Here is a 56,089-nt window from a genome sequence, read left to right on the forward strand (position 1 = left end):
TAAAGAGCGGTTGGTTAAGATCTTTCGTCTCAACCGAGGCGCGCATTCTACAGCAGCCTCATTTGCTGTCAAGTGATTATTTTCAGAAGTTTTCGAAGATTTCTTCAACAACTTCAACCACTTGCGCCTCCGATCTCTCGTTAGCGGGAGGCGAATTGTACAGCGTTACACGCTGCTGTCAACACCTCTTTTTCTCCGCTTTCGAACGAGAAGATCGAAACGTTAATAGAGCCAAACAACCTTGCCCCATCAACTCCTTCTGGGCTTCGATAAACTGAAGCGATCCGCTGTCGAATTCTGCGCAACTCTTTGTTTACCAAGGAGTTTTCCGTTTCGACTGCGCCGGAAGTGGGGCGAATTATAGACTTCTGGAATCTGCCGTCAAGCGTTAATTTGATTTTTCTATCAACTGTCTGAAAAAGCACCTTACGTTATCTAAAAGCAGGCCCACACACTCTAAACTGAGCAATATATTGCTCAGCCATGTTCATTTGAGCATCATATAGGGCCTGCCTCCCGAACGTGACCCGGACCCATTACTAATGACCTCCTCTTCTCGCAGCCTGGTATCGACATTCTTTCCCGTCGGCCTGCTGTTGATCGCCATGGCGTCCATTCAAACCGGCGCCTCATTGGCCAAAAGTATGTTTCCTATCGTCGGTGCACAAGGAACAACGACCGTACGTTTGATTTTCGCCAGCGTGATCATGCTGCTTCTACTGCGCCCATGGCGCGCAAGGCTGACAGCCAAATCGCTGCGTACTGTAATCATCTACGGGATGGCCCTGGGCGGAATGAACTTCCTCTTTTATATGTCACTGCGCAGCGTCCCACTGGGTGTCGCCGTAGCGCTTGAATTCACCGGCCCGCTTGCCGTCGCCATCTATACCTCGCGCCGAGCGGTCGATTTCCTGTGGATAGCCCTCGCGATCGTCGGGCTGGTGCTCTTGATTCCTTTGGGTGAAGCCAGCCACGGAATTGATTTGCTCGGCGCCGGCTATGCCCTGGGCGCGGGGATCTGCTGGGCACTCTATATCCTGTTCGGGCAGAAGGCGGGGAACGATAATGGCGTCCAAACCGCTGCTCTGGGGGTGTTGATCGCCGCACTGTTCGTGGCACCTATCGGCATTGTCCACGCAGGCACCGCCCTTCTGACGCCAGCGCTGATCCCGATTGGCATTGGAGTGGCCATTCTCTCCACCGCCCTGCCCTACACACTTGAGATGATTGCGCTCACGCGCCTGCCCGCCCGCACCTTCGGCACGCTCATGAGTATCGAGCCGGCTTTCGGCGCGCTGTCCGGGCTGTTTTTCCTTCAGGAGCACTTATCCATAGCGCAGTGGATGGCCATCACCTGCATCATTCTGGCATCCATCGGAGCCACATTGACCATGCGTAAGGAGTCCAAACCGCTGGTCCCGGCGGATTAAGTCATCAACGCATGTAGATCTGGTATTTGCAGCGCATTTAGGCCATGTTTAGCCAGCAAACCAATCGCATTCATGGAGTTTTTCGACAAGGACAGCACGAACGCTACGCTCGAGAGCGAATAGAGCCGACTTCAAACATTGCGAAGCGGCTATTTAAGGATGGGAATGAAACGAATTTTGATACTGTTGATGGTCGTAGCGATTGCTGGCTGTGCGGCGACCACAAAAACAGAAGTGAAAAGAGGCAAAAAAGGACTGCACATCAACTGCTCCGGCCTGTCCTCCTCCTGGGATCAGTGCTACACCAGCGCAACCCATTCCTGCGGCACCAAGGGCTACCGGGTCATCGCGAAGTCCGGTGACAATTCCGAAGAGCCAGGTGACTACCCTTTCGGCCTGAACCCTGCCGGCTATACCAGTCGCAGCATGATCGTGATTTGCAAGTAGTCGGGCTCAAAGCGTGCGTCGACTGCCTGGCCGACGCCCACTTGAAATGGCAATCATCAAATCGGTGTCGTACGCACCTGCAACCATTCAAGCCCCGCACCGCTGAGCAAAGGGCTCAAGCGCTCACGCACCTGTTCATGGTAAGCGTTGAGCCACGCGCGCTCATCCGCCGTCAACATGGAAGACTCCAGGCAACGGGTGTCGATTGGGCATAAGGTCAAGGTTTCGAACTTGAGGAACTCACCAAACTCAGTCCTGCCCGCCTCGCGATTCAACGCCAGGTTTTCGATTCGCACACCCCAACGTCCAGGGCGGTAGGTGCCGGGTTCGATAGACGTGATCATTCCGGGTTGCATCGCAGTCTGCGGCGCAGGCGCGGCCTGATAGGCAATCACCTGCGGGCCTTCGTGCACGTTGAGGAAATAACCTACGCCGTGGCCCGTGCCATGTCCGTAATCCACGCCATCGGCCCAGATCGGCGCACGAGCGATCGCGTCCAGCAACGGCGACAAGATACCCTTGGGGAAATGCGCACGGGACAACGCAATCACCCCCTTGAGCACACGAGTGCAGTCACGCTTTTGCTCATCGCTCGGCATACCGACAGGCACCATCCGTGTAATGTCCGTAGTGCCGCCCAGATACTGGCCACCCGAATCGATCAGCAACAGGCCATCACCTTCGATAACCGCGTGCTCTTCTTCGGTGGCGTGGTAATGGGGCATAGCGCCATTGGCATTGAATGCCGCAATGGTGTTGAAACTCAGCGATACATAATCGGGACGACGCGCACGCGCAGCCGTCAGGCGCTCATCGATCGTCAGCTCGGTAATGCGCTCATGTCCCAGCGCACTGTCCAGCCAGGCGAAGAATTCGCACAACGCAGCGCCATCCTGCTCCATGGCCCGGCGGATATGCTCTGCATCGGCCAGGCTCTTGCGCGATTTAGCCAGTGTGGTCGGGTTAAGCCCTTCGATCAGCTTGACGCCGGCATTCAGGCTTTCCAGCAGACCGGCTGTCACGCGAGCCGGGTCAACCTGCACACTGGCGCCCGGCGGAACGCCACGTAGCGCGTTCGCTACCTCGTTGTAGTCACGTAGCGTCACGCCGTCCTGCTCAAGCGCAGCGCGCAACTCGGCGTCGACTTTACCCAATGCCACGAACAACGTGGCCTGTTGCTGATTGATCAATGCAAAAGACACAAACACCGGGTTGAACGACACGTCACCGCCACGCAGGTTGAACAACCAGGCGATGTCATCCAGCGTGGCGATGAAATGCCAATCGGCGCCGTTCTCTTTCAAACTGGCGCGCAGCGCAGCGAGCTTCTCGCCTCGGCTGACAGTCGCCTGTGGCGGAAGGTGCTGATAGATCGGCTGCTCGGGCAGGCTCGGGCGATCTTTCCAGACCTCATTGAGCAGGTCGATGTCGGTGCGCAGGCGCGCGCCACGCTCTGCCAGCCTGGCACTCAGGGTTCGCGCCGACGCGACCGCCATCACCGCGCCGTCCACCGCAACCACGCCGCCTTCAGGTGTCTGTTCGGCAAGCCAGTCCAAGGGGCCGGGCTGGCCCGGCTGCAACTTCACAAGCTCGATACCACTGCCCTTCAGTTCCTTGGTTGCCTGCTCCCAGTAACGGCTGTCGGCCCAAACACCGGCGAAGTCGGCGGTAACAACCAGCGTGCCCACCGAGCCATGGAATCCAGACAGCCATTGTCGCCCTTGCCAGTAACCCGGCAGGTACTCCGACAAATGCGGATCGGCCGACGGCACCAGCAGGGCATGAATGCCTTCGCGGCTCATCAGCTCACGGGTATGCGCCAGGCGCTGCGGAACCGTTCCATGGATCAAAGGCTGCGTGCTCATTGTGTCTCCTGCTAACCACGAATAATTGTTATGTGTTGCGACTGAAAACTCAGACCGCCCAGAACGCCGGTGCAGTGGCGAGTGCCGCCTTGATCAACTGAACCGCCTGGTCGATGTCCTGCTCGGTGGTAAACCGCCCCAGGCTCAAGCGAATGGTACGACCGGCGCTGCGGGCGTCATGGCCCAATGCCAGAAGTACATGGGACGGCGCATTGTTGGCCGAGTTGCAGGCCGACGTCGCGGAAAACGCGATGCCTGCACTCAACGCAGCCGAGTTGAATTCACCTTCGCCAAACGTAAGGCTCAGGGTGTGGGGGATACGTTCGGTGGGGCTGCCGTTGAGGCGCACGCCGGCTACGCCGTCCAACTGCTGGAGCAAACGCTGACGCAACGTCATCACCTTGGCGTTCTCCTCGACAAATGACTCGGACGCCAAGGCAAACGCCGCTCCCATGCCGGCAATCTGATGGGTCGCCAGAGTGCCGGAGCGCAAGCCGCCCTCATGCCCACCGCCGTGAATCTGTGCCGATACCTTCTGCTGCGCACGCGCCCCTACGTACAGCGCGCCGATGCCCTTGGGGCCATACAGCTTGTGCGCGGAAAACGACATCAGGTCCACCGGCCACTGCGCCAGGTCAATCGCGACCTTACCCGCCCCCTGCGCCGCATCCACATGCAGCAAGGCCCCTTGGTCACGCACGCGCGCGCCGATGGCGGGGATGTCGTTAAGGGTACCCAGTTCGTTATTCACCAGCATCAGCGACACCAGGAACGTGTCATCGCGCAATGCCTCGCTGACCGCCTCGACGCTGATCAAACCATCGGCGTCCGGCACCAGGTAGGTCACGGCCACGCCGGCCTCCTGCAGCTGCCGCGCGGTATCCAGGGTGGCCTTGTGTTCGATCTGGCTGGTGATGATGTGCCCACCCGCGATGCCACGCGCCTGGGCCACGCCCTTGATCGCGAGGTTGTTGGATTCAGTCGCACCGGAAGTCCAGACGATCTGCTCAGGCTGCGCTCCCACCAACTCGGCGACCTGACGTCGCGCCTGCTCGACCGTGTGCCTGGCCGCCTGGCCGAAGGCATGGGAGCTGGACGCCGGGTTACCGAAATTGGCATTGAAGCCCAGGCATTCGACCATCACCTGGATGACCCGCTCATCCACCGGTGTGGTGGCGGCGTAGTCGAAATACAACGGACGTTTAGTCATGACGTTCAAACACTCGCAGAGCAGGTTCCCGAGAGCAGTGTCTCAGGGGCATTGACCGGAACAAGGTCATCAGGTTTACCCGATCGGATGCCATTAAAGAAGGACCACTTTATTTAATTGTGCGTAGGAACGCTCCTGAAATTCAGCTTAACAGGCTGAAGCGGCCCCAAGGAAAACAAAAAGCCCGAGGATTCTTGAAGGAAACCTCGGGCTTTTTGCCGCCGAACGGGGGTCAACTGGGGCGCCCGTGCAACGTGATGCTGCGCTCGGCGTTCATTTCGCCCTGCCTATCAAAGCCGAAGGGTTTGGCCGGCTGGCCGTTCAACGCTGCGCGCTGGCGTTGGTATTCGTCAAAAGACAGTCCGCGACGACTCAACGATTCCAGCGCCAGTTGCTTGGTTTCTTCCGCTGAGTAAGGACGCAACTCAGGGGCAGGATGGTTCGCACAACCGGCGAGTACAGAGACGACAAGTAATAGGGAAACAGCAAGAAAACGGTGCATGGCGGCGGTCCTGAGAGAGAGGTTCAAGTCAATGAACACAGGCTACTCCCGCCCCTGCAGAGTGAAAAATCATCGTCCTTGATAGTTGCTATCAACCTTTCCGGCACCTTCGATAGCCATCACATATATTCCTTATTAATCTATAAATATAAAAATACAGTCATTTACGGAATAACAATGACCTTCTATAAATGCGCTCAACACGCCGAAACTGTTTGCTGCACAACTGTTGTCCAGGCAACAGCTCTTCAACAAAACAGCAGGCAGGCAACAGCCGCTTTGCAACGCTAAGCCCGCAGGCCCCGACAGCCCAGGCCTGCGGCTATTGGTACAGCTCTTGCTCAACCCGGTGCACACCCTGTTACGAACTCTGTTGAAAAAGGAACTGTGCATGACCCGCCCTCTGAACGTTGTCGCCCTCTCCGGGGGAGCCTGGCGCCCGTCTCGAACACGTGTACTGGCCCAAGCGCTGCTGAATGAACTGGCCACGCGATTGCCAATCCAGTCCACGCTGATCGAACTGGGCGACATCGCCCGGCCATTAGGCGCGGCCCTGTCGCGCGACGAGTTACCCGCCGAGATCGAAGCTCAACTGCTGAGTATCGAACAGGCCGATCTGCTGATCGTTGCCGCGCCGGTGTATCGCGGCTCTTACCCAGGCCTGCTCAAGCACCTGTTCGACCTGATAGGTCTCAACGCGCTGGTCAACACGCCGGTTCTGCTGGCGGCCACCGGCGGCAGCGAACGGCACGCGCTTGTGCTGGATCATCAGCTGCGTCCGCTGTTCAGCTTCTTCCAGGCACTGACCCTGCCCATCGGTGTGTACGCCACTGAAGCCGACTTTACCGACTACCAGATCACCAGCGAGCTACTGAAAGGCCGTATCCAACTGGCTGCCGAGCGCGCTGCGCCGCTGCTGGCCGTGCATGCGCCCTCACTGTTGAAAATTGCCTGAGGATAATGAGTCATGGATGTTTTCTGGTTCTTGCCCACCCACGGCGACGGTCATTACCTGGGCACCACTCAAGGTGCACGGCCGGTGACACTCAATTACCTCAAGCAGGTCGCCCAGGCCGCTGACAGCCTGGGTTACCACGGCGTGCTGATTCCCACCGGGCGCTCGTGCGAAGATTCCTGGGTAATCGCCTCGGCGCTGGTGCCATTGACCGAGCGCCTGCGCTACCTGGTAGCGATTCGCCCAGGCATCATCTCGCCCACGGTATCTGCACGGATGGCGGCGACCTTGGATCGCCTGTCCAACGGGCGCTTGCTGATCAACGTGGTCACCGGTGGCGATCCGGATGAAAACCGCGGCGACGGCAGCTTTCTCGACCATGCCGAACGCTACGAAGTCTCTGACGAATTCCTCAGAATCTGGCGTCGCGTCCTTCAGGGCGAATCCGTGGACTTCAAAGGCAAGCACCTGCACGTACAGAACGCCAAGGCCCTTTACCCACCGGTGCAGAAGCCCTATCCGCCGCTGTACTTCGGCGGCTCCTCGGACGCGGCCCATGACTTGGCCGCCGAGCAGGTCGACGTGTACCTGACCTGGGGCGAACCGCCTGCCGCCGTCGCGGAAAAACTCGCCGATGTGCGTGAACGCGCCGCTCGCCACGGGCGCACCGTGAAGTTCGGCATCCGCCTGCATGTAATCGTGCGCGAGACCGAAGAAGACGCCTGGAAAGCCGCCGACAAATTGATCGAGCACATCAGCGACGAGACCATCGCCGCCGCGCAAAAATCCTTTTCGCGCTTTGACTCCGAAGGCCAGCGACGCATGGCCGCCCTGCATGCCGGTCGCCGCGACAACCTGGAAATCGCTCCCAACCTGTGGGCCGGCGTCGGCCTGGTGCGCGGCGGCGCCGGAACTGCCCTGGTGGGCAACCCACAGCAAGTGGCCGAGCGCATCAAGGAGTACGCGGACCTGGGCATCGAGAGTTTCATCTTTTCCGGCTACCCCCATTTGGAAGAGGCGTATCGCTTTGCCGAACAGGTATTTCCATTGCTGCCCGAGCCCTACGCCAGCCTGGCCGGGCGTGGCATCACCAACCTCACCGGCCCGTTCGGCGAAATGATTGCCAACGATGTATTGCCCGCGAAGCACTGATCGACGCAGCGGTGGGAGCGGCGCCGGCCATTCCCACCTCGATAAAGAGGAATACCCGTGACAGCTAAACCTCACAGCGTCCCGCCATCACCGTTGCAGACCGCCAAACTGCTGGCCGCCGAATTCGCTCTCACTGCGGTTAAGCGCGACGAACACGGTGGCACGCCCAAAACCGAACGTGATGCCCTGCGCCAGAGCGGCCTGCTGGCACTCAGCATCCCTGCGCAATACGGTGGGCTGGGAGCAACGTGGAGCACCACAATGGCGGTCGTGCGCGAATTCGCCAAGGTCGACAGTTCCATCGCCCACGTCTTCGGCTTCCACCACCTGATGCTCGCCACCGTGCGCCTGTTTTCACGGCCGGACCAATGGCAGCCGTGGTTCGAACAGACCGCACGCAAGAACTGGTTCTGGGGCAACGCCCTCAACCCGCTGGACACCCGCACCGTGGTAAAGGATTTCGGCGGCTGGCGAGAGTTTTCCGGTAAGAAAAGTTTCTGCTCCGGAGCCAGCGATTCCCAAATGCTGATCGCCTCCGCAGTGGACGAGAACGCTGGCGGCAAATTGCTGATTGCCGCCATCCCCAGCGGCCGCAGCGGCATTACTTTGCACAATGATTGGAACAACATCGGCCAGCGCCAGACCGACAGCGGCAGCGCGAGCTTCGAACGGGTACGTGTGGAGGAATCGGAATTGCTGCTCGACCCGGGCCCACTGAGTACCCCTTTTGCCTGCCTGCGGCCGCTGATTGCGCAGTTGACCTTTACCCATATGTTTCTCGGCATTGCAGAAGGCGCCTTTGCAGAGGCACGCCACTACACCCTCACCGAGAGCCGCCCGTGGCACAAGTCCGGCGCCCAAGGCGTAGACCAGGACCCTTACGTGCTGCATCACTACGGCGAGTTCTGGGTGGCGCTCGAAAGCGTACGCCTGCTGGTCGAACGCGCCGCCGATTTACTGGATGAGGCCTGGGCCAAAGGACCGGCCTTGGGTGAAAAGCAACGGGGTCAATTAGCGATTGCCATTGCCACCGCCAAAGTCGCCGCCACTCGCCAAGGCCTGGATTTGTGCAGTCGTCTGTTCGAAGTCACCGGCGCGCGGTCCACCCACGCATCGCTGCGCCTGGACCGACACTGGCGCAACCTGCGCACGCAAACCCTGCACGACCCGGTGGACTACAAGCTCCACGAACTGGGGGACTGGGCGTTGAACCAGTCCCTGCCGACTCCAACGTTCTACTCCTGAGAGGTGCCTCATGCAGCTTCTGACACTACCGCCCTCACCGGCCCTGGCGACCTCCATCCGGGCCACCGCGCAGGTCTTTGAAGACCCCAAGTCCCAGGCCCTGCTCGACCATATCCAGCAAGTGGCGCCCAGCGAAGCCAGTGTGTTGATCATCGGCGAGACCGGCACCGGCAAAGAGCTGGTGGCCCGCCACATTCATAACCTCAGCGCGCGGCGTAATCGTCCGTTCGTGGCGGTGAACTGCGGGGCCTTCTCCGAATCCCTGGTGGAAGCGGAATTGTTCGGCCATGAGAAAGGCGCATTCACCGGCGCACTCAGCGCCAAGGCAGGCTGGTTTGAAGAAGCCGACGGCGGCACCCTGTTCCTGGACGAAATCGGTGATCTGCCCATGGCGATCCAGGTCAAATTGCTAAGGGTGCTGCAGGAGCGTGAAGTGGTGCGCCTGGGCTCTCGCAAAAGTATTGCGATTGATGTGCGCGTGCTGGCGGCGACCAATGTGCAATTGGAAAAGGCCATCAACGCCGGGCATTTTCGCGAAGATCTCTACTATCGCCTCGACGTGGTCAGCCTCGAACTCAGCCCGCTGCGCGAACGCCCAGGCGATATCCTCCCGCTGGTTCGCCACTTTATCGAAGCCTACAGCCAACGCCTGGGCTACGGCCCGATCGCCATCAGCCGTGAAGCGGAACTCAAGCTCAAAAGCTACAGCTGGCCGGGCAATATTCGCGAGCTGGAAAACGTGATCCACCACACCCTGCTGATCTGCCGCGACGGCGTGATCGAGCGCGATGACCTGCGCCTCTCAAACCTGCGTATCGAGCGCCAGGACGACCCGGGGCACGTTGCCGATAACAGTGCCGAAGCCCTGCTGGAGCGAGCCTTCCAGAAGCTGTTCGAAGAACAGGCCGGCGCCCTGCATGAAAAAGTCGAAGACACCCTGCTGCGCGCCGCGTACCGGTTCAGTCATTACAACCAGGTGCACACCGCCAATCTGTTGGGGCTGAGCCGTAATGTGACACGCACCCGCCTGATCAAGATCGGCGAACTGGCGGTTAACAAACGCCGGCCTGGGGAAACCCTTCAAGGCGAGCGAATGCTGCATCTATCCATTTAGTCGACAGCGCCACGCGCAGTGACTGGCTCGACACCCAATCCCCCTCGTCGGAAGCGCCATAGCCTTGATTGACGTCGCCTATAGTGAAAAAACCGGTCATTCCGGTTTTATCCACTCGCCAATCAAGGAGAACGCTATGAGCGTCAACCCAATACCCGAGGGCTACCAGAGCATCACGCCCTATCTGGGCATCGACAAGGCCGCCGAAGCCATCGAGTTCTACAAGAAAGCGTTCAACGCCACACAGATCATGCGCCTGGATATGCCCGACGGCCGGGTCGGCCATGCGGAACTGCGCATGGGTGGTTCAGCGATCATGCTGGGTTCGCCCTGCGATGAAGCGGCCCTGCGCAATCCAGACGAACACGCCAGTGTCGGCCTGCATCTCTATGTCCAAAACGTGGACGAGCAATTCAAGCAAGCCGTTACCGCCGGCGCGAAGGTCGTGTCCGAGCCGCAAGACCAGTTCTACGGCGATCGCAGCGCCACCGTGAAAGATCCGTACGGCCACCTCTGGTTCCTGGCGACCCGCAAGGAAGACCTGACTCCTGAGCAAATCCACCAGCGCGCCGAAGAGCTGTTCAGGCAGGGATGAAGGTCGGCTATCGGTTTTATACCCGCGCAGTTCATGGGGGGGTCGACTCGACCTGCCGTGCCGCGCGGGCGCCTATCCACACAGTCATGACCAGCAGCGCGCTCAGCGGCAGCCCATGGAACAGAATAATCACTTGGGAGGGTGTCCACGTCAGGTAGAACGGCCCCACCACCAGCATCCCCACGCCGAAACCGGCCATTTGAATCAGCGTCAATAAACTGAAGAGCGGCAGGCGCAGCCGATCGGGTTCACTTTGTGCACGGGACACCAGGGCCACCTCCGATATCCCGTCCCCGAGCCCGGCCCACACCACCAGCAGCAGCGCCAGCCACAACTGGGTCTGCTGAAACGTCAGGATAAAGCCGCTGGACATCAGCGCCACACCCAGCATGAACAGGCGCTCCATGGCGTGCAGACCGCGACCTTTCAACACCGCGCTGGCCAGCCGTGCGCCGACGAACTTACCGCAGGCCCAGACCGCCAGCAGATAACCCATGACGGTTTTCGCAGTATCCGGCGAAATGTATTGAGACAGTACCGGCCAGCCCACGTTATGCGCGGCGCTGCCCAGGGTGTCGAGCATGCTGATCAGCAACATGGCCGCCAGCACAGGCGCGCCTCGCAGCCCTTTGGTCAATGCGTGCCACTCGGCAGCGAAGCTGCGATGCTCGGCCATGGCAACCGAATACAAGGCGCGTAATGGCAGGATCAGGCACGCGGCCACCCCGTAGGTGCCGATGTTGACCGCGAACACCGCTTCGAAACCGCCGGTGGCGATCAGCAACCCTGAAAGCAAACTGCCGAAGACCGCCCCCGTGGCGGCCGCAGACGTGATCCACGCGTTGGTGTCCACCCGCTGCTCAAGCGCCACCCACGTGGGCAGTTGACTGTTGAGGCCGATGGCAAACAGCGAATTGCACAAGCCGATGCCAAACGCGATGAAGGGCAGGACGCTCAACTGATGCGCGGGTATCAGCACCAGCAGCGGCACCAACAGCAGTGCCCGCGCCAGGTCCAGCCCGGCCAGCGTGCCGCGCCCGGCAAAGCGCCGAAAAAACGGGATACCGAACAGACTGGCGACAATCCCGCCGGTCACCCGGCACGCCAGAAAAACACTGACAAACACCACGCTTTGGCTAAGCCAATAAACATAGGTGGATAACGCCACCATGTTGAGAAACGCACCGAAGTCCGAAACGCCGCGGGCAAAGACAATCAGCCGCGCGTTTCGGGTCGACAGGCCCTGCTGAACATCCTGGCTCATGAAGACGCGGCCTCATCATCAACGCTCTGGCGACGCAGGCTGACCAATAACACATCGCGCCAGGCTGGCGCGGATTGCGTCTGCGGTCGAACCTCAGCAGCGCGGTGGTAGAGACCACGGTCATTGATCACGATAGTTTCCAGGAAATGCGCCATTGGCAGGCTGAACACCTGGCTCTGTTCTGTCTCATGGGTAAAAATCTCCGAGACCACCGGCACCGTGTTGCATTCGCCGATGAAGTGCATGAACACCCAGTCCAGGCCGTCCTGATGAATGCCTGACGTCGTGGGGCTGCTTGAGTACGCCTCCGCCCTGATCCGGAACTGGTGGATATCGATGGTGTACGCCTGCTCATCCAGGCACGGGCCAATGATCGCAAGGTCGGTGGCCAACACTTTACGCATCAGCGGATGCTCGATAAAGCCATCCTCGCAATAGCTCAAATGGTTCACGCCCTGGCGGTAGTTGACGGCGTAAGTGACGGTGGACGTGTACGCGGCGTTCCGGTCGATCTGCAATTGACGCCCAGGCGATAAACGATAGCGCAGGATGCGACGTTCGCGATGCGTGTATTCCTTGAACGCCTCGTCCCGGACCAGGTTTGCCCAGTAAGCACAAAAGCTCTGCACTTCGCCTGGCCCAGCCGCAACCAACGCGGCAAAGTCGCGGTAATGACAATACCGCTGCTCAAGCAAGCGCGCTGAAATCTGCTGGGTATTCACGCTTCTATCCTTCAGCAGGGCGATCAATGATCACGCGCAGGTTGTGCACGAGGGCTTCGTGCAGGGCATAGGCATGGGCGGCATCGTCGACCTGGGCCCAGCACTTGAGCAGATAGTGCTCTTCGATATCCGCGTCAATGGTATTGCCGGGGTCCTGCTGCGCGTACTCCAGCACCGAGGGGTGTCGATCCAGATACGCCGAACCTTCGATGCCCCTGAATTGGCCGCTGTGCTGCGGATAAATCGCCAGCATTGCGTAGTGTTGCCGGGCCTCGAGGACCTTGCGCGCGCCTGCCTCCAGTTTTGCGTCAAGCGTTTGGTCGCCCAGCAGCAACGAAAGATACAGTTCAAAGGGGTTGATCGCAGCCAGGTCACGGAACGCCGCGCTCACATACAGGCCTCCCACGCGGGGGTTGATCTCTATCACCACCGGGCCCTCGGCGGTCATTCGGAATTCGAAATGCACCACGGCGTTGGTCAGGCCGACCACCTTCAGGCAATCCACCGCATAAGCACGGATCTGCTCGCATTGGGCTTGGGTGAACGACGTCGGCGGCGAAATCAACAGGTTCTCAAGCACAGTGCCACTGCGCTCGGTGAGCAGCAGTTTCTCGTTGATCAGCACCGCGTGGGCGCGCTCGCCGAGCATCACACATTCCACACTGCCTTCGATGCCGGGTATATAGCCTTCTAAAAGAACACTGCGACCCGGATGATACTCATGCCTCTGACCGTCCTCTTCCGGCAACGCGTGGGCACAACCATAGAAATCCGCGTAGGCAGCCGCGCCGTGTTGCTCGACGAAATGCCGGTAATGGTCCTGCAGCTCAGTCCAATTCGAACATTTCCTGATAAACGCCGACGCACCGCCGAAGGGCGGTTTGGCAATGAGCGGATACCCGACCCGCTCGGCACCTTCGCGAAGTTCTCGCTCGTCCTGGCACAGGGCGAACGGCACGGAGCGAAGCCCTTGCTTTTTCAGCATTCGGCGCATCAGGAACTTGTTATTACACGCGCTGATGGCATCCGGCTGGCTATGCACCAGCCCGAGCCGCCGACACGCCTGCGCGACGATACGACCTACTTCGCCTTGGGCGGACGGATGACCGGCCTGGCAGAAAATCGCCAGAATGCGATAACGCCCATCCAGTTCGCCGACCAGTTCCAGAATGCTCAGCTCGCTCAGTGCGTCCAGCAGGAACACTTCGTCGCTGTCATCCAGCAGCCGCTGCAGGTGTCTGCGCCCCGCCACGCCGGCGGTCAGACACCGCAGCCCTCGGGCGCGAGCAACGGCGAAGTGCGGCTCACGGTAGTGATAGCGAACAGAAGCGCTGTCATCGACATCAATAAATAAAATAGCGTCTTGATTCATGATGGGTGCGACCTTGTTCCGTAAGTTAATCAGGCATCCTGCCAACGGCACCAATGGCCCTCCCAGTTGCGAAAACAGTAATAACGCTGCCCGCCAACCACGTCGAAGTATGGCAGGTCTTCAGTTTTTTCCAGGTCCAACAAAGGCACCGTGAACTTGCCTTGAGCGTGCGGCAGCACATATTCGGGCAGGGCAATATTGGATACGCGCCGCTTGAGTCGATTCATAATATCGATAGCGTGAGGGATTGAAGCTTTATATTGCGAAGCCCCCGGCGAAAACGGCATGAAATGATATAAGTAATACGGTTTCACACCCAGGCGATAAAGATCGATAAACAGTTTATGCAGCGTCGCCTCGTCATCATTTACACCGCGTAATAGCGGCATATTGGAAAAGACAATCGGCACTGCACTTTGAATACGCTTGACCGCGGCGGCAAATTCAGTACTGAGTTCCAAGGGATGGCAAACATGCACGCCGAATGCATTGACGTTGTACTTTTCCAGCATCGCCACCAAGGCATCAGTGACCCGGAACGGATTAAAACTCAAGGCGCGCGAGTGTATGCGTATCAGCAGTTCGTCGCTGATGCCACGCAGCGCCGCCAAATTCTCTTCAAGCTTTCGATCAGCCAGCATCAGGGGGTCGCCACCGCTGAGGATCACTTCTTCAATCGCCGGGTTCGCGCGGATATAGGCCAGGGATTCCTTGAAGGAGTCCGTGCTGGCGTTGGCTTTGGCGGTATCCACCTGCAGCGTGCGCAGCGCTTCGAAGCAAAACTGGCAATAGGCATTGCAGGTGTTCGTCATGCGCAGGATGACGCGATTATCGTACTTGTGCTGGCAAATAGGCGTCTTCATCTCGTGACTCAACTCCCAGTTCTCGGAAGTACCGTCATAATCGCCGCTGACCTGCTCACTCCAATACGGCACGACTTGCCGCCACAAGGGATGGTCCATGACCTCGCCGCCGGTCAGTGAACGATTGATCAGATCAACGTAATAAGGCGTGATCTGCATCTTGCGATCTTGCAAGTTATGCTCGATATGCGCAGAGGTTTCTTCACTCCAGCCACCGCACGCAACACGAAGCGAATATTCATCGCGAATGGCGTTCTTTTGCTGCCAGCGCCAGTCTTGCCACTGCACCGAACTATTGATTGAGCGATCGAAAATAGACATCCGTGCTGTCTCTCTGTTTTAACTTGAGTGCGCGCCGTTCTTGAATAGTAATTCGTTGACTCATGACAATACCGGCGCCAGGCAACGGCGACATGAGATCAACTTATTAACGTGTTTATCAATAACAAAGAAGTGATGCGCGCGGGCTGCTTTCCAGCAGATAGGTTGGGGACTTAACCATCTCATTACATCCTTTTAATAAGCGTTTGACTTCCAAGTCCGCCTACACTTAAGACGATGGTTTGGCCGATGTCAAAAAAATACCCATCTTTTTTTCAGGGATTAACCCCTGGCGGCCGTAAGGCCTCCATCGCTCAGGCCAGCCTGCCGACCCCCAACGTACGGTTGATCCAAGGCAAAGCGCAGCCCTGAAACATTTTCTTTCATTTGCGCCTTAGGGATTTCTCATTCTCATCCGTCTTAATTTAGATACAGCCTGTCGCGTCAGCAAAAGCTACGACCGGCCTTTTCCGGGCGCCCATCGCCCTTCCGATCAAGACCCTCATTCACATGTCGAAGAAGTCACGCTCCAAACTCTGGTTTCTCGTACACAGCTGGCTGGCCTTGCCCATCTGGTTCTTCGTACTGATCGTCTGCGTCACCGGCACCCTGGCGGTGGTCAGCCAGGAAATCGTCTGGCTGGCCAACCCCGAGATCCGCGCCAGCAAACCGTCCGATGACGCTGAACCGCTGGGCTTCGACCAGGTAATTGCCGCCATCAAGCGCGACGATCCCCAAGTGATCGTGCGCTCCATCATCCGCCCCGATGAGTCGCACTTCGCCTTGAGCGTCGGCCTCAGCTACCCCGACGGTCGCTCGGTAGAGGCCTATGCCAACCCTTATACCGGCGCAATCCAGGGCATCAGCCCGGCATTCGATTTCCAGCAATTTACCCGTGCGTTGCACGGTTGGTGGCTGGTGCCGTTTACCAATGGCTACAGCTGGGGCTGGTATCTGGTTTCATTCCTCGGCTTGCCGCTGCTGGCATCGCTGGTCACCGGCCTGGTGGTGTACAAGCGCTTCTGGAAAGGCTTCCTACGCCCTACCCTGCGTATTCGCCATGGGGCGCGAATCTTCTGGGGCGACTTCCACAGGCTGAGCGGTATCTGGTCGATCTGGTTCATCGCGGTCATCTCCATCACCGGCACCTGGTTCCTGATTCAGGCTTTCCTGGGGGACAACCAGATCTCCATCTCCAGCGAGCCCATCGTGCCGGTGATTGCCCGCGATAAAGTGCCGACCTCGGCCGCCGGCGTTCCGGCACCGACGATCCCCCTGGACGACGCCATCAAGATCGCCACCCAGCGCATTCCGGGGCTGGAGGCCAGCTTCGTGTTCCTGCCGCTCAACGCCTACAGCCACCTGCAGATCGGTGGCCGGGGCTGGTACCCGCTGATGTTCCAGACCGCGCAACTGAACCCCTATGACGGAGATATCGCGGTCTCGCACCTGCTCTCCGACCGCACGCCCCTGGAGTTCGTCACCGAATCCATGCGCCCGCTGCACACCGGTGACTTCGGTGGCCTATGGATCAAGTTGATCTGGGCGTTTTTCGGCCTCGTACTGAGCATGATGGTGCTGAGCGGCCTGCTGATCTGGACCAAACGCACCGCCCTGGCCACCGCCAATGCCCTCAAGCGCAGCCACAAAGTACAGCGTCAGGCTGCATCGATTCCCGTTATGCAGGCTGAAACCCAGGAGGCCAATCCATGAGCAAAGTCGCTGCCGCACCGTCGCCGCTGCGGACTTTCTGGCTGAAATGGCGTTTTCACCTCAACCTCCTGCTGGTCCTGGTGCCTCTGGGCTTCATGCCCAGGTATTTCGCCGACGCCGCACTGTTTCGTGGAGACACCGGCATCGGCGAACGGGTGGCCGGCGACGTGCAGGTCGGCCCCTGGAGCCTGACCCTCGCCGAATTCCGCAACGAGGGCCCGAGCCCCGATCCCGCCGGGCCGATGAAATTCTTCAACGCCGCCCTGTGCGCCGCCTGTGCCGACCAGGTCAAGGCCACTTACCTGCGCATCGGCAAACCCCGCAGCCTGCGCGCCGCCGGGGTGATCTTCTTTGGTACCCCCTATCGCATGGGTGCCGGCCTGCCGGTGCCTGCGCGCACGCCGCCCGACGCCGAACTGTGGATCACCATGGAAGGCTGGGACGGCACGATGCACCAGGGTTCCATCCCGCTCAGCCAGGCCTCGCCCGCCACCATTGCCTGGCTGAACAAGCAAGGAGTCAAACCATGACCTCAATCCTGCGCGCCTTTACCGCGCTGCTATGTGTGGGCTTCAGTGCTACCGCGCTGGCCCATAACCCGATGTGCGAATGCAAGGAAATACCCGGCGAGCAAATTCAGTGCAAAGGCGGTTTCTCCGATGGCAGCGGCGCTCCCGGCGTGACCCTGGACGTGATCGGCTACGACGAGACCGTCCTGATGCCCGGCAAGCTCGGCGCCGATTCGACCCTGACCTTCAAGAAGCCTTCGGCCGAGTTCTACGTGTTGTTCGATGCCGGCCCCGGCCATGTGGTGGAAATCGACCAAGCGGATATCCAGCCCCAATGAGTACGACACAGGTTGTACGCCCCGCCGGTGCCGGACACGAAACTCTGTATGTGCTGCTGTTGTGCCTGATCATCCTGGCGGTCGCCGGGACGGTGGTGGCACTGCACGGCGAACCCCAGCAGGTTGCGGCCCTGCCCAGCCATCAATTGGACGCGCGACGCGACCTGAGCGCCGCCGAGCAAGGCATCTACGCCGACCTGCGCGTGACCCTGGATGAAATCCACCTGCTGCAACAGGAGCAGAGCGCCCTGCCGACGCCCGAGCAACTGGCCGAGGAAGGCTTCGCGCCGTTCGCTCAGGATGCCAGCTCGGTCAGCCGCGGCGATCACCGCTGGCAGTTGCTGGCACCAGCCGCTTACCTGGGGTTGAGCCAAGTGCCAAGCGTGAGCGGCTCATTGCTGATGCGCGTGCAAGGCAGCGAGCCGGATATCTGGCTCAACCGCACCCAAGACCTTGGCGCCCCTTCCGACCTCACTGACCAGGCGCTGATCGCAGCCGGCTGGCAGCAGGTGGTCGCGCAATTCGATGCCGGCGTGACCCGCCAGCACCGCCACTGAACGAGAAGACCGATTGCCCATGCCTATTTCACCTCCCCTGTTGCGTTCGTTGCTGGTTGGACTACTCAGCCTGGTACTCGCCCCCTTCGCCCACGCCGATGGGGCAAAGCGTCTGCGCATCGGCATCACGCTGCATCCTTATTACAGCTACGTAGCCAATATTGTCGGCGACAAGGCCGAAGTGGTGCCGCTGATTCCGGCCGGCTTCAACCCGCACGCCTACGAGCCCCGCGCCGAAGACATCAAGCGCATCGGCACCCTTGATGTGATCGTGCTCAATGGCGTCGGCCATGACGATTTCGCCGACCGCATGATCGCCACCAGCGAACGCCCGGACATCCCGGTGATCGAGGCCAACGCCAACGTGCCGCTGCTGGCCGCCACCGGCAATGCCGCGCGCGGTGCGGGCAAAGTGGTCAACCCGCATACGTTCCTGTCGATCAGCGCGTCGATTGCCCAGGTCAACAACATTGCCCGCGAGCTGGGCAAGCTCGACCCCGACAACGCCAGGACCTACACCCAGAACGCCCGCGCCTACGGCAAGCGCCTGCGCCAGATGCGCGCCGACGCCCTGGCCAAGCTCACCCGCGCGCCCAACCCCGACCTGCGCGTCGCCACCGTGCACGCGGCCTACGACTACCTGCTGCGTGAATTCGGCCTGGAGGTCACCGCAGTGGTCGAGCCGGCCCACGGCATCGAACCCAGCCCCAGCCAGTTGAAGAAAACCATCGATGAACTGCGCGCCCTGGATGTGAAGGTGATTTTTTCGGAGATGGATTTCCCGTCCACTTATGTCGATACCATCCAGCGCGAATCAGGGGTCAAGCTGTACCCGCTGTCGCATATTTCCTACGGCGAATACAGCGCTGAGAAGTACGAAGTGGAAATGACCGGCAACCTCAACACTGTCGTCCGGGCCATCCAGGAGTCGGGCGCATGACCGCCGCAGAACAGCTGAAAGTCGCCAGCATCGGGCCGACCCTGGACTTCGACAAGGTGTCGCTGACCCTGGGCCGCACCGCAATCCTGGCCGACGTGAGTTTCCAGGTACAGCCGGGCAGCATCCACGCCCTGGTCGGCCCCAACGGCGGCGGTAAAAGCTCGCTGATCAAGACCCTCCTGGGGCAGACCCCACATCAGGGGCGCTTGAGCCTGGCGTGGCCGGCTTCGCCCGGCGCCGTCGGCTATGTACCGCAGGCGTTAGAGTTCGACCGAGGCTTGCCGATGACCGTGGATGATTTCATGGCTGCGATGTGTCAGCGGCGCCCGGCGTTTCTGGGCCTGTCCCGGCACTACGCGGCCGCCATCGGCGAAGCGCTGGAGCGGGTCGGCATGCAGGACAAGCGCAAGCGCCGCATGGGCGCGCTGTCCGGCGGCGAGCGCCAGCGCGTGCTGCTGGCCCAAGGCCTGATTCCGGCCCCGCACCTGCTGGTGCTGGATGAACCGATGTCGGCCCTTGATGAAGCCGGCATCCAGGTGTTCGAGCGCCTTCTCAATGACTGGCGCCTGGCCGGCATTACCGTACTGTGGATCGAACACGATCTGGAAGCGGTCGGCCGCCTGGCCGATCGAGTGACCGGCCTTAACCGCCGCGTACTGTTCGATGCCACGCCCAAGGAAGCCCTGACTCCGGACCGCCTGCTGACCCTGTTTTCTACTCATCCTCGGAGCACGGCACCATGAGTTATGAAGCCTTTCGCCTGATGGTCCAGGGCTGGGCCTCTTCCGGGTACCTGCCGGAAGCCTTGGCCTACGGGTTTGTGGTCAATGCGCTGCTCGCGGGTCTGTTGATCGGTCCGGTACTGGGTGGGCTGGGTACGCTGGTGGTGGTCAAGCGCTTTGCGTTTTTTTCTGAAGCGGTCGGCCACGCCGCGCTGACCGGCGTAGCGGTGGGCATCCTGCTCGGCGAGCCCTATACCGGACCGTACGGCAGCCTGTTCGGCTACTGCCTGCTGTTCGGCATCCTGCTCAACTACCTGCGCAACCGCACCGGGCTGGCACCCGACACCTTGATCGGCGTGTTTCTCTCGGTGTCCCTGGCGCTGGGCGCGAGCCTGTTGTTGATCCTGGCGGGCAAGATCAACGTGCACATTCTGGAAAACGTACTGTTCGGCTCGGTGCTGACGGTCAACGGCAACGACCTGCTGGTGCTGGCGATTGTCGGCACGCTGGTGATGGCCCTGGCGCTGCCGCTGTACAACCGCATCATGCTCGCCAGTTTCAACCCGCAGCTGGCGGCGGTGCGCGGCGTAGCGGTAAAGACCCTGGATTATCTGTTCGTGATCCTGGTGACATTGATCACAGTGGCCGCGGTCAAGGTCATCGGCGCGATCCTCGTGGGGGCGCTGCTGGTGATTCCGGCGGCGGCGGCGCGCCTGCTGAGCCAGTCGCTCAAAGGGTTCTTCTGGGTCTCGGTGGTGATCGCCACGGTCAGCACCCTCTGCGGGATTCTGCTGCCGATCCTATTCGACCTGCCCATCCCCTCCGGTGCCGCGATCATCCTCGTCGCCGGTATCGCCTTCGCCTGCGCCGCCATTGCGCGTGGCGTCGTCCCCAGTCTGAAAGGGAATCTTGGATAATGCGCTTCGCTCTACGCCCGCTGACCCTGGCCTTTGCCTGCCTGATCGCCGCACCGCTGATGGCGGTCGAATCGGTAAAACCTGCGGTGCATGCCGCCAAACCCGTGAAAGTGCTGGCCTCGCTGCCCATCACCTATGGCTTGGCGGACGTGTTGCTCAAAGGCACCGACGTGCAACTGGAACGCGCCGCGCCGGCCAACCTGCCCGGCTCGCGGCAGGTGGCGTATTTCACGGGGCGTGGCGCGCCGGCGCTCAGCGCCTTGGCCCAGGGCGCCGACGCAGCCATCGGCCTGCGCTCGCTGTGGCCGGATGACCCGCTCTATCCGGTGGCGCGCCGCAGTAATATCCGCATCGTCGAAGTGGACGCCGCGCGCCCGGTCGACGGCGGTTTGCCGGGGATCGCCGTGCAACCCGGCGCGATCGACGGTTTGAATAGCCAGCCCTGGCAATCGAGCAACAACCTGGGCCGCATGGCCGATGTCATGGCCGCCGACTTGAGCCGCCTGGCACCGGATGCCAAAACCAGGATCGACGGCAACCTCGCAGCCCTCAAACAACGCCTGCTCAAACTCAGTGCCGACAGCGAGGCACGCCTAGCCAAGGCCGATAACCTGAGCGTGGTGAGCTTGAGTGATCATTTCGCGTATCTGATCAGCAGCCTGAACCTCGAAGCGCTCAGCACCGACGCCCGCCCCGATGCCGAGTGGACGCCCGATGCACTGGGCAAACTCACCGCCGAGCTGAAGGACAATGACGTCGCCGTGGTGCTGCATCATCGTCACCCAAGTGAGGCGGTAAAAGCCGCGGTGGCGGCAGGTGGTGCACGGCTTCTGGTACTCAACGTCGACGGCGCAGACCCGGTGGCGGAGCTGGAAAGCAACGTGGATCAGGTGATCAAAAGCCTGACGCCAAGTGGCTGAATGCCAACGGCCTTACTGAGACCCGAATTGGCCCCTGTCACTCAGACGACATCTACTCCCACATGAATCGCGTCATGCCGCCAGAATTCCAGATCGCAATCGATCAGGCGCTGGTGCTGGTCATAGTTGACCCGGGCAATGCGCAGGCCGGGGCTGCCCACCGAGACGCGCAACGCGGCGGCAGCCTCCACCGGCAATGAGGTCGGGACGATCTCGAAACGCACCCGTCCGTAATGCACGTCGTACTTGCGCGCGTACAGCTCGGTCATCGACTGGGTCAAATCACACGCCAGAATCCCCGGAAAATACTGCGGGTTCAGGTAGTGCTCCACATACAGCACCAACCGCCCATCAATGCGCCGCCCCCGGCAGATCTGGATCACGCTGGACAACGCCGGTAACTGCAACCAGGCGCATACCGCCGCCGAGGCCGGTTGCAAGCGCGCGCTGAGCACTTCGGTGGACGCCACCCGGCCCTGGTCGCTGACCATCGCGTGAAAGTGGCTGCGTTGCATCAGGTTGTAGGCCAGGCGCGGCGGCGACACAAACCAGCCGCGGCGCTCTTCGCGATAGATCTGCCCTTGCGCCTCCAGTTGTAACAAGGCTTCCCGCACGGTAATGCGAGTGGTACCAAACAACTCGCTGAGCTTACGTTCGGCAGGCAACTTGCGACCGGGCGGCAACAGACCGTGGTCGATCTGCTCCTGCAGCGCCAGGCCGATGGAGGTCACCGCCTTGATTGCTTCATCACGCATCAACGTTACCTTTCTGGACTAGACCAGCACCGTTCAGGTGCACAAAGCGCTGGGTAAACGGGCCCTTGCTATTGCGTGCAAGCGTAGGCAGGACAAATGACCGAGAGATGACAGCCCCCTGGATGCGGCCTACCACACCCTGCAATACATCGGCCAAGTCCCGCCAATGCGGGCCCTTTGGCGTGGTCTACGCTGAGTCTGCGCGGAGCGACATCGACGCGTCGAAAACGACATCGACATGAAACTGTCATCCATCGGGCCTAGATTGGCTCAGGTATTGCTGACCTAGACCACACCACCGCAATCGTTCATAAAAACGCAGCGTTGTTAACGCCCATAGGAGCTTCGGATGAAACAGCTTTTCCTGGCATCACTGTTAGGCTCGACCATTGCCATGTGCACCGCCGCCATGGCTGCCGATACCGATCTAAAAACGCTGGAAGCCGCCGCGAAGGCCGAAGGCGCCGTCAACAGCGTCGGCATGCCCGATGACTGGGCCAACTGGAAAGGCACCTGGGACGATCTGGCCAAGACCTATGGCCTCAAGCACATCGACACCGACATGAGTTCGGCGCAGGAAATCGCCAAGTTCAAGGCCGAAAAAGACAACGCCAGCGCCGATATCGGCGACGTCGGCGCAGCCTTCGGCCCGATTGCGGTGAAACAGGAAGTGACCCAGCCTTACAAACCGTCCACCTGGGCCCAGGTGCCGGATTGGGCAAAAGACAAAGACGGCCACTGGGCCCTGGCATACACCGGGACGATTGCGTTTATCGTCAACAAGAAGTTGCTGCATGGATCTGAAGTGCCCCACAGCTGGGCCGACCTGCAAACCGGCAAGTACAAGGTCTCCGTGGGCGACGTCAGCACGGCGGCACAGGCGGCCAACGGCGTACTGGCAGCGGCCATCGCCCATAAAGGCGACGAGAAGAACATTGCCCCCGGGCTGCAGTTTTTTACCAAAATTGCCCAGCAAGGTCGCCTCTCGCTGTCCAACCCGACCATCGCCACCATGGAAAAAGGCGAAGTCGAAGTGGGCATCGTCTGGGACTTCAACGGCCTGAGCTACAAAGCCAAGATGGGCAACCCGGATGACTACGTGGTGCTGATCCCATCGGACGGCTCGGTGAAATCCGGCTACACCACCATCATCAACAAATACGCCAAGCACCCGAACGCGGCCAAGCTGACCCGCGAATACATCTTCAGCGATGCCGGCCAACTCAACCTGGCCCGTGGCAATGCGCGCCCCATCCGTGCCGAAACCGACCTGAAACTGCCGGCCGATATCGCCAAGAACCTGATCCCGGGCGAGCAGTACACCAAGGCCAATCCACAGCCGATCAAGGATGCCGATGCCTGGGAAAAAACCTCCAAGAAACTGCCTCAGCTGTGGAATGAGCAGGTCATCGTAGAGATGAAATAAGGGTTTATTCCGCATTGGAGATCCAATGTGGAAGCGGGCTTGCTCGCGAATGCGGTATGTCAGCCAATACACTTGTTCTGATACGCCGCTTTCGCCAGCAAGCCCGCTCCCACACCTGAACCGCGTTTTTACCGGAAATAACCTGTTGCGGAGCGCCAGCCCCCATGAAGCACCCCGTCATCCTTGTCGTGCTCGACGGCCTTAACTTCGAGGTTGCAAGGCACGCCATGGGGCATTTGCAGGCCTATGTCGGCGCAGGAAGCGCAGCCCTCTACACACTGGAATGTGAACTGCCCTCACTGTCCCGCCCGCTGTATGAATGCATCCTCACCGGCGTGCCACCGATCCAGAGCGGCATCGTGCACAACAACGTCTCGCGCCTGTCCAACCAGCGCAGCATTTTCCACTACGCCCGCGACGCCGGTCTTACCACGGCGGCAGCGGCTTACCATTGGGTCAGCGAGCTATACAACCGCACACCCTTTCTCGCCGCCCGCGATCGTCATACCGACGACAAGACGCTGGCGATCCAGCACGGGCATTTCTACTGGAATGACCACTACCCGGACTCCCACCTGTTTGCCGACGCCGAAAGCCTGCGCCTCAAGCACGCGCCGGACTTCCTGGTGGTGCACCCGATGAACATCGACGATGCCGGTCACAAGCACGGCCTCGACACCGCGCAATACCGCAACAGCGCACGCTCGGCCGACATCATCCTGGCCGACTACCTGCAAGGCTGGCTCGACGCCGGCTACCAAGTGCTGGTGACCGCCGACCACGGCATGAACAACGACCGCTCCCACAACGGCCTGTTGCCGGAGGAGCGCGAAGTGCCGCTGTTTGTCCTCGGCGATGCCTTCAGCCTGGATGCCAAGGCCGCACCGAAACAAACCGACCTGTGCGGTACCGTCTGCGAACTGTTGGGCGTGCCCCACGACAAACCTGTGTGCCGGGAGCTATTGAAGTGAATGCCATGACTCGCGGCAAATGGCTGGCGCTGCTATGCCTGGTGCCTTTCACGCTGTTCTTTATCGTGTTCGAAATCGCACCGCTGGTGTGGGTGCTGATCAACAGCCTGCAGACCGAAGACTCCGGCTGGGGCGTGGACAACTTCACGCGGATCTTCAGCTCCAAGTTCTACCTGCAGGCCATCCAATACAGCCTGGAAATCAGCTTTTACTCCAGCGTGTTCGGGATCATCATTTCCGTGCTGGGCAGCTACTCGCTGCGCCGGGTGGATTCGCCCCTGCGCAACTTCGTCACCGCCTTCGCCAACATGACCAGCAACTTCGCCGGCGTACCCCTGGCCTTCGCCTTCATCATCCTGCTGGGGTTCAACGGCAGTATCACGATCATGCTCAAGCAGGCAGGCATCATCGAAGACTTCAACCTTTACTCGAAAACCGGGTTGATCATCCTCTACACCTATTTCCAGATTCCCCTCGGCGTGCTGCTGCTCTACCCCGCCTTCGACGCCCTGCGCGAAGACTGGCGCGAGTCGGCGTCGCTGCTGGGCGCCAGCAGCTGGCAATTCTGGCGGCACATCGGCCTGCCGGTACTGACACCGGCGCTGCTCGGCACGTTCGTGATCCTGCTGGCCAATGCCCTGGGCGCCTATGCCACGGTGTACGCGCTGACCACCGGCAATTTCAATGTCTTGCCGATCCGTATCGCGGCGATGGTGTCAGGGGATATCTCCCTGGACCCGAACATGGCCAGCGCACTCGCTGTGGTACTGGTGGCGCTGATGACCGTGATCACCGTGGCCCATCAATTGCTGCTCAAGAGGAGCTACCATGTCTCGCGCTGAAGCCGGCCCGGCCTCGCTCTACCATCGCGTGGTGGTGTACCTGCTATTTGCCATTCTGGTACTGCCGTTGGTCGGCACGTTTATCTATTCGATTGCGAGCAGTTGGTCGGCGACCATTCTGCCGGCCGGTTTTACCGTGAAATGGTATGTGCAGCTGTGGAGCGACCCGCGCTTCCTGATGGCCTTCGGTCAGTCGCTGCTGGTGTGTGTGGGCGCGTTGATCCTGTCGGTGGTGCTGATCCTGCCGCTGCTGTTTGTGGTGCATTACCACTTCCCCAAGCTCGACGCGCTGATGAATATCCTGATCCTGCTGCCCTTTGCGGTGCCGCCTGTGGTGTCGTCGGTCGGCTTGCTGCAGCTCTACGGCTCCGGGCCGATGGCGATGGTGGGCACGCCGTGGATCCTGATCGGCTGCTACTTCACCGTGGCGCTGCCATTCATGTACCGGGCCATTACCAACAACCTGCAGGCCATCAACCTGCGTGACCTGATGGACGCCGCCCAACTGCTCGGTGCCAGCACCTGGCAGGCCGCGATCCTGGTCGTGCTGCCCAACCTGCGCAAAGGCCTGATGGTAGCGCTGCTGCTGTCGTTCTCGTTCCTGTTCGGCGAGTTCGTGTTCGCCAACATCCTGGTGGGCACCCGCTACGAAACCCTGCAGGTGTACCTCAACAACATGCGCAACAGCAGCGGCCATTTCACCAGCGCCGTGGTCATTTCCTACTTCTTCTTTGTGCTGGTACTGACCTGGGCCGCCACCTTCTTGAACAAGGACAAAAGCCAATGAGCTTCGTCAGCGTGCAACACTTGCAGAAAAGCTACGCCGGCACACCGGTGTTCAGCGATATCAACTGCGACATCGCCCAGGGCGAATTCGTCACCCTGCTCGGACCGTCCGGTTGCGGCAAATCAACGCTGCTGCGCTGCATCGCCGGGCTGACCGCGGTAGACAGCGGCAAGATCCTGCTGGACGGCCAGGACATCGTTCCGCTGAGCCCACAAAGACGCAACATCGGCATGGTGTTCCAGAGTTACGCGCTGTTCCCCAACATGACCGTGGAACAGAACGTCGCCTTCGGCCTGCGCATGCAAAAGGTCAACGCCGATGACAGCCGCAGGCGCGTGCAGGAAGTGCTGCAACTGGTCGAACTCACTGAGCTGGCCGGCCGTTACCCGCACCAGATGTCCGGCGGCCAGTGCCAGCGCGTGGCTCTGGCCCGCTCCCTGGTCACCCGGCCGCGCCTGCTGCTGCTTGACGAACCGCTGTCGGCGCTCGACGCGCGGATTCGCAAGCATCTGCGCGAACAGATCCGCGAAATCCAGCGCGAATTGGGGCTCACCACGATTTTCGTGACCCATGACCAGGAAGAAGCGCTGACCATGTCCGACCGCATCTTCCTGATGAACCAGGGCAAGATCGTACAGAGCGGCGATGCGGAGACGCTCTATACAGCGCCGGTGGATGTTTTCGCCGCCGGTTTTATCGGTAACTACAACCTGCTGGACGCCGACAAGGCCAGCCGCTTGCTGCAACGCCCGATCAGCGGGCGCATTGCGATCCGCCCGGAAGCCATCGAACTGAGCCGCAACGGCGAACTCGACGCGCAGGTGCGCAGCCACAGCCTGCTGGGCAACGTGATCCGCTACCGTATCGAGGCCCGGGGCGTGGAACTGGTGGTGGATGTACTCAACCGCTCGGCGGACGATCTGCACCCCGATGGCCAGCGCCTGGCACTTTCCATCGACCCCAGCGCGCTATGTGAAGTAGCCTGAGCAGCGATTTATTGAGAGAGCGTAACGGATGGCACTGGTAATTTTTGATTTGGACGACACCCTGATCCACGGCGACTGCGCCACCTTATGGAGCGAGCAGATGGGCCGTCTGGGCTGGGTCGACCCCGAGTCGTTCATGCGCAGAAACAACGAACTGATGGACGCCTACAGCCAGGGCAAACTGGCCATGGAAGACTTTATGGACTTCAGCCTGGAGCCGATGATCGGCCGCACGCCGGAAGAAATCGAGCACTTGGTGGAGCCGTGGGTCGAAGACGTGATCGAACCGCTGATCTACAGCGACGCCACCAAAACCATTGCCCGCCACCGCGCTCAGGGCGACCGGATTCTGGTGATCTCGGCCTCGGGCACGCATCTGGTCAAGCCGATTGCGGCGCGCATCGGTATCGATGAGGCACTGGGGATTGAGCTGGAGGTCAGCCATGGCGTTTACAGCGGCAAGACCGTGGGCGTACTCACCTACCGTGAAGGCAAGATTACGCGTTTGCAGGACTGGTTGGCGCAGGAAAATGAAACCTTGGACGGCGCGTACTTCTATTCGGATTCGCGCAATGATTTGCCATTGCTGTTGAAGGTCGATCATCCGCAGGTGGTAAACCCGGACCCGGTGTTGCGGGCACATGCCGAGCAGGCGAACTGGCCGATTCATCACTGGGTTTGATGCGCGTGAACTCCGCGCCAGTGCGCACGCTGTCAGCGGATGGTGAATAGAGCCCTGCGGGATGCCATAAATCGGCGCGATCAAGGCCGGAAGTCGTCATTGGAATGCGAAACGAGCCTACATCGTGTGTAGGACTCCGAGCGCCAAGCACATCACATGACCTTCAACGCCTTGCAATGCTTTCACAGTGCCTCCATAGTGACTCTGGACTGAGCCCGTAGCAGTAGCGCCGGGCTTTTTGCATTATGCGACCGGCCCACACGGAACCGGCGACTTCAAAGACGGCCTAATATGCGTTATCAATTGCCCCCGCGTCGAACCAGCATGAAGCATCTGTTCCCCAGCACCGCCCTCGCTCTTTTCATTGGTCTCGGCTTTGCGTCGATGTCGACCAATACGTTCGCAGCCAACAGCTGGGACAACCTTCAGCCGGATCGCGATGAGGTGATTGCCAGCCTTAACGTCGTCGAGTTGCTCAAGCGTCATCACTACAGCAAGCCGCCGCTGGACGACGCGCGCTCGGTGATCATCTACGACAGCTACCTCAAGCTGCTGGACCCGTCGCGCAGCTACTTCCTGGCCAGCGATATCGCTGAGTTCGACAAGTGGAAGACCCAGTTCGACGACTTCCTCAAGAGCGGCGACCTGCAACCCGGCTTCACCATCTACAAGCGCTACCTGGACCGCGTCAAAGCGCGTCTGGACTTCGCATTGGCTGAACTGGACAAAGGCGTCGACAAACTTGACTTCACCCAGAAGGAAACCCTTCTGGTGGACCGCAAGGACGCCCCTTGGCTGACCAGCACCGCCGCCCTCGACGACCTGTGGCGCAAACGCGTCAAGGACGAAGTGCTGCGCCTGAAGATCGCCGGCAAGGAACCCAAGGCCATCCAGGAGCTGTTGACCAAGCGCTACAAGAATCAGCTGGCGCGTCTGGACCAGACCCGCGCGGAAGATATCTTCCAGGCGTACATCAACACCTTCGCGATGTCCTACGACCCGCACACCAATTATCTGTCGCCAGATAATGCGGAAAATTTCGATATCAATATGAGTCTGTCGCTGGAAGGCATCGGTGCCGTCCTGCAAAGCGATAATGACCAGGTCAAGATCGTGCGTCTGGTGCCGGCTGGTCCGGCGGACAAGACCAAGCAGGTCGCCCCGGCCGACAAGATCATCGGCGTGGCCCAGGCCGACAAAGAGATGGTCGATGTGGTCGGCTGGCGCCTGGACGAAGTGGTCAAGTTGATCCGTGGGCCGAAAGGCAGCGTGGTGCGCCTGGAAGTAATCCCGCACACCAACGCGCCCAACGACCAGACCAGCAAGATCGTGTCCATCACCCGTGAAGCGGTGAAACTCGAAGACCAGGCGGTGCAGAAGAAGGTCCTGAACCTCAAGCAGGATGGCAAGGACTACAAACTGGGGGTGATTGAGATCCCAGCGTTCTACCTGGACTTCAAGGCGTTCCGTGCCGGTGATCCGGACTACAAGAGCACCACCCGCGACGTTAAGAAAATCCTGACAGAGCTGCAGAAGGAAAAAGTCGACGGCGTGGTCATCGACCTGCGCAATAACGGCGGCGGCTCGCTGCAGGAAGCCACCGAACTGACCAGCCTGTTTATCGACAAGGGCCCGACCGTGTTGGTACGCAACGCCGACGGCCGTGTCGACGTGCTGGAAGACGAGAATCCAGGCGCATTCTACAAAGGGCCGATGGCACTGCTGGTCAATCGTCTCTCGGCGTCGGCGTCGGAGATTTTCGCCGGTGCCATGCAGGATTATCACCGTGCATTGATTATCGGCGGCCAGACCTTCGGCAAAGGCACGGTGCAGACCATCCAGCCGCTCAACCATGGCGAGCTCAAGCTGACACTGGCGAAGTTCTACCGAGTGTCCGGGCAAAGCACACAGCATCAGGGCGTATTGCCTGACATTGATTTCCCGTCGGTCATCGACACCCAGGAAATCGGCGAAAGCGCCCTGCCGGAAGCCATGCCGTGGGACACCATTCGTCCCGCGATCAAGCCGGCCTCAGACCCGTTCAAACCGTTCCTCGTACAGTTGAAAGCTGACCACGACGCTCGCTCTGCCAAAGATGCCGAGTTCGTCTTCATCCGCGACAAACTGGCCCTGGCCAAAAAACTGATGGAAGAAAAAACCGTCAGCCTTAATGAAGTGGACCGTCGCGCACAGCACAGCGATATCGAAAACAAGCAACTGGCCCTGGAAAACATCCGTCGCAAGGCCAAGGGCGAGGATCCGCTCAAAGAGTTGAAGAAAGAAGACGAAGATGCATTGCCGACCGAGGCGGATAAAACCAAGCCGGAAGACGATGCCTACCTGGCTGAAACCGGGCGGATCCTGCTGGACTACCTGAAGATCAGCAAGCAGGTAGCCAAGCAGTAACTGATGGCAATTTAATGTGAACGCTCCCCGGAGTGTCATCAAATAGACATCATTCTGTCGTGAAATGAGGGACCCCAGGCTTCAGGCCTGGGGTCCTTTTTTTTGACCGAGACCGCCATGACCACGACCGAACAGCTGAATGCACTGAGCTCAATCCTGGCTCAAGGCAGTTTGCACAGTCTGTTCCAGCCGATCATCTGCTTGTCCGAGCGGCGGATTCTTGGTTATGAAGCCCTCAGTCGCGGGCCATCCAACAGCCCCCTGCACTCGCCCGTCGCCTTGTTCGCCATCGCGGGCCAAACCGGCCGCCTCAGCGAATTGGAAATTGCCTGCCGCGAGAGCGCCTGCCGCCGGTTCAGCGAGCAAAAGCTGCCGGGTAAGCTGTTTCTGAACATCTCACCCGAATCGCTGATGGAAACCGCACACCAACCCGGGCGCACCCTACAACTGCTGCACGACTTTGGCATCCCGCCGAGCCAGGTGGTGATCGAGCTCACCGAGCAGACGCCCACCGACGATTTCAACCTCTTGCAGACCGCGTTGCATCACTATCGCAACATGGGTTTTTCGATTGCTCTGGACGATTTGGGGGCCGGCTATTCGAGCCTGCGGCTATGGTCGGAGCTGCGCCCGGACTATGTGAAGATCGATCGTCATTTTATCGATGGCATCCATCAGGATGCGCTCAAGCGCGAGTTTGTCGGCTCGATCCTGCAGATCGCTCGGGCGTCGCGCGCGCAGGTCATCGCCGAAGGGATCGAATTGCCGGAGGAGCTGGCAGTGTTGACCGAGATGGGCGTCGACCTGGTCCAGGGGTACCTGCTCTGCCGCCCGCAGGAACAGCCGCCGCAGGAAGCACGCCTGATGCTGCCCAAGCCTGACAGCGCCAGCGTGACCCTCAACGATGAAGGCAGTGACCTCAGCGCCCTGCTCAACGAACAACCGGCCGTGGACCAGGATACTGCCACCGCCCAGGTGCTGGAGGCGTTTCGCCGCCAGGCCAATCTCAATTCCCTGGCGGTACTCGATGGGCGCGGCCACCCGGTGGGTATCGTGCATCGGCATTCGCTGTCCGACGCGCTGCTCAAGCCGTTCGCCACCGACCTGTTCGCGCGCAAGCCCATCAGCCGCCTGATGAGCAACGACTTCCTGGCGGTGGAACTGAGCCAGTCGCTGCAACAGGTCAGCCGCTTGCTGACCAGCCGCGCACGGCAACGGATCGAGGAAGACTTCATCATCACGCTCAATGGCGATTACTTGGGCCTGGGGCGGGTGATCGATGTGCTGAAATTGATTACCGAACTGAAAATCCAACAGGCGCGCTACGCCAACCCACTGACCCTGCTGCCGGGCAACGTGCCGATTCAGCAGTGCCTCGCACGGCTGTTGCAGCAACAGCGTGAATCGGTGATCTGCTACGTGGACATCGACAGTTTCAAGCCCTTCAACGATATCTACGGCTATGGACGTGGGGACGAGGTGTTGCTGTGCCTGGCGCAGTGCCTGAACGACCGGGTCGACCCCAGCCGCGACTTCGTCGGGCATATCGGTGGGGATGATTTTCTACTGGTGCTGGGGCCGCAGGACTGGCGCAGGCGGCTCAATCAGTTGCTGGATGATTTCCACACCCAGTGCCGACGTTTCTACCGCGCCGAACACTTGGATGCCGGCTGCTTCGTGGCGTTGAACCGCCAGGGCATACGTCAGGAATTCGCATTGCTGTCGCTGTCGATCGGCGTGGTCCATTTATACCCACAGGCCTGCGGGCACCTGGATGCCAGTCAGTTGGCAGAGCTGGCGTCGCAGGCCAAGCACCACGCAAAAGATGTGGCCGGCTACAGCATCCATGTCATCGACAGCATGGACATGCTGCCCCAGCCACTTTAGGCCTCGGCGGATTCCGGGTACTCGTACTCGAACACCCGCACCACCTCGGACGCATGCCAGGAAGCCGCGGCCACGCCATCGGACGGCCCGCTGAAACGCCCCAGGCGCTCCACGCATTCGAAGAAACCAGTACGCGGCAGGCGGCTGGCGCCCTGGCTGATCACCAGGGAACTGCGCAATGGCTGCTCGGCTTTGGCATCCAGCGCCGCCAAGTGCTCGAGGGCCGCGGCCAGGGTCTGCATGGCTGGCGAGGGGAATTGCAGGCGCTCAAGCAGCGCGCGGTAGGTCAGCAAATGGCGCTGGCGGCGCGCCTGGTCCAGCTCGTTGAGCAACCCATCCCAGTGTTGACGGCTGATACGTAAACTCAAGATTCATCCCTCCACCCTGCAACGCCCAATTCCCAGGCCAGGCTGCGGCGGATCGCGGCATCCGGCTGGCGCTCACCCGTTTCGATCAATTCAAGATACGAGGGGCTGATGCCCACGGTGCGGGCCAGTCCTTCAATAGCCAGGCCCTTGGCTTCACGCAGCCCACGCAAGTCGGCGAGCGGCCGAAGGTCCTGCTCGGCAACCGCTCGGGCAACAGGGGAAGAAGGTGACGGAGGCTGTTGCTGACCGACCGCGTTGAGCAGCGCCTGGTATTGATCCCATGGCAACACCGCATATTCGGGTTCGCCATTGCGTGAAATTATCTGAATATCCATGACCGCCCCGTAGGATAACAACACTTACAGCGTAAGCACTTTCCTTAGGAGTGTAATCCTAACAGCCACAAAGGTCGCAGGGGGATAGCCATGGGTTCAGTTTTTTTGCGGGTTTTCCTCAGCCAGCAGCGCCGGCGTTGCAGGCAGACGCTCCACCACCGCCAGCTTCTCCGGGCGCTGGGCATTACGCCAGGCGCGAAAGGCGCTCAATTCGCCTTCCAACGTCTTCATCACCCACGCCAGTACGGCGATATCATCGAACATGCCGAACATCGGGATGAAGTCCGGGATCGCATCAATCGGGCTCAGGAAATACATCAGACCGGCCACTATCGAAATCAGCGCCTTGGGGCTGATGGCGCGGTACTCACCACGCCAGTAGGCCAGGCACAGGGCCTGAAGCAACTTGAGATCATCCTTGAGTTTGCCCAGGCGGTTGCCCTGGCTGGAGCCCTTGGCCGCCACCGCGAACAGCAACGTCGGCAAGCGTCCACGTCCCAGCAAGCGAGCCGCCATGGGCAGGAATCGGGTGAAATTGAAAGGTGGTTTCATGGGTCACTCCAGTTCCAGTCGACGCACAAGGTTATCCACACAAATTGTGGATAACCTTGTGAACAGAGCCTGTTTTGCGGGCTGAAAGCCACGAACTACAAGGCTTGCAGTCAGATCGGGCGTTTTTTGCGCACATCAAAAAAACCCAAGAATTCATTGACTTGGCGTTGCCGTGCGGTTACCCGTGCTCGAGTGTTATATCAGACTGTTACAGGCTTTGGACGTTCGGTTGAATGTGTGCAGGCCGCAGAAACAACAACGCCCCGTCGAGACGGGGCGTTGTGTGTTCAGGCGCCGATTACTTCTTGGCGGCAGGTGCGGCAGGTGCGTCAGCCTTGGCCGGATCCTTGATGGCCAGCAGCTCCAGGTCGAATACCAGCACGGAGTTGGCTGGGATCGCCGGGCTCGGGCTTTGCGCGCCGTAGGCCAGGTCGGATGGGATGTACAGCTCGACCTTCTCGCCAACGTGCATCAATTGCAGGCCTTCGACCCAACCCGGAATCACGCCGCTGACCGGCAGGTCAATCGGGCTACCGCGATCCACGGAGCTGTCAAAGGTAGTGCCGTTGGTGAGCTTGCCGGTGTAGTGAACAGTCACCACGTCGGTAGGCTTAGGCTGCGGGCCATCGGCTTTCTTGGTGATCTTGTACTGCAGACCGGAAGCCGTGGTCACGACGCCGTCTTTCTTGGCATTTTCTTCGAGGAATTTCTTGCCGGCGGCTGCCGACTCTTCGCTCATCTTGGTCATGCGTTCTTCAGCACGCTTTTGCAGTGCGGCGAACGCTTCAACCAGTTCGTCGTCTTTGAGCTTCTGCTCTTTCTTGCCGACGGCATCTTCAATGCCTTGGGCTACCGCTTTGGAATCCAGGTCATCCATGCCTTCCTGGGCAAGGCTCTTGCCCATGTTCAGGCCGATGCCATAGGAAGCTTTTTGCGCCGGGGTTTTCAGCTCTACGCTGGTCTGCGAATCACAACCCGCAAGTACCAGGCTAACCAGGGCCACCGCCGCCGCCAACCGATGCTGTTTCATGCTATTTCCTTGTTCATGCGCCAATAGGGCATTTGAATAAAGTCGCGAGCTTATCAGGCGGCCACGACCAATGGCTACCGGCATGTGAGCAGGAAACTTCCGATAAGTTCACGTGTTTAAAAGCATTTTCATTCATCATGAGGGCCCGCGACGGACCGCGGGACCGCCTTCATCCAGGCTCATGGCCACTTGCCGCACTCCTGGCGTAGTGGCATAACAACGCAACCCCTAGACAAGGATAGTTATCTTGCGCCTATTTTCCCGTATTTTGCTGCTGCTCGGGCTGCTGCTGGGCTTGGCGGTGGCCGTGGTGATCTATTACACCATCAACCCCAGGTTGCCGGCCTACGTGCCCGTCAAGCACGTGCACTACCAGGACCAATGGAGCGCCGCCGACCGCCAGATCTACTATTTCACGCCCCAAGGTACCCAGGTAAAGGGGCTGCATTATGAGTGGTTCACCGCCCTTGAACTGCCGTTCTCCGAGCAACGCTTTGCCACGCCTGAGTACCTGGCGCGCTTCGGTTTCCTGGTCGACCCCAGGCAAGTACCCTCCGCGCAAAATCCCGGCAACCTGCCCGTAGGGTTCGCCCGCCACAAGAATGCCGACAGCAACGTCGAATACCTGGATATCACCTGCGCGGCGTGCCACACCGGCGAATTGCACTTCAAAGGCCAGGCGCTGCGTATCGATGGCGGCTCGGCCCAGCACGTATTGCCCTCCAGCGTACCGACATTGCGCGGTGGCAGCTTCGGCCAGGCCCTTGTCGCCAGCCTGGCCGCCACTTATTACAACCCCTGGAAATTCGAACGGTTCGCCCGCCAGGTGCTCAAAGATCGCTATGACGCCGAACACAGCCAACTGCGCGAGGACTTCAAGCAGTCGCTGAATCAGTTTTTCAAAGTCGCCTGGAACGACACCCACCGGGGCCTCTACCCCACCGAAGAAGGCCCCGGCCGTACAGACGCCTTTGGCCGTATCGCCAACGCCAGTTTTGGCGATGCCATTTCGGCGGACAACTACCGCGTGGCCAACGCGCCGGTGGACTACCCACAACTGTGGGATATCTGGACCTTCGATTGGGTGCAATGGAACGGCTCGGCCCAACAGCCCATGGCACGCAATATCGGCGAAGCATTGGGCGTGGGCGCGACCCTGGCCTTTTTCGACAGCGCCGGTCAGCCCCTGCAAGGCGATGCGCGCTACCCTTCCAGCGTAAGGGTGCGCGACCTCAACCTGATTGAAGAAACCCTGCAGCGCCTCAAGCCACCCACCTGGCCCGAAGACCTGTTCGGTGCCATCGACAAGCCGCTGGCGGCGCAGGGTCGCGCACTGTTCGCGGAAAATTGCGCAGGCTGCCACGTGCCGAATGTCACCGAGGAAAACGGCCGTCCGGTGCAGCACTTGAAAATGCTGCCGGTTGAGTACATCGGCACCGACCCCGGCACCGCCGCCAACATTGCCGATCGACGTTACGATCTCAGCGCCCTGCAATGGGACCCGACCGAGCTGGCCAGACTGAATGTCGAACTGCACCCCAGCCCGACCGAGCCGCTGGATCTGAAGAATATGTCCGTGGCCAAAGGCCTGGCCTACGTCACCGCCTTCGTCGAAGACCACGCCTACCGCGCCGCCGGCGTGACCCCGGCCGAGCGCCCGCGCCTGGATGGCTACGGCCTGCCGATCGGCGTGCGCGAATTGCGCGCTTACAAGGCGCGCCCGTTGGCCGGCGTATGGGCTACGCCGCCATTCCTGCATAACGGCTCGGTGCCGACCATTTACCAGTTGCTCTCGCCTCAGGATGAGCGCAGCACCACTTTCTATAAAGGCACATTCAACTACGACCCGCGCCACTTGGGCTTTGAAACCGCGGCATTCAACAATGCCTTCCTGTTCGATACCCGAGTGACCGGCAACCATAACAGTGGCCACGAATTCCGAGCCGGTCAGCGAGGCAATGGCGTGATTGGCCGCAGCTTGCTGCCGCAGGAGCGCTGGGCACTGCTGGAATACCTCAAAGTACTGGGCGGCCCTCTGGAGCAACAACTGCCATGATGATTCGATCTCAATACGATCGCCCCTCCCTGCTCGCACGCCTCTGGCTGCGCCTTGGCCGCTTTGTCGGCAAGACCCTGCTCTGGCTGGTGGCGCTGGGCCTGATTGGCTGGCTGGCGAGTAGCGCCTGGTACGCATGGCAGCACAGCGGCCCGGTGCCGGCGGATGAGCAGGTGCCGCCGGGCGAAGCGGCGATGACCCAAGGCATCATTCAAACGGCGGTGCGCATCGTCGATCAGCATCGCGAAGGTACACGCTACCTGCGCGACGCCCACGCCAAGGCGCACGGCTGCGTGAAGGCCGAAGTCAGCGTGCTGTCCGATCTGGATCCTGCGCTGCGCCAGGGTGTATTCGCCGAACCGGGCAAGACCTGGCAGGCGCTGATGCGCCTGTCCAATGGCAACGCTTACCCGCAGTTCGACAGTATCCGCGACGCGCGGGGCATGGCCCTCAAGCTGCTCGACGTGCCCGGCAAACAGCTGCTGGCGGACCAACAAGCCCGTACCGAGCAAGACTTTGTGATGTTCAGTCATCCCAACTTTTTCGTCAGCGACGTAGCGGAGTACGCACAGAACATCGGCGCCCAGGCGGACGGTAAGAAAGTCCTGGCATTCTTTCCCGGTATCGACCCACGCAGTTGGCAAGTGCGTCACCTGTTTATCGCCCTCGCAACCCTGGCGCCGGCGCCCGCCAGCCCGACGCAGACCACCTACTTTTCGGTATCGCCCTACAAGTTCGGTACGGCCAATGCCAAGTTCCGCGTGGCGCCCGCCCCTCAGAGTTGCCCGGAGTACGTGCTGCCCAAACAGAACCAGGACTTGCCGAATTTCTTGCGCAGCGCCTTGAGCCAGCAGTTGTCCACGGACCGGGTGCCGGCGTGCTTCGAATTGCAGATCCAGCGGCAGAACCCGCAGAAATTCATGCCTATCGAAGACACCAGCATCGAGTGGAAGGAGAGCGATGCGCCCTATGAAACCGTGGCCACCGTACGGATTCCTGCTCAGGACTTCGATACGCCGGCGCAGAACCTGGCCTGTGACAACCAGTCGTTCAATCCCTGGTTCGGCGTCGCGGAGCATCGCCCCATCGGCGGTATCAACCGTCTGCGCAAGGCGGTGTACGAAGCGGTCAGCGATTACCGTCATAGCCGCAACGCACCGTAAAGAGTGCATAACAACGGGCCCGGTGCCGTAAGGATTGCGTCGGGTCTATTGAGACATGTTTGCCGCGAATCTACCTTGAGCGCCTACCCCATCACGTAGGAAATCAACGTGGAAAGCTCAACCCTCGGCATGATCGTACTCACCTTGATCGCGGTGTTCGGCACTGCCTCGTTTTGCTTTGAACACCTGGCTACGCGTCAGACACACAAGAAAAAAGTCGAGTAGCCAAATCCCGGGCGAAAAAAAACCCGCTCAATGAGCGGGCTTCTTGTGGCGACCTGGCGTTCAGCGTTCCAGATAACCGAATATGGCGCAGCGGACGGGACTCGAACCCGCGACCCCCGGCGTGACAGGCCGGTATTCTAACCGACTGAACTACCGCTGCGCGTAACACGTAAAGCGAATGGTGGGTGATGACGGGATCGAACCGCCGACCCTCTGCTTGTAAGGCAGATGCTCTCCCAGCTGAGCTAATCACCCTTCGTTTCGGTGTGGGCGCATCATACACCAAAAAATCGTAATGTCTTGATTTAAATGCACTTTATTTTAAAAAAATTAAGCGCGCGATTTTTTGCCGTATGTCGAACAGCAAAAAGCCCGCGATTAAGCGGGCTTTCTGTGGCGACCTGGCGTTCAGTGTTCCAGGTAACCGAATATGGCGCAGCGGACGGGACTCGAACCCGCGACCCCCGGCGTGACAGGCCGGTATTCTAACCGACTGAACTACCGCTGCGCGTAACACGTGAAGCGAATGGTGGGTGATGACGGGATCGAACCGCCGACCCTCTGCTTGTAAGGCAGATGCTCTCCCAGCTGAGCTAATCACCCTTCGTTTCGGTGTGGCGCGCATTCTACGGAGCGCCCTCAGGTCTGGCAAGCACTTTCTTAAATCTTTTTTTTCATGCCTTCCAATGGCTTAGGCAGGGTTGGCCTGCGCCAATATGAAGAGAATAATGCCCCCCTTTGTATAAAGGAGAGACTCACCCCATGTGGTTCAAGAACCTGCTTATCTATCGCCTGACCCAAGATCTGCCTGTTGATGCCGAGGCGTTGGAAGCGGCCATGGCCACCAAACTGGCACGCCCGTGTGCGAGCCAGGAGTTGACCACTTACGGTTTCGTCGCACCGTTCGGCAAAGGCGAAGATGCCCCCCTTGTTCACGTCAGCGGTGACTTCCTGCTGATCGCAGCGCGCAAGGAAGAACGTATCCTGCCGGGCAGTGTGGTGCGCGACGCAGTCAAAGAGAAGGTCGAAGAAATCGAAGCCGAGCAGATGCGCAAGGTCTATAAGAAGGAGCGCGACCAGATCAAGGATGAGATCATTCAGGCCTTCCTGCCCCGCGCGTTCATTCGTCGCTCATCGACCTTCGCCGCCATTGCGCCGAAACAAGGTCTGATCCTGGTGAACTCAGCCAGCCCCAAGCGCGCCGAAGACTTGCTCTCGACCCTGCGTGAAGTCATCGGCACCCTGCCGGTACGCCCATTGACGGTTAAAACCGCACCGACCGCCATCATGACCGACTGGGTCACCACCCAGAAACCGGCCGATGATTTCTTCGTTCTCGACGAATGCGAACTGCGCGACACTCACGAAGACGGCGGCATCGTCCGTTGCAAGCGTCAGGACCTGACCAGCGAAGAAATCCAACTGCACCTGACCACCGGCAAAGTGGTAACGCAGTTGGCCCTGGCCTGGCAGGACAAGCTGTCCTTCATGCTCGACGACAAAATGACCGTCAAGCGCCTGAAGTTCGAAGACCTGCTGCAGGACCAGGCCGAACAGGACGGCGGCGACGAAGCCCTGGGCCAGTTGGATGCCAGCTTTACCCTGATGATGCTGACGTTCGGCGACTTCCTGCCGGCGTTGATCGAAGCACTGGGCGGCGAAGAGACCCCGCAGGGCATCTAAGCCGTGTGAGGATCGGGATGCGGCAGGGGGCGAGCTCTGGATTGCGCGGTGTCGGTCAACTTATTCATTGGCCGGCACAGTGCGATAGGGGCAAGCCCCCTCCCCACATTTGACCGCATCAACCTTTCAAAAAAGACCAACAAAAAAGGACATCCCCATGCGCGCCCTCGCCAGCTTGAGCCGCTTCGTCGGCAATACCTTCGCCTACTGGGTGTTGATTTTCGCCGTTGTGGCGTTCTTCGAACCGACCTGGTTCATCGGCCTCAAAAGCGCCATCGTGCCGTTGCTGGGCCTGGTGATGTTCGGTATGGGGCTGACCCTGAAACTGGATGACTTCGCCGAAGTCGCGCGCCATCCATGGCGCGTGGCACTGGGCGTGGTGGCGCACTTCGTGATCATGCCCGGCGTGGCCTGGTTGTTGTGCCAGGCGTTTCATCTGCCGCCGGAAATTGCCGTCGGTGTGATCCTGGTGGGCTGCTGCCCAAGCGGCACCTCGTCCAACGTCATGACCTGGCTGGCCCGTGGCGATCTGGCGTTGTCGGTGGCCATCGCCGCTGTCACCACCCTCCTCGCCCCGCTGCTGACGCCGGCACTGATCTGGCTGCTCGCGTCAGCCTGGTTGCCGGTGTCGTTCATGGAGCTGTTCTGGTCGATTCTGCAAGTGGTGCTGCTGCCGATCGTCCTCGGCGTGGTGGCGCAACGCGTGCTCGGTGAGCGCGTGCGCCATGCGGTGGAGGTATTGCCGCTGGTATCGGTGATCAGCATCGTGATGATCGTCGCCGCGGTAGTTGCGGCGAGCCAGGCAAAGATTGCCGAGTCGGGCCTGTTGATCATGGCGGTGGTGATGCTGCATAACAGCTTCGGCTACTTGCTGGGCTACTTCACCGGTCGCCTGTTCAAGCTGCCTCTAGCGCAACGCAAATCCCTGGCGCTGGAGGTGGGCATGCAAAACTCCGGGTTGGGCGCCGCGCTGGCCAGCGCGCACTTCTCGCCATTGGCGGCGGTGCCGAGCGCGCTATTCAGCGTCTGGCACAATATTTCCGGGGCATTACTGTCGACTTACTTCCGCCGTATGAGCGAAGCGCAAGACCGTCTCCCACAGGAGAGCACCCCGCCAACTTGATCGCGTGATCGATGCTCGGCACTCTAACGCCCTTCGCGGGGACGACCCCGCGACGCTGTCAAGCGCCAATTCCGGGGACGACCCCATCTACAGAAGGGTTACCCATGTCCTGGATCATTCTGTTTTTTGCCGGGTTGTTCGAAGTCGGCTGGGCCGTCGGCTTGAAGTACACCGACGGTTTCAGTAAGCCGCTGCCCACCCTCCTGACGCTTGCCGCCATGGCCGTGAGCCTTGGCCTGCTGGGGCTGGCCGTCAAAGAGCTGCCGCTGGGCACTGCCTATGCCGTATGGACGGGCGTGGGCGCCGTCGGAACAGTCATTGCCGGGATAATCCTGTTCGGCGAATCCATGGCGTTGTTCAGGCTGGCCAGTGTCGCGCTGATCATATGCGGGCTCATTGGCCTCAAGCTCAGCACCTAGGCCGCCAGCCCTTATCGCGGGCGGCTTGAGCGCGATAAGGGCTGACTAGTCGTACCAATCTAGCGAACCGTCCCACGCAACCCTGCCACCGCTTCCTGCAACCGGGCAGGCGTAGCCGCCTCTACAGCAACCGGCGCGCCGGCCACCAGCACCACCCGCGACCAGATCCGGCGCAGGAAGCCTTTGTTCGGGTCCCGGCTGAAGAAACTGCCCCACAGCCCCTGCAACGCCATGGGGATTACCGGCACCGCCGTCTCTTCCAGGATACGCGTCACGCCCCCCCGAAACTCATTCATCTCACCATCGGCCGTCAGCTTGCCCTCCGGGAAGATACAGACCAGCTCCCCGTCCTTAAGGTATTGAGCTATGCGCTTGAAGGCTTGCTCATAAATCTGAATATCTTCGTTGCGCCCGGCAATTGGAATCGCCCCGGCGGTGCGAAAGATAAAGTTGAGCACCGGCAAACGGTAGATCTTGTAGTACATGACAAAGCGAATCGGCCGACGCACCGCGCCGCCAATCAGCAGCGCATCGACAAACGACACGTGATTACACACCAGCAACGCGGCGCCTTCATCGGGGATGGCCTGCAGGTTGCGGTGCTCCACGCGGTACATGGAATGGCTGAGCAGCCAGATCATGAAGCGCATGGTGAACTCCGGGACGATCCGGAAGATGTAGGCGTTGACCGCGATATTTAGCAGCGACACCACCAGGAACAGCTGCGGAATCGACAGCTTGGCCACGCTCAGCAGCAGGATCGACACCATCGCCGACACCACCATGAACAACGCGTTGAGGATGTTGTTGGCGGCGATTACCCGCGCGCGCTCGTGTTCAGCCGTGCGTGACTGGATCAACGCGTACAACGGCACGATATAGAAACCGCCGAACACACCCAAGCCAAGGATATCGCCCAGTACCCACCACGCTTGGCCGTAGCTGAGCACCGCCAGCCAATCGTTGGCCTGGACGTTCTGCGCGAAGCCACCCGAGTGCCACCACAGCAGCAGGCCGAATACCGTCAGGCCAAATGAACCGAACGGCACCAGGCCGATTTCAACCTTACGCCCGGACAGCTTTTCGCACAGCATCGAACCCAGCGCGATGCCCACCGAGAACACCGTGAGAATCAGAGTGACCACGGTTTCATCGCCGTACAGCCACTCCTTGGCGTAGGCCGGAATCTGCGTCAGGTAGATCGCGCCGACAAACCAGAACCACGAGTTGCCGACAATCGAGCGCGACACTGCCGGCGTCTGCCCCAGGCCCATGCGCAGGGTGGCCCAGGATTGACTGAAGATATTCCAGTTCAAACGCAGTTGCGGCGTGGAGGCCGCCGCACGCGGAATGCTGCGGCTGGCCAGGTAACCCAGGACCGCCACGCCGACGATCGCCACCGACACCACCGGTGCGTAATGAGTGGACGACATCATGATCCCGGCGCCGATAGTGCCGGCCAGGATCGCCAGGAACGTGCCCATTTCCACCAGGCCGTTACCGCCGACCAATTCGTCGTCGCGCAACGCCTGGGGCATGATCGAATATTTGACCGGGCCGAACAGCGCCGAGTGCGTGCCCATGGCGAACAGCGCCAGCAGCATCAATTCCAAATGATTGAACAGAAACCCGGTGGCACCCACGGCCATGATCACGATTTCGCCGATCTTGATCGCGCGTATCAGGGCGTCCTTGTTGAATTTCTCGCCGAACTGCCCGGCCAGCGCCGAAAACAGAAAGAACGGCAGAATGAACAGCAGCGCGCACAGGTTGACCCAAATGGCGCGATCACCGTCGATGGTGAGTTTGTAGAGAATCGCCAGGATCAGCGATTGCTTGAAGATGTTGTCGTTGAAGGCACCCAGCAACTGGGTGATGAAAAACGGCAGAAAGCGCCGCGTGCGCAGCAAGGTGAATTGAGAAGGATGGCTCATCGTCGTCCGTGTTCCTGCATGGCCTGAAGGCTTATCGATTATCAGGCCACGACTTTACCTAATCCTGCTTACTTATTCCCTAATCCTGCAATGCACGGTGAAACAAAAAGCTCACCTCCATAGGCGCCGGCAACGGTGCGTCTGGCCACGATCAACCACATCAACGCCAGCGCCGCCACCAACACGCTGCCCACCACGTTGAAGAACGCCAGGTGCAACACGCTTGCCAGTTTGAGCGTGGTCAACGCGTACACGCCCAGGGGAAAGGTAAAGCCCCACCAGCCCAGGTTGAAGGGGATTCCTGCGCGCAGGTAGCGCAGCGTGATCAACACCGCAATCAGCATCCACCACAAGCCGAAACCCCACAGCGTGACACCGGCCACCAGGCCCAGGCCGTTGGCAATGTCGCCGATGCCAGGCAGGCCGTTGGCGGCGAAGATAGCCGTTGCATCGCCTCCCAGCAGCAACATGCCGAGAGCACCGGTGCCGATGGGGCCAAGGGCCAGCCAACTTGACGCGGCCATATTGGCGTGGGGCAGTTTGTACAAGGCCATGCGCAGCATCAGGATGGTCAGAATGCTGAACGCCACCGGCAGGGAAAATGCCCATAACACATAGCTGGTCACCAGCATCACCAGTTGCCCATGGGCGTCGACCAGGTGCGGCGCCAACAGCCCACCACTGGCGGCGGCGACCTCGGCGGCGACAACGGGCAGCAGCCACACGGCGGTCATCTGGTCGATGCTGTGCTCCTGGCGCGTGAACATCATGAACGGGATCAGCACGCCGCAGGCCAGGGCCATGGCCACATCCAACCACCACAGCACCTCGGCCCACGGCACCACGGCATTGCCCCAACGCGGCAGACCGAACAGCAGCAGACCGTTGATGATCGTGGCCAGGCCCATCGGAATGGTGCCGAAGAACATCGAAACCGTGGAGTGCCCGAAGATCCGCCGCGCCTCGTGAAAAAACATCACCCAGCGCGCGGCGTACAAGCCGCTGAACACTATGAACAAGACGATGGTGAACAACCACAGCGTTTCGGCCAGGGCATGCATGCCCGGCAGTGCCACCGGCAATTGGGCCAGGGCCAGGGCGAGCACGCCGGTGCCCATGGTTGCGGCGAACCAGTTGGGCGTGAACTGGCGAATCACTTCCCGAGGCCGGGTCAGGTGACTGAAGGGTTTGTAACTGGGAACAGCGGAACAGGTCATGGTGAAATCCTCTTCCTCGTATGAGGGTGAGACCATGGTAGAACCTGATCGAATATCTATATAACGGGTAATATCTCTAACTGTTATCTGTTTTGCAGATAAGTACGGCAGACTTTGACCAATTTATCGCACGCACTTGGTGGGGCTGGACATTGCTCTGGTCATGGCGCGACCTTGCAGCAGCAGCGCCAGCAAGGCGCTCAGGGCCAGCACGATCAATAAGGCGCCATACCCATCCGTGGTGGCAATCAGACCGAACGTGCGCGTCAGTGTGCCGGCCAACAGCGCGGGTATGCAGAAAGCCAAATAACTGAGCACGTAAAATGCCGACATCAGGCCGGCCCGTTCATGGGGCAACGCCAGTGGCACCACGCTGCGCACAGCGCCCAGGAACCCGGCGCCGAACCCGCTGCCGGCGATCAGGGTGGCGATGAAGAACAGCGCCAGGCTGGCGGTGTGCACGGCCCCGAGGATCAGCGCCACGCCCATGGCCAACAGCATTGCGCCCAGGCGCAGAACCTTATGCGCGGCGCGATGGCGCAGACCATAAATCATCAACGCTCCGCTGACGGTCAGCACCGCCACCAGCGCTCCCCCGATCAGGTTCGATGTCGAGCCGGTCGCCGCGTGCACTAATGACGGCGCCAGGGACAAATAAAAACCGCCCATGGCCCATACCGCGATATCCACCGGCAACGCGATCCACAGCGCGCGGCGGGCCTGGGCAGGCACATGCAAGGTCGGCCACAACGACGCCAGTGCTCCTGGAATACGGCTGACCGTTTCCGGCAGGCGCCATACCGCCAAGGCCTGCAACAGCAGGCCGCCGAACAGCACCCAGTAAATCAACCGGGTCGGGGACGGCGCGTACTCCACCAGCAGGCTGCAGCCCATCGCACCACACGCCATACCCAGCAAAGGCGCAAGGCTGTTGATCAGCGGGCCTTGCTCGCGATCGGTATCCAGCAGCGCCGCACCGAGCACGGCGGTGGCCATGCCGGTGGCAAAGCCTTGCAACGTGCGCGCAGCGATCAGCCAGGCCACGCTGCTTTCATTGATAAACAGCAGCATCGCCAGCATTTCCAGAATCAGCGCAGCGAAAATAATCGGCTTGCGCCCCAGGTAGTCCGACAGTGAGCCCACCGTCAGCAGCGCCGCCAACAAGCTCAGGGCGTACACGCCGAAGATCAGCGTGAGCATGCCCGGGGAGAAATCCAATTGTTGCTGATACAGGTGGTACAACGGCGTCGGCGCGCTGGACGCGGCAAGAAACGTCAGCAAGGTGATCGCCAGAAACACCAGGCTGGGACGATGGGAAGTAAGGCTGGACATGCGCACGCTCCGTTAAAGCTAATATTTTGCTTTTGTGGAGTGTGCTATCCGTTGGCGCTTAAAGCAAATTCTTTGTGTTAAGGTCACGCCCATGGTGATTAAAGAAGGCCTACGCCCGGGAGGCCGCAGTGCCCGGGTACAAGCGTCGGTACATAGCGCGGTGCGTGAACTGCTGGAAGAGCATGCGCGTTCCAGCGTGACAGTGCCGATGATTGCTGCGCGCGCCGGGGTAACCCCGTCGACCATTTACCGACGCTGGGGAGACCTCGGCGCCCTGCTCGCCGACGTGGCCCTGGCGCGCATGCGACCGGACAGCGAGCCGGCCGATACCGGCAGCCTGCGCGGTGACCTGCGGGCCTGGGCCGAGCAATATCTGGATGAAATGAATTCGGAGCCGGGGCGCATGATGATGCGCGATGTGCAGTGCAGCCAGACGCCAGGCTATTGCGTGAGCATTCTGAGCGCTCAGCTGCAGGCGATTGTTGACCGCTACCCTGCCGACACGGCGCCAAGCGTGGACCGCTTGATCAACCTTCTGGCCGCGCCCACGGTGTTTCGCATTCTGTTTTCGAACACGCCTTTGACAGTTGCAGAGCTGCACGCGTTGATCGAGCTGGCACTGAAGGCGTGATGCAAAACTAAAGGTGGGAGGGAGCTTACCCCCCCACAGGGGCTCAGGTGCGCATCCCGCGCCCACTCACCAGCAGCCGCGCACAACCGATATACAGGACCACGGTAGCCACGACCATGAAGGTAATCGCCACGCTGATCTTGATATCCGACACGCCGAGGATGCCGTAGCGGAAGGCATTGACCATATGCAGCACCGGGTTGGCCAGCGACACGGTCTGCCAGAACGGCGGCAGCAGGCTGATGGAGTAGAACACTCCGCCCAGGTAGGTCAGTGGCGTCAGCACGAAGGTCGGGATGATCGAGATGTCATCGAAGTTGCGTGCAAACACGGCGTTGATAAAGCCCAGCAGCGAGAAGATAGTCGCCGTCAGCACCACCACCAGAATCGTCACCCCGAGGTGATGGACCTGCAAGTGAGTGAAGAACAGCGACAGCAGCGTCACGATCACCCCGACCATCAAGCCGCGCAGCACACCACCGAGGGTGTAGCCGATCAGGATGGTGTGCGGCGACACTGGCGACACCATCAGCTCCTCGATGGAGCGCTGGAATTTGCTGCCGAAGAAACTCGAGACCACGTTGCCGTAGGAGTTGGTGATCACCGACATCATGATCAGGCCAGGCACGATGTACTCCATGTAGGTAAAGCCACCCATGTCGCCAATCTGGCGGCCGATCAGGTTCCCGAAGATCACAAAGTACAAGACCATGGTGATCGCCGGCGGCAGCAACGTCTGCGGCCAGATCCGGGTAAAGCGCTTCACTTCGCGATAGACGATGGTCTGCAGCGCGACGAGGTTGGGTTGCAGTTCGGAACTCATACCGCCACCTTCGCCAGATTTTTCTCCACCAGGGACACGAACAACTCCTCGAGGCGATTGGTTTTATTACGCAGGCTCAGCACCTCGATGTTCTGGGTGGCCAACTGGCCGAACAGCGCGGTGATACCCATGGCTTTATCCACCTGGACTTCCAGGGTGCGGCTGTCTACCAGGCGGCTGGGGTAGCCTAGCAACTGCGGCGCGGTCGTCAGTGTGTTCTTCAGGTCCAGCAGAAACGTTTCCACATGCAACTGGCCCAGCAGGTTGCGCATGCTGGTGTTCTCAACAATGGTGCCGTGGTCGATGATGCCGATGTTGCGGCACAACTGCTCGGCCTCTTCCAGGTAATGCGTGGTGAGAATGATGGTGATGCCCTTCTCGTTCAGCTCGGTGAGAAAGGTCCACATCGAACGTCGCAGCTCGATGTCCACGCCGGCGGTAGGCTCGTCGAGAATGAGCAGGCGCGGCTCGTGCACCAGTGCGCGGGCGATCATCAGGCGCCGCTTCATGCCGCCTGACAACGAACGCGAAGGCACGTCGCGCTTGTCCCACAGGCCCAATTGCGTGAGGTACTGCTCGGCGCGTTCCTTGGCGATTTTCGCTGGAATACCGTAGTAGCCCGCCTGGGTTACGACAATGTCGAAGGTCTTTTCGAACTGGTTGAAGTTGAATTCCTGGGGCACCACGCCGATGGAACGCTTGAGCGCCGCCGGGGATTTGTCCAGGTCATGGCCGAAGATATTTACCGTGCCGCTGGTCTTGTTAACCAGGGTGGACAGGATACCGATGGTGGTGGATTTGCCGGCACCGTTGGGGCCGAGCAAGGCGAAGAAATCACCTTCGGCAACGTCCAGATCGATACCACTCAGGGCCTGGAAACCGTTGCCGTAGGTTTTGGTTAGCTGCCGGATGGACAGAGCGGAACTCATATCGGATTACGCACCAGAGAAGGGAATAGAAAGAGTAGATGAGGGCACGCCGCCCTTAGTTCAACGACGGCGCAGGACAGGCATGGTGCTTGGCCGCGCCGTACAAGTACAGTCACCCGTATTAATAGTGGGTATTAAGTCAACGCGGTCATAACCGCTTTTCGGTAGGCCGGGCGTTGCTGCAAACGCTGGTACCACGCCTCCAGATGGGGCATGGCAGGCCGCTCGATGGGCATTTCAAACCACGCGTAGATAAAGCTGCCCAAGGGAATGTCGCCCATGCCGATGGCGTTGCCGGACAGGTAGGGTTGTTCGGCCAGGGCCTTGTCCACCATACCGAGCGCGTCGATGCAGGCGTTGCGCCCGGCATTGATGGCGTCCCAGTTCCGTTGCTCCGCTGGCGTGCGCACGATGCCCCAGAACACTGCTTTGAATGGCTCGGCGAGGGTTGAGGTGGTCCAGTCCATCCACTTTTCCGCGTTGGCGCGGGCCTGAAGATCGGTCTGATACCAGCTCGCCCCGTGCTTGGCGCACAGGTAGCGCACGATGGTGTTGGACTCCCACAGCACGAAGTCACCGTCTTCGATCATCGGCACTCGGCCGTTGGGGTTCAGCGCCCGATACTGCGGCGTGTCGACCACGCCGAAAGCCCCGCCTGCATCAATGGCTTCATACTCCAGGCCGAGCTCCTCGGCGCACCACAGTGCCTTCCTGACATTCGATGAATTTTTACGACCCCAGATTTTCAGCATGACCGCGCCTTCGTGGATGGGTGGACGCAGCAGCATACGCCGGTTCACAGGCGGCTTAAATCCGTCCGCAGGTCGCCCAGCAAGGGAGGCGGCGCATCGTCAAACAGGTGCGGGTAACATTTCTGCAGGTGGGCGAAGAAAAATTCCTCGGGCACATCCGCAAACTGCCCATGGTCGACCAGATACTCCATCGACCGCTGGCCCTGGCGATTGTAGGCCTGGAAAACGCTGTCATTGATGCCGTCGAACGGCAGCGGCGGCACATCGAACAGTTCGCACAACTGGGCGTTGAACGCCGGCGTCGCCTTGACCCAGCGACCGTGCAGGTACAACTCGGTGTACCCGTGCATGGCGAACACGTCACTCTTGAGCAACGCGATCAGACGTGGGGTCGACAGGTGATTGCGCACGTCCGCCAGGCCGATGCGTGCGGGGATGCCGCAATGCCGGGCGCAGGCGGCGAGCAAAGTGGCCTTGGGCACGCAGTAACTCTCACGGCTGGCCAGGGCGAAGCTGGCACTGAGGGTGCGCGGATCGCGGCTGAAGGTATAAGGGTTGTAGCGAATCTGCTCACGCACCGCGTAGTAAAGGCTGACCGCCTGGTCATTTAAATCCGCGCTGGTTCCGCGATGTTTTACCGCGAACTCCACCACGGCAGGGTGGTCACTATCGATGAAGCGGCTGGGACTCAAGTACGCATTCATGATGTTTGATCTCCGAGGCAAGCCTGGAGTTTAACCACAGGCCCAGCCCACGGATAACGACGATTCGGCCAAATGTCGGCGCCCGCTGCAGGGTGCTTTCAGCACAACTCGTTACACCCTGACCACCGCGCTTTCTCGGATGCCGACTAAGCTCCCTGGTGGTTTCGCCCTGGTTTCACGGAGGATTGAATATGCTGTTGTTGTGGATACTGGTTCTGGTGGTCGGCATCGCCTACCTGGCACACCGCCGCACCGCGCCCCTGCCCGCTCTGGGCGTGGTCGCCGTTTACCTGCTGGCGATGGGCGCCTGGAGCCACGCACCAGGCTGGTTGCTGGTGATCCTTTGGGTGCTGCTGGCCGTGGTCGCGGCGCCGCTGCTGCTACCCGACCTGCGTCGCCAATATTTCACCAAGCCGCTGTTCAGCTGGTTCCAGAAAGTGCTGCCGCCGATGTCCGAAACCGAGCGCGACGCGATCGACGCAGGCACCGTATGGTGGGACGGCGAGCTGTTCAGCGGGCGTCCCGACTGGGACAAATTGCTGGCCTACCCCAAGGTGCAGTTGACCGAAGAAGAGCAGGCCTTTATCGACGGTCCCACCGAAGAACTCTGTGCAATGGTCAGCGACTGGGAAATCGGCCAGGCCATGGACCTGCCGCCCGCCGCCTGGGAGCACATCAAGACTCACGGTTTCTTTGCCCTGATCATTCCCAAGGAATACGGCGGCAAGGGTTTTTCGGCCTACGCCCATTCACAGGTCGCGATGAAGCTCGCCACCCGCAGTGGCGATCTGGCCTCCACCGTGATGGTACCCAACTCCCTCGGCCCCGCCGAATTGCTGCTGCATTACGGCACCGATGAACAACGCAACCACTACCTGCCGCGCCTGGCGCGAGGCGACGATATTCCGTGCTTCGCCCTGACCGGTCCACTGGCCGGTTCCGACGCCGGCGCCATGCCCGATACCGGCGTGATCTGCAAAGGTGAATGGGAAGGCCAGGAAACCATCGGTCTGCGTCTGAACTGGGAAAAACGCTACATCACCCTTGGCCCGGTCGCGACCCTGCTGGGGCTGGCATTCAAGGCGTACGACCCCGACCACCTGTTGGGCGCGGAAGAAGACCTGGGCATCAGCCTGGCCCTGATTCCCACCGACACTCCCGGTGTTGAAATCGGTCGTCGCCATTTGCCTTTGGGTGCAGCGTTCATGAACGGCCCCAACTCCGGCAAGGACGTGTTTATCCCCCTGAGCTACCTCATCGGCGGTCAGGAAATGCTCGGCAAGGGTTGGATGATGCTGATGAACTGCCTGTCGGTAGGCCGTTCGATTTCGCTGCCGGCGGTGGGTACAGGCGCGGCGAAGTTCACCAGCCTGGTAACCGGCCAGTATGCTCAGGTGCGCGAACAGTTCAACGTGCCGCTGTCGGCCTTCGAGGGCATCCAGGAAGCCCTGGCCCGCATCGGCGGCAATGCCTGGCTGATGGACAGCGCGCGGATGCTGACCGCCAACGCGGTCGACCTGGGCGAGAAACCCTCGGTGCTGTCAGCCATCCTCAAGTATCACCTCACCGAACGTGGTCGTGAATGCATCGGCCACGCCATGGATGTGCACGGCGGCAAGGGCATCATCATGGGCCCGAACAACTACCTGGGCCGCAGTTGGCAAGGCGCGCCGATCTTCATCACCGTTGAGGGCGCAAACATCCTGTCGCGCAACCTGATGATCTTCGGTCAGGGCGCCATCCGCTGCCACCCGTTCGTGCTCAAGGAAATGGCGCTGGCCGGACGTGAAGACAAAGACCAGGCACTCAAGGAGTTCGACAGCCTGCTGATGCAGCACATCGGCTTCGCCGTCAGCAACGCCGCCAGTACGCTGGTGCTGAACCTGGGTATCGGCCGTTTCGAAAAAGCGCCGGGTAACCGTCTGAGCCAGGGCTACTTCCGTGCCTTGAACCGCCAGGCTGCCGCCTTCGCCCTGCTCGCCGACCTGAGCATGATGCTGCTGGGGGGTGAATTGAAACGTCGCGAACGCTTGTCGGCGCGTCTGGGGGATGTGCTGAGTCACATGTACCTGGCATCGGCTGCGCTCAAGCGTTACCACGACCTGGACTCGCCGGACCACCTGCAACCGCTGTTCGCGTGGGCCATGGAAGAAAGCCTCGGTGAGTCGGAGCGCGCCCTGGATGAATTGCTCAGCAATTTCCCGAACAAGGTACTGGGCGGCCTGCTACGGGTGATTGTATTCCCGTTCGGGCGCCGCCATACCGGCCCATCGGATGCACTGGATGCCGAGGTGGCCGCAGTGATCGGCCGCGCCAAAGGCGACCCGACCCTGGAAGAATTGCTGGCCGGCTGCTATCGCCCGCAATCGGCGGAAGATCCGGTGGGCGCCCTGCAACACGCCTACGACCTGCTGAGCGCCAGCCACCCGTTGCAAAAGAAACTGCACACCGCGCTCAAAAGCGGCCAGCTCAAGCCGGCTGCCGGCGAGCACGCCATCGACGCGGCACTCAATGCCGGCGTGTTGCAAGCGGCTGAAGCGCAAACACTGCGCGACGCCGAAGCGGCACGCCGCAAGGTGATCGATGTGGATGATTTCAGCAAGGAAGAACTGGCCCAGGCCGAGGGCAAAGTCCGCTGATACGAGCGGTCATATAATTACGGGCGCATGAGCTATATACTCTCGCGCCCGTTTTTGCTTTGAGGACTTATCTCGTGTCCAACGTCGTTGCCGATCATCTTCTCTTGCTCGACCACCTGCGCAGCATCCTGGTTGCTGTCGGCGAAGCCGAACAAGTGCCCGAGGAAAGTCACGCCCTGTTCCTGGAGCGCTTCGACGAATTGCGCGCCCTGCTGCCCATCGACCCGATCGAAAGCCAGTACCTGGGCCAGGACCTGATGAGTCAGGTCATCCTGCGTTACCCGCAAATTGCCCACCTCGTACCGCGCGACCTGCTGTGGTTCTTCGGCGGCGATTGCCTGCACTTCATGCCCGACGAAGAACTGGACCTCTACCAAGCGCTGGAAGAACGTCGCTACGAAGCCGAGCAGAACGATGAGCCGTTCGATTGGAACCAGGAAAAACAACTGCTGGCCATGCCGGAAGACCAAAGCAAGCACTGACCTTTCCAGGAGCGAGCCCGCTCGCTCCTAACGTTTTTTCAGGGTCGGCTCCTTGGCCATGCACGCCACCAGATAATCAATAAATACCCGCAGTTTGGGTGGCAAATAGCGCGTCGGCGAATGCAGCAGCCACGCCTCGCCGTGGTACGACGCAATAAAATCCCACCCCGGCAACACCTGCACCAGATGCCCCTCCTCCAAGGCATGGCGCGCCGTGAAATACGGCAGACTGCCAATACCCACATGCTGCAACACCGCATCCAGACGCACGCCGGTGTGGTTCGCCGCATAGCGCCCGCGCACCGCAACGGTCACGGCCTTGGTGCCCCGGCGAAATTTCCAGCGTGAGTCAGCAGGGGTTTCCCCCAGATAAATGCAGCTATGCGCCGCCAGATCATGGGGGTGGCCCGGCGTACCGTGCTCGGCCAGATACTGCGGTGTCGCACAGAGCAAATGTTCTATCGGCAACAACTGCCGGCCCACCAGCCCCGGCGGCGGGCTGTCGGTAATGCGGATACTCAGGTCGACGTTGTCATCGATCAGGTCCACATGCCGATCCTCAAGGATCAGTTGCACATCTACCTGGGGATAGCGTCGCAAAAATTCCGGCATGTGCGGATGCACGACAAACCGACCCACCGCCTTGGGTACGCTGACCCGCACCAGCCCTTCGGCCTCATGGGTGAACTGGCCACTGATCTCCATCACCGAGCGCGCCGCGTTGACCATCTCCTGGCAGCGCTTGAATACTTCTTCACCGCCTTCGCTCAGGCGCAGCTTGCGCGTAGTGCGTTGCAGCAGGCGGGTCGCCAGTGCCTGTTCAAGGCGCGAAATACTTCGGCTCACCGCCGAGGGCGAAACGCTCAGTTGGCGTGCCGCTTCGGAAAAGCTGCCGGCCTCTACCACTTTGACGAACATCGCCATTTCACCCAACAGGGGCAACGGAAGATTAATGCTCATGACGCACAGGTCCATTGATAATTGAACGGATTATCACCCATTCCTGCGGTATTTATACTGTCAGCAGAACCTTGATGCGGATGCAGATGATGACCGAACGCCTGTTTTTTACCCACGACCACCTGAGCGCCGAGCTTGAAGTGTTGAGCTGCACGCCCCACGAAAATCACTTCGCGGTGATCCTGCAATCGACCCTCTTCCATCCCCAAGGCGGCGGACAGCCGTTCGACACCGGCTGGCTCGGCGAAAGCCACGTGCTGCGTGTCACCCAGGAGGCCGGGCGCGTGGTGCATTATGTCGACCGCCCTGTGGAGACGGGTCCAATCACCGCAAAGGTCGATGAACAGCTCCGCGCCCTGCACACGCGTCTGCATTCGGCCGGTCACCTGATCGGCAACGTCGGCGAAACCCTGGGTTGGATGCCGATCAAAGCCCACCACTGGCCGGGCGAAGGCAAAGTGACGTTTATCCGGGGCGAAGCGGCGCAAGCCATGCAGGCCGAAGCGATTCAACAGCAACTCAGCGAGTGGATCGCCGCCGACTATCCCCGTCATATGGTCGTGGACAACGGCACCCGCGAAGTCGGCTTCGGCGACCTGCCCGCCTACGCCTGCGGCGGCACGCATGTGCAGACATTGAGCGAATTGGGCCAAGTGAAGATCCTCGCCCTGTCCGAGAAAAAGGGCGCGCTGTCAGTACGTTACACCCTGGATTAACGCGCGTGCTGCACATGCCGCCTCAAGCGGCGCTCTTGCGTGACACCCTTCAAACCGCGATCGCCCCTGCCCGCCCCGGTTCCACCGCGAACGATTTGAGGTTCGACACCGTTGCCGCCGGATCGCGCGGGTCGCTGATCACGCGCAGGTGCGTGAGCATCTGCCGCTCCTGGACCTCCACCGAAACGTAGCCGCGCTGGCGACTGTCGAAAAATTTCACATGAGGGTTCATAGGCAGGATCTTGCTGAACGCCTCGTACGGCGGGCCATCGGACGTCACCGAGGTGCCGACGAATTCGGTGGCAACCACCGGCGAATCCGGGTCGTTGCCATCGACGTGCAGGTCGTTGGCCCAGAACGAATGGATATCACCGCCCCAAAACACCGGATTGTTCACGCGGTGGCGCTGGATAGACGCCAGCATCCTTGAGCGGTTGGCCATGTAACCGTCCCAACCATCGGTCCAGCGCCCCGGCTTGTGGTTAGTCAGGTCGCGCTGGATCAAGGGGGCCACCAGCAGATCCTGGGCAATCACGTTCCATTGCGCCCGGGATTGGGCAAAGCCCTGATCCAGCCACGCCTCTTGCTGCCAACCCAGCATTGTGCGACCGGGATCGCGCAAGTCGCTGCACGGATTGGTCACTACCCGGCCCCGATGACTGCCATTGGCCAGCACACAGGGCTGCTCGGAGCGGTATTGCCGGCCATCGAGCACATGGAAACGTGCCAGTCTCCCGTAGTCCAGGCGCCGGTAGATGCGCATGTCGGCGCCCCTGGGCAGGCTGCTGGTACGCAATGGCATATGTTCGTAATACGCCTGGTAGGCCGCCGCCCGCTGCTGCAGAAATTGCTCCAGCGCAATCTTCGGGTCCTGGGACCAACGGTTGGCGTAGTCGTTCTGCACCTCGTGATCGTCCCAGGTGGCGACGCTGGGCGCGGCGGCGTGCAAGGCCTGCAGGTCAGGGTCGGTTTTGTACAACGCGTAGCGGTTGCGATAATCACTGAGGCTTACCGCATTACCGCTGCCATGGGCGCGAAACACCTTGCCAGAGTCCGGCGCGTAGGAACTGTCGTAGATATAGTCGCCCAGGAAAAACACCAGGTCCGGCTGCTCGGCGGCCAAGTGGCGATACGCACTGAAATAGCCACGCTCCCAATGGGAGCACGAGACAAATCCCACACGCGCCGACGTCATTGCCTGCACCGGCGGGGCGGTCCGCGCCTGCCCAACCGGGCTTTGCGCCCCCAGCCCTTCGAACTGATACCAGTACGGTCGCCCCGCCTGCAGCCCGGCGACCTCCACATGCACCGAATGCGCAAACCGTTCGCTGGTCATGACCTCGCCTTGCCGCACAATGCGCGTCATCCCGACATCGCTGGCCACTCGCCAACGTACCGGTACCGCGCGGCTCAACCCTCCACGGCCGTCCACAGCATTGAACAACGGGGCCAGCCGCGTCCAGATCACAAAGCCATCCGGCAGCGGGTCACCCGAGGCCACCCCGAGGGTAAACGGATAATCCACCCCGGCGCTTCGTGTATACGGGCTGAGGATCGAAAATGTAGTAGCAACCGCGAGCCCGGCCAGCACCCGACGTCGG

The 56,089-nt window shown here is 60.5% G+C and carries 53 protein-coding genes and 4 tRNA genes (1 of these 57 cut by a window edge); 32 read left to right on the forward strand and 25 right to left on the reverse strand.

What is annotated here, in order from left to right:
• The first annotated feature begins 542 nt into the window (after positions 1 to 542).
• A complete protein-coding gene (gene rhtA / locus G7025_RS14590) occupies positions 543 to 1,430 on the forward strand; it encodes a threonine/homoserine exporter RhtA (RefSeq protein WP_181079882.1) in 888 nt (295 codons plus the stop codon).
• 165 nt (positions 1,431 to 1,595) lie between these two features.
• Positions 1,596 to 1,877, forward strand: a complete 282-nt coding sequence (locus G7025_RS14595; protein ID WP_181079883.1) for a hypothetical protein — start codon at positions 1,596 to 1,598, stop codon at positions 1,875 to 1,877.
• A gap of 56 nt (positions 1,878 to 1,933) precedes the next feature.
• Here G7025_RS14595 and G7025_RS14600 read toward each other — a convergent pair whose 3' ends face one another.
• The 3 genes from G7025_RS14600 to G7025_RS14610 all read right to left on the reverse strand — a co-directional run bounded on the left by G7025_RS14600 (position 1,934) and on the right by G7025_RS14610 (position 5,454).
• The gene (locus G7025_RS14600) at positions 1,934 to 3,742 is read right to left on the reverse strand and encodes an aminopeptidase P family protein (RefSeq protein WP_181079884.1); all 1,809 of its coding nucleotides are present in this window, start codon (positions 3,740 to 3,742) and stop codon (positions 1,934 to 1,936) included.
• Positions 3,743 to 3,791: 49 nt separating this feature from the next.
• Complete coding sequence (locus G7025_RS14605) at positions 3,792 to 4,952, reverse strand: cysteine desulfurase family protein (protein WP_181079885.1); 1,161 nt, start codon at positions 4,950 to 4,952, stop codon at positions 3,792 to 3,794.
• A 232-nt stretch (positions 4,953 to 5,184) separates the two neighbouring features.
• Positions 5,185 to 5,454 (reverse strand): hypothetical protein, encoded by a 270-nt coding sequence (locus G7025_RS14610; protein WP_181079886.1) that lies wholly within the window; start codon positions 5,452 to 5,454, stop codon positions 5,185 to 5,187.
• Between the two features lie 391 nt (positions 5,455 to 5,845).
• Here G7025_RS14610 and msuE point away from each other — a divergent pair, with 391 nt between their 5' ends.
• The 5 genes from msuE to G7025_RS14635 all read left to right on the forward strand — a co-directional run bounded on the left by msuE (position 5,846) and on the right by G7025_RS14635 (position 10,515).
• Positions 5,846 to 6,409 carry an FMN reductase gene (msuE, locus tag G7025_RS14615; protein WP_181079887.1) on the forward strand — a complete coding sequence of 188 codons (564 nt, stop codon included), beginning with the start codon at positions 5,846 to 5,848 and terminating at the stop codon, positions 6,407 to 6,409.
• 12 nt (positions 6,410 to 6,421) lie between these two features.
• Entirely contained in the window at positions 6,422 to 7,561 is a 1,140-nt protein-coding gene (ssuD, locus tag G7025_RS14620) for an FMNH2-dependent alkanesulfonate monooxygenase (protein WP_181079888.1), read from the forward strand.
• 57 nt (positions 7,562 to 7,618) lie between these two features.
• Entirely contained in the window at positions 7,619 to 8,806 is a 1,188-nt protein-coding gene (locus tag G7025_RS14625) for an acyl-CoA dehydrogenase family protein (RefSeq protein WP_181079889.1), read from the forward strand.
• A 10-nt stretch (positions 8,807 to 8,816) separates the two neighbouring features.
• Entirely contained in the window at positions 8,817 to 9,920 is a 1,104-nt protein-coding gene (locus G7025_RS14630; protein WP_181079890.1) for a sigma-54 interaction domain-containing protein, read from the forward strand.
• 136 nt (positions 9,921 to 10,056) lie between these two features.
• The gene (locus tag G7025_RS14635) at positions 10,057 to 10,515 is read left to right on the forward strand and encodes a VOC family protein (protein WP_181079891.1); all 459 of its coding nucleotides are present in this window, start codon (positions 10,057 to 10,059) and stop codon (positions 10,513 to 10,515) included.
• A gap of 31 nt (positions 10,516 to 10,546) precedes the next feature.
• Here G7025_RS14635 and G7025_RS14640 read toward each other — a convergent pair whose 3' ends face one another.
• Genes G7025_RS14640 through G7025_RS14655 form a run of 4 tightly spaced genes read right to left on the reverse strand, consistent with a single transcriptional unit; the run spans position 10,547 to position 15,057 of the window.
• On the reverse strand, positions 10,547 to 11,779 hold the full coding sequence (locus tag G7025_RS14640; protein ID WP_181079892.1) for an MFS transporter: 1,233 nt from the start codon (positions 11,777 to 11,779) through the stop codon (positions 10,547 to 10,549).
• Positions 11,776 to 12,501, reverse strand: coding sequence for a 2OG-Fe dioxygenase family protein (locus G7025_RS14645; protein ID WP_181079893.1), 726 nt, complete (start codon positions 12,499 to 12,501; stop codon positions 11,776 to 11,778). Before G7025_RS14645 ends, G7025_RS14640 begins: the two co-directional genes overlap by 4 nt.
• 4 nt (positions 12,502 to 12,505) lie before the next feature.
• Positions 12,506 to 13,873: an ATP-grasp domain-containing protein gene (locus tag G7025_RS14650; RefSeq protein ID WP_181079894.1), complete on the reverse strand. Its 1,368-nt coding sequence runs from the start codon at positions 13,871 to 13,873 to the stop codon at positions 12,506 to 12,508.
• 29 nt (positions 13,874 to 13,902) lie between these two features.
• Complete coding sequence (locus G7025_RS14655) at positions 13,903 to 15,057, reverse strand: KamA family radical SAM protein (protein WP_181079895.1); 1,155 nt, start codon at positions 15,055 to 15,057, stop codon at positions 13,903 to 13,905.
• A gap of 510 nt (positions 15,058 to 15,567) precedes the next feature.
• On the opposite strand from G7025_RS14655, the gene G7025_RS14660 reads away from it, so the two are divergent.
• The 8 genes from G7025_RS14660 to G7025_RS14695 are packed head-to-tail and all read left to right on the forward strand — an operon-like array spanning position 15,568 to position 21,673.
• Positions 15,568 to 16,770: a PepSY-associated TM helix domain-containing protein gene (locus G7025_RS14660; RefSeq protein ID WP_181079896.1), complete on the forward strand. Its 1,203-nt coding sequence runs from the start codon at positions 15,568 to 15,570 to the stop codon at positions 16,768 to 16,770.
• Positions 16,767 to 17,300 (forward strand): thiamine pyrophosphate-binding protein, encoded by a 534-nt coding sequence (locus G7025_RS14665; RefSeq protein ID WP_181079897.1) that lies wholly within the window; start codon positions 16,767 to 16,769, stop codon positions 17,298 to 17,300. The genes G7025_RS14660 and G7025_RS14665 overlap by 4 nt, the downstream gene beginning before the upstream one ends.
• Complete coding sequence (locus tag G7025_RS14670) at positions 17,297 to 17,617, forward strand: hypothetical protein (protein WP_181079898.1); 321 nt, start codon at positions 17,297 to 17,299, stop codon at positions 17,615 to 17,617. Before G7025_RS14665 ends, G7025_RS14670 begins: the two co-directional genes overlap by 4 nt.
• On the forward strand, positions 17,614 to 18,174 hold the full coding sequence (locus G7025_RS14675; RefSeq protein WP_181079899.1) for a DUF6162 family protein: 561 nt from the start codon (positions 17,614 to 17,616) through the stop codon (positions 18,172 to 18,174). Before G7025_RS14670 ends, G7025_RS14675 begins: the two co-directional genes overlap by 4 nt.
• 19 nt (positions 18,175 to 18,193) lie before the next feature.
• Complete coding sequence (locus G7025_RS14680; RefSeq protein ID WP_181079900.1) at positions 18,194 to 19,114, forward strand: metal ABC transporter substrate-binding protein; 921 nt, start codon at positions 18,194 to 18,196, stop codon at positions 19,112 to 19,114.
• Entirely contained in the window at positions 19,111 to 19,857 is a 747-nt protein-coding gene (locus G7025_RS14685) for a metal ABC transporter ATP-binding protein (protein WP_181079901.1), read from the forward strand. The genes G7025_RS14680 and G7025_RS14685 overlap by 4 nt, the downstream gene beginning before the upstream one ends.
• Positions 19,854 to 20,753, forward strand: a complete 900-nt coding sequence (locus tag G7025_RS14690; RefSeq protein WP_181079902.1) for a metal ABC transporter permease — start codon at positions 19,854 to 19,856, stop codon at positions 20,751 to 20,753. Before G7025_RS14685 ends, G7025_RS14690 begins: the two co-directional genes overlap by 4 nt.
• Positions 20,753 to 21,673 carry a metal ABC transporter solute-binding protein, Zn/Mn family gene (locus G7025_RS14695; protein ID WP_181079903.1) on the forward strand — a complete coding sequence of 307 codons (921 nt, stop codon included), beginning with the start codon at positions 20,753 to 20,755 and terminating at the stop codon, positions 21,671 to 21,673. The genes G7025_RS14690 and G7025_RS14695 overlap by 1 nt, the downstream gene beginning before the upstream one ends.
• A gap of 41 nt (positions 21,674 to 21,714) precedes the next feature.
• Here G7025_RS14695 and G7025_RS14700 read toward each other — a convergent pair whose 3' ends face one another.
• A complete protein-coding gene (locus G7025_RS14700; RefSeq protein ID WP_181079904.1) occupies positions 21,715 to 22,428 on the reverse strand; it encodes a UTRA domain-containing protein in 714 nt (237 codons plus the stop codon).
• 349 nt (positions 22,429 to 22,777) lie between these two features.
• Here G7025_RS14700 and G7025_RS14705 point away from each other — a divergent pair, with 349 nt between their 5' ends.
• The 8 genes from G7025_RS14705 (at position 22,778) to G7025_RS14740 (ending at position 32,415) form a co-directional block, all read left to right on the forward strand.
• Entirely contained in the window at positions 22,778 to 23,854 is a 1,077-nt protein-coding gene (locus tag G7025_RS14705; protein WP_181079905.1) for an ABC transporter substrate-binding protein, read from the forward strand.
• A gap of 164 nt (positions 23,855 to 24,018) precedes the next feature.
• Complete coding sequence (locus G7025_RS14710; RefSeq protein ID WP_181079906.1) at positions 24,019 to 24,825, forward strand: alkaline phosphatase family protein; 807 nt, start codon at positions 24,019 to 24,021, stop codon at positions 24,823 to 24,825.
• A gap of 5 nt (positions 24,826 to 24,830) precedes the next feature.
• On the forward strand, positions 24,831 to 25,667 hold the full coding sequence (locus G7025_RS14715) for an ABC transporter permease (RefSeq protein ID WP_219855326.1): 837 nt from the start codon (positions 24,831 to 24,833) through the stop codon (positions 25,665 to 25,667).
• On the forward strand, positions 25,654 to 26,454 hold the full coding sequence (locus G7025_RS14720) for an ABC transporter permease (RefSeq protein ID WP_181079908.1): 801 nt from the start codon (positions 25,654 to 25,656) through the stop codon (positions 26,452 to 26,454). The genes G7025_RS14715 and G7025_RS14720 overlap by 14 nt, the downstream gene beginning before the upstream one ends.
• Entirely contained in the window at positions 26,451 to 27,440 is a 990-nt protein-coding gene (locus G7025_RS14725) for an ABC transporter ATP-binding protein (RefSeq protein WP_181079909.1), read from the forward strand. The genes G7025_RS14720 and G7025_RS14725 overlap by 4 nt, the downstream gene beginning before the upstream one ends.
• Positions 27,441 to 27,468: 28 nt before the next feature.
• Positions 27,469 to 28,122: an HAD family hydrolase gene (locus tag G7025_RS14730; protein WP_181079910.1), complete on the forward strand. Its 654-nt coding sequence runs from the start codon at positions 27,469 to 27,471 to the stop codon at positions 28,120 to 28,122.
• 324 nt (positions 28,123 to 28,446) lie between these two features.
• Complete coding sequence (locus tag G7025_RS14735; protein ID WP_181079911.1) at positions 28,447 to 30,528, forward strand: carboxy terminal-processing peptidase; 2,082 nt, start codon at positions 28,447 to 28,449, stop codon at positions 30,526 to 30,528.
• A 117-nt stretch (positions 30,529 to 30,645) separates the two neighbouring features.
• On the forward strand, positions 30,646 to 32,415 hold the full coding sequence (locus tag G7025_RS14740) for a bifunctional diguanylate cyclase/phosphodiesterase (protein WP_181079912.1): 1,770 nt from the start codon (positions 30,646 to 30,648) through the stop codon (positions 32,413 to 32,415).
• On the opposite strand, the gene G7025_RS14745 is transcribed toward G7025_RS14740, so the two are convergent.
• The 4 genes from G7025_RS14745 to G7025_RS14760 form a co-directional block, all read right to left on the reverse strand.
• Positions 32,412 to 32,783: a hypothetical protein gene (locus tag G7025_RS14745; RefSeq protein WP_071484740.1), complete on the reverse strand. Its 372-nt coding sequence runs from the start codon at positions 32,781 to 32,783 to the stop codon at positions 32,412 to 32,414. The genes G7025_RS14740 and G7025_RS14745 overlap by 4 nt on opposite strands.
• Positions 32,780 to 33,118 (reverse strand): helix-turn-helix domain-containing protein, encoded by a 339-nt coding sequence (locus tag G7025_RS14750; RefSeq protein ID WP_181079913.1) that lies wholly within the window; start codon positions 33,116 to 33,118, stop codon positions 32,780 to 32,782. Before G7025_RS14750 ends, G7025_RS14745 begins: the two co-directional genes overlap by 4 nt.
• A gap of 96 nt (positions 33,119 to 33,214) precedes the next feature.
• Positions 33,215 to 33,670 carry a YkvA family protein gene (locus G7025_RS14755; RefSeq protein WP_181079914.1) on the reverse strand — a complete coding sequence of 152 codons (456 nt, stop codon included), beginning with the start codon at positions 33,668 to 33,670 and terminating at the stop codon, positions 33,215 to 33,217.
• 298 nt (positions 33,671 to 33,968) lie between these two features.
• A complete protein-coding gene (locus G7025_RS14760; protein ID WP_181079915.1) occupies positions 33,969 to 34,700 on the reverse strand; it encodes an FKBP-type peptidyl-prolyl cis-trans isomerase in 732 nt (243 codons plus the stop codon).
• Positions 34,701 to 34,947: 247 nt separating this feature from the next.
• On the opposite strand from G7025_RS14760, the gene G7025_RS14765 reads away from it, so the two are divergent.
• On the forward strand, positions 34,948 to 36,756 hold the full coding sequence (locus G7025_RS14765; protein WP_181079916.1) for a di-heme-cytochrome C peroxidase: 1,809 nt from the start codon (positions 34,948 to 34,950) through the stop codon (positions 36,754 to 36,756).
• Complete coding sequence (locus G7025_RS14770) at positions 36,753 to 37,919, forward strand: catalase family protein (RefSeq protein ID WP_181079917.1); 1,167 nt, start codon at positions 36,753 to 36,755, stop codon at positions 37,917 to 37,919. The genes G7025_RS14765 and G7025_RS14770 overlap by 4 nt, the downstream gene beginning before the upstream one ends.
• Before the next feature lie 308 nt (positions 37,920 to 38,227).
• On the opposite strand, the gene G7025_RS14775 is transcribed toward G7025_RS14770, so the two are convergent.
• The 4 genes from G7025_RS14775 to G7025_RS14790 form a co-directional block, all read right to left on the reverse strand.
• Positions 38,228 to 38,304: transfer RNA gene (locus G7025_RS14775), tRNA-Asp, on the reverse strand.
• Positions 38,305 to 38,323: 19 nt separating this feature from the next.
• Positions 38,324 to 38,399 (reverse strand) — tRNA-Val (locus G7025_RS14780).
• 176 nt (positions 38,400 to 38,575) lie between these two features.
• A tRNA-Asp gene (locus tag G7025_RS14785) sits at positions 38,576 to 38,652 on the reverse strand.
• 19 nt (positions 38,653 to 38,671) lie between these two features.
• Positions 38,672 to 38,747: transfer RNA gene (locus G7025_RS14790), tRNA-Val, on the reverse strand.
• A 159-nt stretch (positions 38,748 to 38,906) separates the two neighbouring features.
• Between G7025_RS14790 and rdgC the strand changes: the two genes are divergently transcribed.
• The 3 genes from rdgC (at position 38,907) to sugE (ending at position 41,369) form a co-directional block, all read left to right on the forward strand.
• Positions 38,907 to 39,827: a recombination-associated protein RdgC gene (rdgC, locus tag G7025_RS14795; RefSeq protein ID WP_181079918.1), complete on the forward strand. Its 921-nt coding sequence runs from the start codon at positions 38,907 to 38,909 to the stop codon at positions 39,825 to 39,827.
• A 157-nt stretch (positions 39,828 to 39,984) separates the two neighbouring features.
• Positions 39,985 to 40,950: a bile acid:sodium symporter family protein gene (locus G7025_RS14800; RefSeq protein WP_181079919.1), complete on the forward strand. Its 966-nt coding sequence runs from the start codon at positions 39,985 to 39,987 to the stop codon at positions 40,948 to 40,950.
• Positions 40,951 to 41,054: 104 nt separating this feature from the next.
• Positions 41,055 to 41,369: a quaternary ammonium compound efflux SMR transporter SugE gene (gene sugE, locus G7025_RS14805; protein WP_181079920.1), complete on the forward strand. Its 315-nt coding sequence runs from the start codon at positions 41,055 to 41,057 to the stop codon at positions 41,367 to 41,369.
• 59 nt (positions 41,370 to 41,428) lie between these two features.
• On the opposite strand, the gene G7025_RS14810 is transcribed toward sugE, so the two are convergent.
• From G7025_RS14810 to G7025_RS14820, 3 genes are all read right to left on the reverse strand, one after another.
• Positions 41,429 to 43,303 (reverse strand): MFS transporter, encoded by a 1,875-nt coding sequence (locus tag G7025_RS14810; RefSeq protein ID WP_181079921.1) that lies wholly within the window; start codon positions 43,301 to 43,303, stop codon positions 41,429 to 41,431.
• Between the two features lie 68 nt (positions 43,304 to 43,371).
• Positions 43,372 to 44,520, reverse strand: a complete 1,149-nt coding sequence (locus G7025_RS14815; RefSeq protein ID WP_181079922.1) for a TDT family transporter — start codon at positions 44,518 to 44,520, stop codon at positions 43,372 to 43,374.
• A 123-nt stretch (positions 44,521 to 44,643) separates the two neighbouring features.
• Positions 44,644 to 45,852, reverse strand: a complete 1,209-nt coding sequence (locus G7025_RS14820; protein WP_181079923.1) for an MFS transporter — start codon at positions 45,850 to 45,852, stop codon at positions 44,644 to 44,646.
• Between the two features lie 91 nt (positions 45,853 to 45,943).
• Between G7025_RS14820 and G7025_RS14825 the strand changes: the two genes are divergently transcribed.
• Positions 45,944 to 46,483: a TetR/AcrR family transcriptional regulator gene (locus G7025_RS14825; RefSeq protein WP_181079924.1), complete on the forward strand. Its 540-nt coding sequence runs from the start codon at positions 45,944 to 45,946 to the stop codon at positions 46,481 to 46,483.
• Positions 46,484 to 46,526: 43 nt separating this feature from the next.
• On the opposite strand, the gene G7025_RS14830 is transcribed toward G7025_RS14825, so the two are convergent.
• The 4 genes from G7025_RS14830 to G7025_RS14845 all read right to left on the reverse strand — a co-directional run bounded on the left by G7025_RS14830 (position 46,527) and on the right by G7025_RS14845 (position 49,691).
• On the reverse strand, positions 46,527 to 47,306 hold the full coding sequence (locus G7025_RS14830; RefSeq protein ID WP_181079925.1) for an ABC transporter permease: 780 nt from the start codon (positions 47,304 to 47,306) through the stop codon (positions 46,527 to 46,529).
• Positions 47,303 to 48,235, reverse strand: a complete 933-nt coding sequence (locus G7025_RS14835) for an ABC transporter ATP-binding protein (protein ID WP_181079926.1) — start codon at positions 48,233 to 48,235, stop codon at positions 47,303 to 47,305. Before G7025_RS14835 ends, G7025_RS14830 begins: the two co-directional genes overlap by 4 nt.
• Positions 48,236 to 48,369: 134 nt before the next feature.
• The gene (locus G7025_RS14840) at positions 48,370 to 48,987 is read right to left on the reverse strand and encodes a glutathione S-transferase (RefSeq protein WP_181079927.1); all 618 of its coding nucleotides are present in this window, start codon (positions 48,985 to 48,987) and stop codon (positions 48,370 to 48,372) included.
• A gap of 44 nt (positions 48,988 to 49,031) precedes the next feature.
• A complete protein-coding gene (locus tag G7025_RS14845; protein ID WP_181079928.1) occupies positions 49,032 to 49,691 on the reverse strand; it encodes a transglutaminase-like domain-containing protein in 660 nt (219 codons plus the stop codon).
• 191 nt (positions 49,692 to 49,882) lie between these two features.
• On the opposite strand from G7025_RS14845, the gene G7025_RS14850 reads away from it, so the two are divergent.
• Together G7025_RS14850 and G7025_RS14855 are read left to right on the forward strand one after the other, a co-directional pair.
• On the forward strand, positions 49,883 to 52,330 hold the full coding sequence (locus G7025_RS14850; protein ID WP_181079929.1) for an acyl-CoA dehydrogenase: 2,448 nt from the start codon (positions 49,883 to 49,885) through the stop codon (positions 52,328 to 52,330).
• A gap of 74 nt (positions 52,331 to 52,404) precedes the next feature.
• Positions 52,405 to 52,812 (forward strand): PA2817 family protein, encoded by a 408-nt coding sequence (locus G7025_RS14855; protein ID WP_181079930.1) that lies wholly within the window; start codon positions 52,405 to 52,407, stop codon positions 52,810 to 52,812.
• 27 nt (positions 52,813 to 52,839) lie between these two features.
• On the opposite strand, the gene G7025_RS14860 is transcribed toward G7025_RS14855, so the two are convergent.
• Complete coding sequence (locus tag G7025_RS14860) at positions 52,840 to 53,772, reverse strand: LysR family transcriptional regulator (RefSeq protein WP_181079931.1); 933 nt, start codon at positions 53,770 to 53,772, stop codon at positions 52,840 to 52,842.
• An 89-nt stretch (positions 53,773 to 53,861) separates the two neighbouring features.
• On the opposite strand from G7025_RS14860, the gene G7025_RS14865 reads away from it, so the two are divergent.
• The gene (locus G7025_RS14865; protein ID WP_181079932.1) at positions 53,862 to 54,488 is read left to right on the forward strand and encodes an alanyl-tRNA editing protein; all 627 of its coding nucleotides are present in this window, start codon (positions 53,862 to 53,864) and stop codon (positions 54,486 to 54,488) included.
• Positions 54,489 to 54,537: 49 nt separating this feature from the next.
• Here G7025_RS14865 and G7025_RS14870 read toward each other — a convergent pair whose 3' ends face one another.
• Positions 54,538 to 56,089, reverse strand: the 3' portion of a protein-coding gene (locus G7025_RS14870; protein WP_181079933.1) for an alkaline phosphatase D family protein. Its footprint extends 23 nt past the window's final position; the window shows 1,552 of its 1,575 coding nt (coding positions 24-1,575); its start codon lies beyond the right edge, outside the window — the gene reads right to left on this strand; the stop codon is at positions 54,538 to 54,540.

Source organism: Pseudomonas lurida (assembly GCF_013522705.1).
GTDB lineage: Bacteria > Pseudomonadota > Gammaproteobacteria > Pseudomonadales > Pseudomonadaceae > Aquipseudomonas > Aquipseudomonas quebecensis.

What these genes read in the sequence shown, in the direction of transcription:
- rhtA (WP_181079882.1), top strand. Translation starts at nt 543, where the DNA reads ATGACCTCCTCTTCTCGCAGCCTGGTATCGACATTCTTTCCCGTCGGC.
- G7025_RS14595 (WP_181079883.1), top strand. Translation starts at nt 1,596, where the DNA reads ATGAAACGAATTTTGATACTGTTGATGGTCGTAGCGATTGCTGGCTGT.
- G7025_RS14600 (WP_181079884.1), bottom strand. Translation starts at nt 3,742, where the DNA reads ATGAGCACGCAGCCTTTGATCCATGGAACGGTTCCGCAGCGCCTGGCG.
- G7025_RS14605 (WP_181079885.1), bottom strand. Translation starts at nt 4,952, where the DNA reads ATGACTAAACGTCCGTTGTATTTCGACTACGCCGCCACCACACCGGTG.
- G7025_RS14610 (WP_181079886.1), bottom strand. Translation starts at nt 5,454, where the DNA reads ATGCACCGTTTTCTTGCTGTTTCCCTATTACTTGTCGTCTCTGTACTC.
- msuE (WP_181079887.1), top strand. Translation starts at nt 5,846, where the DNA reads ATGACCCGCCCTCTGAACGTTGTCGCCCTCTCCGGGGGAGCCTGGCGC.
- ssuD (WP_181079888.1), top strand. Translation starts at nt 6,422, where the DNA reads ATGGATGTTTTCTGGTTCTTGCCCACCCACGGCGACGGTCATTACCTG.
- G7025_RS14630 (WP_181079890.1), top strand. Translation starts at nt 8,817, where the DNA reads ATGCAGCTTCTGACACTACCGCCCTCACCGGCCCTGGCGACCTCCATC.
- G7025_RS14635 (WP_181079891.1), top strand. Translation starts at nt 10,057, where the DNA reads ATGAGCGTCAACCCAATACCCGAGGGCTACCAGAGCATCACGCCCTAT.
- G7025_RS14640 (WP_181079892.1), bottom strand. Translation starts at nt 11,779, where the DNA reads ATGAGCCAGGATGTTCAGCAGGGCCTGTCGACCCGAAACGCGCGGCTG.
- G7025_RS14650 (WP_181079894.1), bottom strand. Translation starts at nt 13,873, where the DNA reads ATGAATCAAGACGCTATTTTATTTATTGATGTCGATGACAGCGCTTCT.
- G7025_RS14655 (WP_181079895.1), bottom strand. Translation starts at nt 15,057, where the DNA reads ATGTCTATTTTCGATCGCTCAATCAATAGTTCGGTGCAGTGGCAAGAC.
- G7025_RS14660 (WP_181079896.1), top strand. Translation starts at nt 15,568, where the DNA reads ATGTCGAAGAAGTCACGCTCCAAACTCTGGTTTCTCGTACACAGCTGG.
- G7025_RS14665 (WP_181079897.1), top strand. Translation starts at nt 16,767, where the DNA reads ATGAGCAAAGTCGCTGCCGCACCGTCGCCGCTGCGGACTTTCTGGCTG.
- G7025_RS14670 (WP_181079898.1), top strand. Translation starts at nt 17,297, where the DNA reads ATGACCTCAATCCTGCGCGCCTTTACCGCGCTGCTATGTGTGGGCTTC.
- G7025_RS14675 (WP_181079899.1), top strand. Translation starts at nt 17,614, where the DNA reads ATGAGTACGACACAGGTTGTACGCCCCGCCGGTGCCGGACACGAAACT.
- G7025_RS14680 (WP_181079900.1), top strand. Translation starts at nt 18,194, where the DNA reads ATGCCTATTTCACCTCCCCTGTTGCGTTCGTTGCTGGTTGGACTACTC.
- G7025_RS14685 (WP_181079901.1), top strand. Translation starts at nt 19,111, where the DNA reads ATGACCGCCGCAGAACAGCTGAAAGTCGCCAGCATCGGGCCGACCCTG.
- G7025_RS14690 (WP_181079902.1), top strand. Translation starts at nt 19,854, where the DNA reads ATGAGTTATGAAGCCTTTCGCCTGATGGTCCAGGGCTGGGCCTCTTCC.
- G7025_RS14695 (WP_181079903.1), top strand. Translation starts at nt 20,753, where the DNA reads ATGCGCTTCGCTCTACGCCCGCTGACCCTGGCCTTTGCCTGCCTGATC.
- G7025_RS14700 (WP_181079904.1), bottom strand. Translation starts at nt 22,428, where the DNA reads ATGCGTGATGAAGCAATCAAGGCGGTGACCTCCATCGGCCTGGCGCTG.
- G7025_RS14705 (WP_181079905.1), top strand. Translation starts at nt 22,778, where the DNA reads ATGAAACAGCTTTTCCTGGCATCACTGTTAGGCTCGACCATTGCCATG.
- G7025_RS14710 (WP_181079906.1), top strand. Translation starts at nt 24,019, where the DNA reads ATGAAGCACCCCGTCATCCTTGTCGTGCTCGACGGCCTTAACTTCGAG.
- G7025_RS14715 (WP_219855326.1), top strand. Translation starts at nt 24,831, where the DNA reads ATGACTCGCGGCAAATGGCTGGCGCTGCTATGCCTGGTGCCTTTCACG.
- G7025_RS14720 (WP_181079908.1), top strand. Translation starts at nt 25,654, where the DNA reads ATGTCTCGCGCTGAAGCCGGCCCGGCCTCGCTCTACCATCGCGTGGTG.
- G7025_RS14725 (WP_181079909.1), top strand. Translation starts at nt 26,451, where the DNA reads ATGAGCTTCGTCAGCGTGCAACACTTGCAGAAAAGCTACGCCGGCACA.
- G7025_RS14730 (WP_181079910.1), top strand. Translation starts at nt 27,469, where the DNA reads ATGGCACTGGTAATTTTTGATTTGGACGACACCCTGATCCACGGCGAC.
- G7025_RS14735 (WP_181079911.1), top strand. Translation starts at nt 28,447, where the DNA reads ATGAAGCATCTGTTCCCCAGCACCGCCCTCGCTCTTTTCATTGGTCTC.
- G7025_RS14740 (WP_181079912.1), top strand. Translation starts at nt 30,646, where the DNA reads ATGACCACGACCGAACAGCTGAATGCACTGAGCTCAATCCTGGCTCAA.
- G7025_RS14750 (WP_181079913.1), bottom strand. Translation starts at nt 33,118, where the DNA reads ATGGATATTCAGATAATTTCACGCAATGGCGAACCCGAATATGCGGTG.
- G7025_RS14755 (WP_181079914.1), bottom strand. Translation starts at nt 33,670, where the DNA reads ATGAAACCACCTTTCAATTTCACCCGATTCCTGCCCATGGCGGCTCGC.
- G7025_RS14760 (WP_181079915.1), bottom strand. Translation starts at nt 34,700, where the DNA reads ATGAAACAGCATCGGTTGGCGGCGGCGGTGGCCCTGGTTAGCCTGGTA.
- G7025_RS14770 (WP_181079917.1), top strand. Translation starts at nt 36,753, where the DNA reads ATGATGATTCGATCTCAATACGATCGCCCCTCCCTGCTCGCACGCCTC.
- rdgC (WP_181079918.1), top strand. Translation starts at nt 38,907, where the DNA reads ATGTGGTTCAAGAACCTGCTTATCTATCGCCTGACCCAAGATCTGCCT.
- G7025_RS14800 (WP_181079919.1), top strand. Translation starts at nt 39,985, where the DNA reads ATGCGCGCCCTCGCCAGCTTGAGCCGCTTCGTCGGCAATACCTTCGCC.
- sugE (WP_181079920.1), top strand. Translation starts at nt 41,055, where the DNA reads ATGTCCTGGATCATTCTGTTTTTTGCCGGGTTGTTCGAAGTCGGCTGG.
- G7025_RS14810 (WP_181079921.1), bottom strand. Translation starts at nt 43,303, where the DNA reads ATGAGCCATCCTTCTCAATTCACCTTGCTGCGCACGCGGCGCTTTCTG.
- G7025_RS14815 (WP_181079922.1), bottom strand. Translation starts at nt 44,520, where the DNA reads ATGACCTGTTCCGCTGTTCCCAGTTACAAACCCTTCAGTCACCTGACC.
- G7025_RS14820 (WP_181079923.1), bottom strand. Translation starts at nt 45,852, where the DNA reads ATGTCCAGCCTTACTTCCCATCGTCCCAGCCTGGTGTTTCTGGCGATC.
- G7025_RS14825 (WP_181079924.1), top strand. Translation starts at nt 45,944, where the DNA reads ATGGTGATTAAAGAAGGCCTACGCCCGGGAGGCCGCAGTGCCCGGGTA.
- G7025_RS14830 (WP_181079925.1), bottom strand. Translation starts at nt 47,306, where the DNA reads ATGAGTTCCGAACTGCAACCCAACCTCGTCGCGCTGCAGACCATCGTC.
- G7025_RS14835 (WP_181079926.1), bottom strand. Translation starts at nt 48,235, where the DNA reads ATGAGTTCCGCTCTGTCCATCCGGCAGCTAACCAAAACCTACGGCAAC.
- G7025_RS14840 (WP_181079927.1), bottom strand. Translation starts at nt 48,987, where the DNA reads ATGCTGAAAATCTGGGGTCGTAAAAATTCATCGAATGTCAGGAAGGCA.
- G7025_RS14845 (WP_181079928.1), bottom strand. Translation starts at nt 49,691, where the DNA reads ATGAATGCGTACTTGAGTCCCAGCCGCTTCATCGATAGTGACCACCCT.
- G7025_RS14850 (WP_181079929.1), top strand. Translation starts at nt 49,883, where the DNA reads ATGCTGTTGTTGTGGATACTGGTTCTGGTGGTCGGCATCGCCTACCTG.
- G7025_RS14860 (WP_181079931.1), bottom strand. Translation starts at nt 53,772, where the DNA reads ATGAGCATTAATCTTCCGTTGCCCCTGTTGGGTGAAATGGCGATGTTC.
- G7025_RS14865 (WP_181079932.1), top strand. Translation starts at nt 53,862, where the DNA reads ATGACCGAACGCCTGTTTTTTACCCACGACCACCTGAGCGCCGAGCTT.